The sequence below is a fragment of the Streptomyces sp. NRRL S-455 genome (assembly GCF_000717875.1).
In the GTDB taxonomy this organism is placed as follows: domain Bacteria; phylum Actinomycetota; class Actinomycetes; order Streptomycetales; family Streptomycetaceae; genus Streptomyces.
In genome coordinates, this window is sequence record NZ_JOCT01000024.1 from 1 (window position 1) to 56,799 (window position 56,799).

Annotated in this window: 52 protein-coding genes and 1 tRNA gene (1 of these 53 only partly in view); 26 read left to right on the forward strand and 27 right to left on the reverse strand. The window is 71.1% G+C overall.

The window, feature by feature from the left end; translation table 11 throughout:
- A partial coding sequence (locus IE97_RS0128410) for a pyridoxal phosphate-dependent decarboxylase family protein (RefSeq protein WP_037844942.1) occupies positions 1-1,149 on the forward strand: 1,149 nt, incomplete at its 5' end.
- Positions 1,146-2,567, forward strand: a complete 1,422-nt coding sequence (locus tag IE97_RS0128415; RefSeq protein ID WP_030246546.1) for a lysine N(6)-hydroxylase/L-ornithine N(5)-oxygenase family protein — start codon at positions 1,146-1,148, stop codon at positions 2,565-2,567. The genes IE97_RS0128410 and IE97_RS0128415, both read left to right, overlap by 4 nt.
- 13 nt (positions 2,568-2,580) lie before the next feature.
- Here IE97_RS0128415 and IE97_RS0128420 read toward each other — a convergent pair whose 3' ends face one another.
- A complete protein-coding gene (locus tag IE97_RS0128420; RefSeq protein ID WP_030246547.1) occupies positions 2,581-4,389 on the reverse strand; it encodes a bifunctional metallophosphatase/5'-nucleotidase in 1,809 nt (602 codons plus the stop codon).
- Between the two features lie 164 nt (positions 4,390-4,553).
- Here IE97_RS0128420 and IE97_RS0128425 point away from each other — a divergent pair, with 164 nt between their 5' ends.
- Complete coding sequence (locus IE97_RS0128425) at positions 4,554-5,276, forward strand: SIMPL domain-containing protein (RefSeq protein WP_030246548.1); 723 nt, start codon at positions 4,554-4,556, stop codon at positions 5,274-5,276.
- Between the two features lie 157 nt (positions 5,277-5,433).
- A complete protein-coding gene (pyk, locus tag IE97_RS0128430; RefSeq protein WP_030246550.1) occupies positions 5,434-6,870 on the forward strand; it encodes a pyruvate kinase in 1,437 nt (478 codons plus the stop codon).
- Between the two features lie 4 nt (positions 6,871-6,874).
- Here pyk and IE97_RS0128435 read toward each other — a convergent pair whose 3' ends face one another.
- Both IE97_RS0128435 and IE97_RS0128440 read right to left on the reverse strand, forming a co-directional pair.
- The gene (locus tag IE97_RS0128435) at positions 6,875-7,636 is read right to left on the reverse strand and encodes a helix-turn-helix domain-containing protein (protein ID WP_030246551.1); all 762 of its coding nucleotides are present in this window, start codon (positions 7,634-7,636) and stop codon (positions 6,875-6,877) included.
- A gap of 108 nt (positions 7,637-7,744) precedes the next feature.
- A tRNA-Leu gene (locus IE97_RS0128440) sits at positions 7,745-7,819 on the reverse strand.
- 102 nt (positions 7,820-7,921) lie between these two features.
- On the opposite strand from IE97_RS0128440, the gene IE97_RS0128445 reads away from it, so the two are divergent.
- Positions 7,922-8,578 (forward strand): ANTAR domain-containing response regulator, encoded by a 657-nt coding sequence (locus IE97_RS0128445; RefSeq protein WP_030246554.1) that lies wholly within the window; start codon positions 7,922-7,924, stop codon positions 8,576-8,578.
- Positions 8,579-8,647: 69 nt separating this feature from the next.
- Here IE97_RS0128445 and IE97_RS0128450 read toward each other — a convergent pair whose 3' ends face one another.
- From IE97_RS0128450 to IE97_RS0128485, 8 genes are all read right to left on the reverse strand, one after another.
- Positions 8,648-9,364, reverse strand: a complete 717-nt coding sequence (locus tag IE97_RS0128450; protein ID WP_030246557.1) for an ABC transporter ATP-binding protein — start codon at positions 9,362-9,364, stop codon at positions 8,648-8,650.
- Positions 9,361-10,224, reverse strand: coding sequence for an ABC transporter ATP-binding protein (locus IE97_RS0128455; RefSeq protein ID WP_030246559.1), 864 nt, complete (start codon positions 10,222-10,224; stop codon positions 9,361-9,363). Before IE97_RS0128455 ends, IE97_RS0128450 begins: the two co-directional genes overlap by 4 nt.
- Positions 10,225-10,229: 5 nt before the next feature.
- Positions 10,230-12,041 (reverse strand): branched-chain amino acid ABC transporter permease, encoded by a 1,812-nt coding sequence (locus IE97_RS0128460; RefSeq protein ID WP_030246567.1) that lies wholly within the window; start codon positions 12,039-12,041, stop codon positions 10,230-10,232.
- Positions 12,042-12,045: 4 nt separating this feature from the next.
- Entirely contained in the window at positions 12,046-12,975 is a 930-nt protein-coding gene (locus tag IE97_RS0128465) for a branched-chain amino acid ABC transporter permease (protein ID WP_030246571.1), read from the reverse strand.
- A gap of 138 nt (positions 12,976-13,113) precedes the next feature.
- Entirely contained in the window at positions 13,114-14,343 is a 1,230-nt protein-coding gene (locus IE97_RS0128470) for a branched-chain amino acid ABC transporter substrate-binding protein (protein WP_030246573.1), read from the reverse strand.
- 543 nt (positions 14,344-14,886) lie between these two features.
- Positions 14,887-15,759, reverse strand: coding sequence for a trypsin-like serine protease (locus IE97_RS0128475; protein WP_030246574.1), 873 nt, complete (start codon positions 15,757-15,759; stop codon positions 14,887-14,889).
- Between the two features lie 116 nt (positions 15,760-15,875).
- Positions 15,876-16,364: a PaaI family thioesterase gene (locus tag IE97_RS0128480; protein ID WP_030246577.1), complete on the reverse strand. Its 489-nt coding sequence runs from the start codon at positions 16,362-16,364 to the stop codon at positions 15,876-15,878.
- Positions 16,365-16,420: 56 nt separating this feature from the next.
- Positions 16,421-18,700 carry an FdhF/YdeP family oxidoreductase gene (locus IE97_RS0128485; RefSeq protein ID WP_030246580.1) on the reverse strand — a complete coding sequence of 760 codons (2,280 nt, stop codon included), beginning with the start codon at positions 18,698-18,700 and terminating at the stop codon, positions 16,421-16,423.
- Positions 18,701-18,880: 180 nt separating this feature from the next.
- Between IE97_RS0128485 and polA the strand changes: the two genes are divergently transcribed.
- Both polA and IE97_RS0128495 read left to right on the forward strand, forming a co-directional pair.
- Complete coding sequence (polA, locus tag IE97_RS0128490) at positions 18,881-21,607, forward strand: DNA polymerase I (protein ID WP_030246582.1); 2,727 nt, start codon at positions 18,881-18,883, stop codon at positions 21,605-21,607.
- Between the two features lie 164 nt (positions 21,608-21,771).
- Entirely contained in the window at positions 21,772-22,290 is a 519-nt protein-coding gene (locus IE97_RS0128495) for a hypothetical protein (RefSeq protein ID WP_158708352.1), read from the forward strand.
- Here the strand turns inward: IE97_RS0128495 and IE97_RS0128500 are convergent.
- A complete protein-coding gene (locus IE97_RS0128500) occupies positions 22,208-23,065 on the reverse strand; it encodes a DUF4184 family protein (protein WP_030246585.1) in 858 nt (285 codons plus the stop codon). The genes IE97_RS0128495 and IE97_RS0128500 overlap by 83 nt on opposite strands.
- A 365-nt stretch (positions 23,066-23,430) precedes the next feature.
- Between IE97_RS0128500 and IE97_RS0128505 the strand changes: the two genes are divergently transcribed.
- From IE97_RS0128505 to IE97_RS0128515, 3 genes are all read left to right on the forward strand, one after another.
- Positions 23,431-25,200: a lytic transglycosylase domain-containing protein gene (locus IE97_RS0128505; protein WP_030246587.1), complete on the forward strand. Its 1,770-nt coding sequence runs from the start codon at positions 23,431-23,433 to the stop codon at positions 25,198-25,200.
- A 141-nt stretch (positions 25,201-25,341) separates the two neighbouring features.
- Positions 25,342-25,476, forward strand: a complete 135-nt coding sequence (locus IE97_RS41680; protein WP_106975450.1) for an SPW_0924 family protein — start codon at positions 25,342-25,344, stop codon at positions 25,474-25,476.
- A 25-nt stretch (positions 25,477-25,501) separates the two neighbouring features.
- A complete protein-coding gene (locus IE97_RS0128515) occupies positions 25,502-26,494 on the forward strand; it encodes a DUF3068 domain-containing protein (protein ID WP_030246591.1) in 993 nt (330 codons plus the stop codon).
- Here IE97_RS0128515 and hrpB read toward each other — a convergent pair.
- Positions 26,484-29,024 (reverse strand): ATP-dependent helicase HrpB, encoded by a 2,541-nt coding sequence (gene hrpB / locus IE97_RS0128520; RefSeq protein ID WP_030246593.1) that lies wholly within the window; start codon positions 29,022-29,024, stop codon positions 26,484-26,486. The genes IE97_RS0128515 and hrpB overlap by 11 nt on opposite strands.
- 4 nt (positions 29,025-29,028) lie before the next feature.
- The gene (locus tag IE97_RS0128525) at positions 29,029-29,841 is read right to left on the reverse strand and encodes a class I SAM-dependent methyltransferase (RefSeq protein WP_106975451.1); all 813 of its coding nucleotides are present in this window, start codon (positions 29,839-29,841) and stop codon (positions 29,029-29,031) included.
- A 362-nt stretch (positions 29,842-30,203) separates the two neighbouring features.
- Here IE97_RS0128525 and rpsA point away from each other — a divergent pair, with 362 nt between their 5' ends.
- The 4 genes from rpsA to IE97_RS0128545 all read left to right on the forward strand — a co-directional run bounded on the left by rpsA (position 30,204) and on the right by IE97_RS0128545 (position 33,968).
- On the forward strand, positions 30,204-31,703 hold the full coding sequence (gene rpsA / locus IE97_RS0128530; protein ID WP_030246602.1) for a 30S ribosomal protein S1: 1,500 nt from the start codon (positions 30,204-30,206) through the stop codon (positions 31,701-31,703).
- A gap of 151 nt (positions 31,704-31,854) precedes the next feature.
- Positions 31,855-32,793 (forward strand): PAC2 family protein, encoded by a 939-nt coding sequence (locus IE97_RS0128535; RefSeq protein WP_030246605.1) that lies wholly within the window; start codon positions 31,855-31,857, stop codon positions 32,791-32,793.
- 123 nt (positions 32,794-32,916) lie between these two features.
- Positions 32,917-33,537 carry a dephospho-CoA kinase gene (gene coaE / locus IE97_RS0128540; protein ID WP_030246606.1) on the forward strand — a complete coding sequence of 207 codons (621 nt, stop codon included), beginning with the start codon at positions 32,917-32,919 and terminating at the stop codon, positions 33,535-33,537.
- Between the two features lie 50 nt (positions 33,538-33,587).
- Positions 33,588-33,968, forward strand: coding sequence for a tetratricopeptide repeat protein (locus tag IE97_RS0128545; protein ID WP_030246609.1), 381 nt, complete (start codon positions 33,588-33,590; stop codon positions 33,966-33,968).
- Between the two features lie 72 nt (positions 33,969-34,040).
- On the opposite strand, the gene IE97_RS0128550 is transcribed toward IE97_RS0128545, so the two are convergent.
- Positions 34,041-34,304: a DUF6343 family protein gene (locus IE97_RS0128550; RefSeq protein WP_030246614.1), complete on the reverse strand. Its 264-nt coding sequence runs from the start codon at positions 34,302-34,304 to the stop codon at positions 34,041-34,043.
- Between the two features lie 159 nt (positions 34,305-34,463).
- Between IE97_RS0128550 and IE97_RS0128555 the strand changes: the two genes are divergently transcribed.
- A complete protein-coding gene (locus tag IE97_RS0128555; RefSeq protein WP_030246617.1) occupies positions 34,464-35,144 on the forward strand; it encodes a class I SAM-dependent methyltransferase in 681 nt (226 codons plus the stop codon).
- Between the two features lie 423 nt (positions 35,145-35,567).
- Here the strand turns inward: IE97_RS0128555 and IE97_RS0128560 are convergent, their stop codons facing one another.
- Positions 35,568-36,107 carry an RNA-binding S4 domain-containing protein gene (locus IE97_RS0128560; protein WP_051705163.1) on the reverse strand — a complete coding sequence of 180 codons (540 nt, stop codon included), beginning with the start codon at positions 36,105-36,107 and terminating at the stop codon, positions 35,568-35,570.
- 66 nt (positions 36,108-36,173) lie between these two features.
- Here IE97_RS0128560 and IE97_RS0128565 point away from each other — a divergent pair, with 66 nt between their 5' ends.
- Positions 36,174-36,692 (forward strand): hypothetical protein, encoded by a 519-nt coding sequence (locus IE97_RS0128565; RefSeq protein WP_199809842.1) that lies wholly within the window; start codon positions 36,174-36,176, stop codon positions 36,690-36,692.
- Between the two features lie 54 nt (positions 36,693-36,746).
- Positions 36,747-37,448, forward strand: coding sequence for a uracil-DNA glycosylase (locus IE97_RS0128570; protein WP_030246623.1), 702 nt, complete (start codon positions 36,747-36,749; stop codon positions 37,446-37,448).
- Between the two features lie 7 nt (positions 37,449-37,455).
- Here IE97_RS0128570 and IE97_RS0128575 read toward each other — a convergent pair whose 3' ends face one another.
- Positions 37,456-38,109: a GntR family transcriptional regulator gene (locus IE97_RS0128575; protein WP_106975452.1), complete on the reverse strand. Its 654-nt coding sequence runs from the start codon at positions 38,107-38,109 to the stop codon at positions 37,456-37,458.
- 181 nt (positions 38,110-38,290) lie between these two features.
- Here IE97_RS0128575 and IE97_RS0128580 point away from each other — a divergent pair, with 181 nt between their 5' ends.
- Positions 38,291-39,742, forward strand: coding sequence for an NCS1 family nucleobase:cation symporter-1 (locus IE97_RS0128580; RefSeq protein ID WP_030246627.1), 1,452 nt, complete (start codon positions 38,291-38,293; stop codon positions 39,740-39,742).
- A 5-nt stretch (positions 39,743-39,747) separates the two neighbouring features.
- Positions 39,748-40,476: an aspartate/glutamate racemase family protein gene (locus IE97_RS0128585; protein WP_030246629.1), complete on the forward strand. Its 729-nt coding sequence runs from the start codon at positions 39,748-39,750 to the stop codon at positions 40,474-40,476.
- Here the strand turns inward: IE97_RS0128585 and IE97_RS0128590 are convergent.
- Together IE97_RS0128590 and IE97_RS0128595 are read right to left on the reverse strand one after the other, a co-directional pair.
- Positions 40,471-41,076, reverse strand: a complete 606-nt coding sequence (locus tag IE97_RS0128590; protein WP_030246636.1) for a gamma carbonic anhydrase family protein — start codon at positions 41,074-41,076, stop codon at positions 40,471-40,473. The genes IE97_RS0128585 and IE97_RS0128590 overlap by 6 nt on opposite strands.
- Before the next feature lie 10 nt (positions 41,077-41,086).
- Positions 41,087-41,500, reverse strand: a complete 414-nt coding sequence (locus IE97_RS0128595) for a RidA family protein (protein ID WP_030246639.1) — start codon at positions 41,498-41,500, stop codon at positions 41,087-41,089.
- Between the two features lie 140 nt (positions 41,501-41,640).
- On the opposite strand from IE97_RS0128595, the gene IE97_RS0128600 reads away from it, so the two are divergent.
- Complete coding sequence (locus tag IE97_RS0128600; RefSeq protein ID WP_030898506.1) at positions 41,641-42,420, forward strand: nucleotidyltransferase domain-containing protein; 780 nt, start codon at positions 41,641-41,643, stop codon at positions 42,418-42,420.
- A 6-nt stretch (positions 42,421-42,426) separates the two neighbouring features.
- Here the strand turns inward: IE97_RS0128600 and IE97_RS0128605 are convergent, their stop codons facing one another.
- Positions 42,427-43,383, reverse strand: a complete 957-nt coding sequence (locus IE97_RS0128605; protein WP_030246645.1) for an expansin EXLX1 family cellulose-binding protein — start codon at positions 43,381-43,383, stop codon at positions 42,427-42,429.
- A gap of 256 nt (positions 43,384-43,639) precedes the next feature.
- Here IE97_RS0128605 and IE97_RS0128610 point away from each other — a divergent pair, with 256 nt between their 5' ends.
- Positions 43,640-45,538, forward strand: a complete 1,899-nt coding sequence (locus tag IE97_RS0128610) for an FUSC family protein (RefSeq protein ID WP_030246647.1) — start codon at positions 43,640-43,642, stop codon at positions 45,536-45,538.
- On the opposite strand, the gene IE97_RS0128615 is transcribed toward IE97_RS0128610, so the two are convergent.
- Both IE97_RS0128615 and IE97_RS0128620 read right to left on the reverse strand, forming a co-directional pair.
- Positions 45,506-46,030, reverse strand: a complete 525-nt coding sequence (locus tag IE97_RS0128615; protein WP_051705164.1) for an SAM-dependent methyltransferase — start codon at positions 46,028-46,030, stop codon at positions 45,506-45,508. The two genes, IE97_RS0128610 and IE97_RS0128615, sit on opposite strands and share 33 nt — an antisense overlap.
- Positions 46,031-46,035: 5 nt before the next feature.
- A complete protein-coding gene (locus IE97_RS0128620; protein ID WP_030246652.1) occupies positions 46,036-46,983 on the reverse strand; it encodes an endonuclease/exonuclease/phosphatase family protein in 948 nt (315 codons plus the stop codon).
- Positions 46,984-47,325: 342 nt separating this feature from the next.
- On the opposite strand from IE97_RS0128620, the gene IE97_RS0128625 reads away from it, so the two are divergent.
- A complete protein-coding gene (locus IE97_RS0128625) occupies positions 47,326-47,508 on the forward strand; it encodes a hypothetical protein (protein ID WP_003989511.1) in 183 nt (60 codons plus the stop codon).
- A gap of 23 nt (positions 47,509-47,531) precedes the next feature.
- On the opposite strand, the gene IE97_RS0128630 is transcribed toward IE97_RS0128625, so the two are convergent.
- The 3 genes from IE97_RS0128630 to IE97_RS38755 form a co-directional block, all read right to left on the reverse strand.
- Positions 47,532-49,523, reverse strand: a complete 1,992-nt coding sequence (locus IE97_RS0128630; protein WP_030246654.1) for an ABC transporter ATP-binding protein — start codon at positions 49,521-49,523, stop codon at positions 47,532-47,534.
- A 355-nt stretch (positions 49,524-49,878) separates the two neighbouring features.
- On the reverse strand, positions 49,879-50,340 hold the full coding sequence (locus IE97_RS0128635; protein WP_051705165.1) for a hypothetical protein: 462 nt from the start codon (positions 50,338-50,340) through the stop codon (positions 49,879-49,881).
- Positions 50,337-51,002 carry an ATP-binding protein gene (locus IE97_RS38755; RefSeq protein WP_037835609.1) on the reverse strand — a complete coding sequence of 222 codons (666 nt, stop codon included), beginning with the start codon at positions 51,000-51,002 and terminating at the stop codon, positions 50,337-50,339. Before IE97_RS38755 ends, IE97_RS0128635 begins: the two co-directional genes overlap by 4 nt.
- Before the next feature lie 247 nt (positions 51,003-51,249).
- On the opposite strand from IE97_RS38755, the gene IE97_RS0128645 reads away from it, so the two are divergent.
- From IE97_RS0128645 to IE97_RS0128655, 3 genes are all read left to right on the forward strand, one after another.
- Positions 51,250-52,110: a helix-turn-helix domain-containing protein gene (locus IE97_RS0128645; protein ID WP_030246662.1), complete on the forward strand. Its 861-nt coding sequence runs from the start codon at positions 51,250-51,252 to the stop codon at positions 52,108-52,110.
- Positions 52,111-52,365: a DUF397 domain-containing protein gene (locus IE97_RS0128650; RefSeq protein ID WP_030246665.1), complete on the forward strand. Its 255-nt coding sequence runs from the start codon at positions 52,111-52,113 to the stop codon at positions 52,363-52,365.
- A gap of 80 nt (positions 52,366-52,445) precedes the next feature.
- Positions 52,446-53,249 (forward strand): SAM-dependent methyltransferase, encoded by an 804-nt coding sequence (locus tag IE97_RS0128655; protein WP_106975453.1) that lies wholly within the window; start codon positions 52,446-52,448, stop codon positions 53,247-53,249.
- Positions 53,250-53,322: 73 nt separating this feature from the next.
- Here IE97_RS0128655 and IE97_RS0128660 read toward each other — a convergent pair whose 3' ends face one another.
- Complete coding sequence (locus tag IE97_RS0128660) at positions 53,323-54,735, reverse strand: PLP-dependent aminotransferase family protein (RefSeq protein ID WP_030246670.1); 1,413 nt, start codon at positions 54,733-54,735, stop codon at positions 53,323-53,325.
- A 47-nt stretch (positions 54,736-54,782) separates the two neighbouring features.
- Between IE97_RS0128660 and IE97_RS0128665 the strand changes: the two genes are divergently transcribed.
- A complete protein-coding gene (locus tag IE97_RS0128665; RefSeq protein WP_030246674.1) occupies positions 54,783-55,280 on the forward strand; it encodes a carboxymuconolactone decarboxylase family protein in 498 nt (165 codons plus the stop codon).
- A gap of 52 nt (positions 55,281-55,332) precedes the next feature.
- Here IE97_RS0128665 and IE97_RS0128670 read toward each other — a convergent pair whose 3' ends face one another.
- Positions 55,333-56,799 carry the 3' portion of a glutamate synthase subunit beta gene (locus IE97_RS0128670; RefSeq protein ID WP_030246676.1) on the reverse strand. 24 nt of this gene lie beyond the right edge of the window, so 1,467 of the gene's 1,491 nt are visible here — the last part of the coding sequence; its start codon lies off the right edge, out of view; it ends in the stop codon at positions 55,333-55,335.

The following is a 56,799-nucleotide window of genomic DNA, read 5'->3' on the forward strand; positions in this document are numbered from 1 at the left end:
CACCCCCTGTGCGCCGCCCACCTCCACGGCCCACCCCTCGCCCTCGCCACAGCCGCCGACCTCGCGGCCTCCGCCCTCAACCCGTCCCTCGACTCCTGGGACCAAGGGCCAGGGGCGTCGGAGCTGGAAACCCTGGTGACGGCGGCACTGGCCAAGGACATCTACCCGCACAGCGAAACAGCCGACTCCCTCATCACCACCGGCGGCACCGAGGCCAACCAACTCGCCCTCCTCCTCGCCCGGGAGACCCACGGCGGCACTGTGCGACTCGTGTGCGGAGCGAACGCCCACCACTCACTGAGACGAGCCGCCTGGCTGCTCGGACTGCCCCAGCCCGTCGTCGTACCCACCCCGACCGGCACCCTCGACCCCGTCACCCTCGACGAGACACTCACCCGCACACCCGGCCCGCTGCTCGTCGCCGCCACCGCCGGCACCACCGACGCCGGGCTCATCGACCCACTGCCCCAGATCGCCGCCCACTGCACAGCCCACGGCGCCCGCCTGCACATCGACGCCGCCTACGGCGGAGCCCTCCTCTTCAGCGACCGGCACCGCCCCCGGCTCACCGGGCTCGACACCGCCGACACCGTCACCCTCGACCTGCACAAACTCGGCTGGCAACCAGTCGCCGCAGGCCTCCTCGCCGTCAGAAACTCCCAGGACCTCACCGCCCTGCACCACCACGCCGACTACCTGAACGCCACCGACGACACCGAAGCAGGCCTGCCCGACCTGCTCGGACGATCCCTGCGCACCACCCGCCGCCCCGACGTCCTCAAAATCGCCGTCACCCTCAAGACGCTCGGCCGCACCGGCCTCGGCGCGCTCGTCGACCAGGTGTGCTCCCACGCCCGCCAGTTCGCCGAACTCGTCCACCAGCACCCCGGCTTCGAACTCCACTCCCGCCCCGCCATCAGCACAGTCCTCTTCCGGCCCGCCGACGCCACCGACGCGACCGTGGCCGCCGTACGCCGTGCGCTCCTCACCGACGGCCGAGCCGTCCTCGGCCGCGCCCGTCTCGACGGCCGGCTCTGGCTCAAGGCCACCCTCCTCAACCCCGCCACCGGGCCCGACGACCTCGCCGCCCTGCTGCACCTCGTCACAGCCCGGCAAGCGACACCCGCGGAAGGACACACCCCCCGATGAACCACGCCCCGACCCCCCACCCACACCACGAGCCCGACGCCCCCCGCGACCTCGTCGGCATCGGTATCGGCCCCGCCAACCTCTCCCTCGCCGCACTCGCCCACCCACTCGGCGAACTCGACACCGCCTTCTACGAGCAACGCCCCGCCTTCGGATGGCACTCCGGCCTGCTCATCGAAGGCGCCACCATCCAGGTCCCCTTCCTCGCCGACCTCGTGACCCTCGCCGACCCCACCAGCCCCTGGAGCTTCCTCAACTGGCTCAGGTCCCGCGAGCGGCTCTTCCCCTTCTACTTCGCCGAACGCTTCCACACCCAGCGCGCCGAATACGACGCCTACTGCCACTGGGTCTGCGAGAACCTCCCCGGACTCCACTTCGGCCACCAGGTCGACGCAGTCCGCTGGAACCCCGAACGCGACGTCTTCGAGGTCGACTTCACCCAGCTCGACAAAGACGGAGAAGCCGAAGCCCTCGGCCGCACCTACACACGGAACGTCGTCCTCGGCGTCGGCACCGAACCCTACGTCCCGGACCCCCTCACACCCCTCGTCCAAGCCCCCGGCGTGCCCGTCGTACACGCCGCCGACTACCTCGAACACCGCGCCGCCCTCCTCACCGCCGAGCACATCACCGTCGTGGGCATCGGACAGTCCGGCGCCGAGATCTTCCTCGACCTGCTGCGCAACAGACCCGCCGGGCGCGAAAAAATCCACTGGCTGGGCCGCACCGAGGCCTTCGCACCCATGGAGTACTCCAAGCTCGGCCTGGAGCACTTCACCCCCGACCACACCCGCTACTTCCACGCCCTGCCCGAGCCCACCCGCGACCGCCTCGTCGCCGGCCAGTGGCAACTGCACAAGGGCATCGACACCGCCACCATCGCCGCCATCCACGACGAGCTCTACCGCCGCACCCTGCACGGCGGCTGGCCCGACGCCGTCCTCACCCCCGGCGTCCGCGTCCGCACCGCCGGCCGCATCGCCACCACCAAAGTGGAACTCCACCTGGAACACGAACCGCAGGACAGCCGCACCCGCCTCACCACCGACGCCGTCGTCCTGGCCACCGGCTACCGCGAGCGCCCCCTCGACCGCCTCCTCGCCGGCCTCGACCCCTACATGCGCCGCGACAACCGCGAACGTCCCCGCGTCGACGAGGACCACCGCCTCGTCCTCGACCCGTCCGTCACCGGCACGGTCTACGTCCAGAACGCCGAGACCCACACCCACGGCGTCGGCGCCGCCGACCTCGGCCTCACCGCCTGGCGCAGCGCGATCATCCTCAACTCCCTCACCGGAAGGGAGGCATACGCGCTGCCCCGGCGTACCGCCTTCACCACCTTCGGCCTCAGCCGGCGGCAGCAGGTACCGCCGCCCCGCGAGGCACCGGCCCTGACCCCGCTCGTCGACCGAAGGTGACGAACCCCGGTGCTCAGAAGACGGGCACACCGTCCCGCGTGAGCTTCCAGTCCACCGCCGCGAACTCGGCCGGATCGATCGACCCCTTCGCCTTCACCCAGGCGATCATGGTGTTGCGGATCTCGTCCGAGTTCGACCACAGCAACTGAGCCGCGGCGACATGCGGGAAGTTCCCGCCACCATTGGCCCGGTAATTGTTCACCGCGAACACGAACCTCGCGTCGTCCGCGAGCGGCTGCCCCTCGAACCGCACGTTCGTCACCCGCGAACCGGCCGGCTTCGCGATGTCGATCTCGTACGACAGACCGCTCACCACGTCATAGTTGTAGTCCGGCGTGCCGTTCGCGTTCGTCAGCTTCGCCGGATCCACCGCGGCGCCCGGCGCCGTCCGCACGAAGTAGTTCGCCGAGAACTCCAGGTACGCCTTCATCTGCGCACCCGTCATCAGCCGGGCCTCCAGCGTGTTCTCGAAGACGTACAGACCCGCCACGTCCCGGATCGTCACCTCACCCGCCGGAATCCTCGCCGACCGCGAGAAGCACGCCGCCTGCGACAGCACCGGCAGCGCGGCGTACTCCGTCCCCGCCAAAGCCTGCTTCACCGTGTCCGCCTGGATGTGGTTGATCAGGTCGATGATCGGCACGTCCTTGTACGGCGCCTCGGCCGACGTCATCTCCGCCGCGTTGGTGCCGATGACCTGGTTGACGTACGCCACGACCTTCTCGTGCTCGTCCGAGAGCAGCTTCGTGATCCTCGGGTCCTCCTCCACCGTGTTGGAGTTGAGGACCTTCGCGCCCACCTTCTCGACCTTCCAGCAGCCCTTCACCCAGACCAGCTCGAAGTCGAACAGCGTCAGCCGCTGCCCCCACTTCAGCGGCTCCGACAGCACGACCCGCTTGCCGGTCTTCTTGTTGGTCACGAAGTACTCGGGGATCTCCGTGTGCGCGTGCCCGACCAGGATCGCGTCGATACCCGGCACCTGCTCGGCCACCAGCCCGGCCGCGTTCTCGATGTACGGCAACTGGTCACCGTAGGACGACGTCCCCGACGAACCGCTGTGCGCCGAGACGATCACCACGTCCGCACCCATCGACCGCAGCCTCGGCACCCACTTCGCCGCCTGCTCCTCCAGACCCGGGAACGTCATCTTCCCCTGCACGTTCGCCTTGTCCCAGATCGCGATCCCCGGGTTGGTCAGACCCAGCACCGCCACCTTCACGTCCCGCCCGAACGGCGTGCGCAGCCGGTGCATGCTGTACGGCGCGAACGCCGGCCGCAGCGTCTTCGCGTCCAGCGCGTTCGCGCCCAGCAGCGGGAAACGGCACTGCTGCTCGAACTTCCGCAGCACCGGAATGCCGTAGTTGAACTCGTGGTTGCCGAGCGCCGCCGCGTCGTAGTCCATGGCGTTCATCGCCTGCGCCATCGGGTGCACCGGGCCGCCCTCGGCGGTGATCGGGTCCACCTTGGCGTAGTAGTACGACAACTGCGTGCCCTGGATGGTGTCGCCCGCGTCGATCAGCAGCGTGTTGCGGCGGCCCTTCTCCTCGCGGACCCGGTTCACCAGCGTCGAGACCTTCGCGAGACCGACGTCGTTGTGGTCCTTGTCGTCGAACTCCTTGTCCGTGAAGTAGTCCCAGTTGAAGACGTTGCCGTGCAGATCCGTCGTCCCCATCACGGTGAACGCGTACCGCTTCACGCCCCGACCGGCAGCGCCGCTCGCCTCGGCCGCGTGAGCACCCGGCGTCGAGACCGCTCCGGCCAGCGCCACCCCCGCCCCGGTCACGGCGGACTTCTCCAGGAACTTCCGGCGGTTCAACGGCATGGCTGACTCTCCTCGCGGAATCTGTGAACGACGCGCGTAGATAACGCGCGTAGATTCTGACCCGAACATGACCGACAGCAACAGCCCCGACAGGTTGCGATTGGATGACTCGGAGCCGCCCTTTCCACGCCTGCGGCCAGCCAAGACATGACATTGTGGGGCGTATGAGCGCCCCCACCGGAGATGCCGCCCAGCCCGCCGTCCCCTACGGCACACCCGACGCCCCGCGCATCGCCGTCCGCGGCGAGGCCCTCCTCGAAGTCGACCCCGAGATCGCCCGCATCGGCATCACCGTCGCCGCCCGCGGCCGCGACCGCCGCTCCGCCCTCGACGACCTCACCCGCCGCAACGCCTCCGTCCTCGACCTCGTCAAGTCCTACGGCGACGCCGTCGAACGCCTGGAGACCGGCGCCCTCTCCATCACCCCCGAACTCGTCAAGCACGGCCGGGGCGAACGCGTCCGCACCTACCAGGGCAGCGTCCACATCACCGCCGAACTCACCGACTTCACCGCCCTCGGCGAACTCACCACCCGCCTCGCCGACCTCGAACTCACCCGCATCGACGGCCCCTGGTGGGCCCTGCGCCCCGACTCACCGGCCCACCGCGAAGCCCGCAAGAAAGCCGTGGGAGAAGCCGTCCAGCGCGCCCGCGAATACGCCGAGGCACTCGGCACCAGCCTCGCCGCCCTCGTCGAACTCGCCGACCTCGGCGCCGAGAACGCCCCGCCGGCCTACCCCCAGGCCCCCGGCGGCCGCATGCGCTCCGCGGCCTACGCGGGCGCCGCCGAGAACGCCCCCGCGGCCCCCCTCGACCTCGAACCCCAACGCCAGCACGTCCACGCCCAGATCAACGCCCGCTTCACGATGGTGCCGCCGCGGCTGTGACGGGAGAGCGAAAACGCGAACGAATTCCTCGATCGAATGCTCATCAGAGCACCCGGCCGCACAATTCAACACTTGTCGACAACGCTTCACGCAAAGTCTGTTGCGTAGTCACGCGCGGCCAATTCTCTACCCGCCGGTAACTCATAGGCTCACCCCTATGCGCCGAGCCAAAATCGTCTGCACACTGGGCCCCGCCACCGACACCTACGACCAGATCAAAGACCTGGTCGACGCCGGAATGGACGTCGCCCGATTCAACCTCAGCCACGGCGGCCACGCCGAACACGAGGAGCGATACCACCGGGTCCGCAAGGCCGCCGACGAAACCGGCCGCAGCGTCGGCGTCCTCGCCGACCTTCAAGGCCCGAAAATCCGGCTCGGCCGCTTCACCGAAGGCCCCGTACTCCTTGAACGCGGCGACACCTTCACCATCACCGTGGAAGAAGGCATCGAAGGCGACCGCAACACCTGCGGCACCACCTACGCCGGCCTCGCCGACGACGTCACCACCGGCGAACGCATCCTCGTCGACGACGGCAAGGTCTGCCTCGAAGTCACCGAGACCGACGGCCCCCGCGTCCACACCACGGTCGTCGAGGGCGGCGTCATCTCCGACCACAAAGGCCTCAACCTCCCCGGCGTCGCCGTCTCCGTCCCCGCCCTCTCCAAGAAAGACGAAGACGACCTCCGTTGGGCCCTGCGCACCGGCTTCGACGTCATCGCCCTCTCCTTCGTCCGCACCGGCCGCGACATCCAGGACGTCCACCGCATCATGGACGAAGAAGGACGCCGCCTCCCCGTCATCGCCAAAATCGAAAAACCACAGGCCGTCGAGAACATCGACGACATCGTCGCCGCCTTCGACGGCATCATGGTCGCCCGCGGAGACCTCGGCGTCGAAATGCCCCTCGAACAAGTCCCCATCGTCCAAAAGCGCGCGATCAAACTGGCCAAACGCAACGCCAAACCAGTCATCGTCGCCACCCAGATGCTCGACTCGATGATCGACAACGCCCGCCCCACCCGAGCCGAAGCCTCCGACGTCGCCAACGCCGTCATCGACGGCACCGACGCGGTCATGCTCTCCGGCGAAACCAGCGTCGGCAACCACCCGACCGACACCGTCCGCACCATGGCCCGCATCATCGAGGCCTCGGAGGAAGACATCCTCGCCAAGGGCCTCCCCCCACTCACCGAACACAACAAACCCCGCACCCAAGCCGGCGCAGTCGCCCGAGCCGCCGCCGAAATCGGCGACTTCCTCGGCGCCCGCTTCCTCGTCGCCTTCACCCAGTCCGGCGACACCGCCCGCCGCCTCTCCCGCTACCGCTCCCCGATCCCCCTCCTCGCCTTCACCCCCGACCAGGCCACCCGCTCCCAGCTCAGCCTCACCTGGGGCGTGGAGACCTTCCTCGGCCCCTGCGTGGACTCCACGGACGCCATGGTGTCCCAGGTCGACGAACTACTGCTCCGCTACGGCCGCTGCCGCCGGGGCGACACGGTCGTCATCACGGCGGGCTCCCCGCCCGGCGTCTCGGGCTCGACGAACATGGTCCGGGTCCACCACATCGGCGAGGACGACGGCCCGAGGTAGGCCGTCAGTACTTGGGCCCGACGTGGGCGTCCATGAGAGCCACGGAGGCCTTGCGGGCCACGGAGATGTTGAACGGGTTGCCGCCGCGGGTGCAGTGCGTCCACTCGACACCGAGCTTGTCGAGCGTGTCGGTGTACAGCCGCCGGATGTCCTCGGAGACGTTGGTGAAGAAGTACCGGGGATACTCGTAGCGCTTGCGCTCGCCGGCGACCACACGGGTCGTCCAGTTGGTGATCCGGCAGCCGTCCGAGTGGACGAGCCCTCGGATGAACTCCCAGGGGTGGTGGGCGTCGACGATGGCCTGCTGCCAGGGTTCGAGGACGATACGGCGTTCGTGTTTCTTACCGGAACCGTGCTGGGGAAAGAGGTGCGGCCAGTGCCTGCTGTAGCTGACCACTGAGACGTATCCCTGGGCCTGAGTGCGCGAGGAGCGCCCAGTCGGGTTAATGCTACGCATGGCGATCTCGCATGCTTCGATCAGACCGGGCCATGAGTTTGCGCACGCGACTCTCAGGTAATAGCCGGTGCCACGAGGGCTGCTGCTGATGCAGCCATCGCCGAGGTAGAGACCCAGTAGGTAGGCGTACGCGCGCTCGTCGGCGGGCGGTCCGGGGTCTGGAGGCGCCATACGGGGCCGCGGCTCGAGGCGGTCATGCCAGGAGCGGATCGCGGCCCGTGAGATGCCTGTCTCGCGGCTGACCGAGTTCAGGCTGCGTCCCTGGGCCACCAGTGCGAGCGCTCGCTTGCGTGTGCTGAGGTCATACATGCGGCCACTGTGAAGCTGTGATCACAGTGACACGCAGCAAAAAGCGGATGTTCACGAGAACGTGGACATCCGCTTCGGGGGTCGTGACCTTGGAAAGTAAGGAAAAAGTGCCCCGGGTCGGACTCGAACCGACACTGTATGGGTTTTGAATCCATTGCCTGCTGCCAATTGGGCTACCGGGGCCCGGTGAATCCAAGGTTGACCTCGACCCACTGCCTGACCACCATACCGCAGCTAGGTACGCTCTTGGGAGCAGTACCGGCCTGCCCCTACCAAGGAGCCCACGTGAGCGCCCCCGAGTCGCCCCAGCCCGTTGACGTGCCTGATGACGACAAGTCGCACGTGCCTCCGATGACGACGCGGGTCGTCATCGCCGAGGACGAGGCCCTGATCCGGCTCGATCTCAAAGAGATGCTGGAGGAGGAGGGGTACACCGTCGTCGGTGAGGCCGGTGACGGTGAGCAGGCCGTGGAGCTGGCCCGTGAGCACCGGCCCGACCTGGTGATCCTCGATGTGAAGATGCCGAAGCTGGACGGCATCTCCGCGGCCGAGAAGATCGCCGAGGAGAGCATCGCGCCGGTGCTGATGCTGACCGCGTTCTCGCAGCGTGACCTGGTGGAGCGGGCGCGGGACGCCGGTGCCATGGCGTATCTGGTGAAGCCGTTCAGCAAGACCGATGTCGTGCCGGCGATCGAGATGGCCGTGTCGCGGTTCACGGAGCTGAAGGAGCTGGAGAAGGAGGTCGCGGACCTCACGCTCCGGCTGGAGACGCGGAAGCTGGTGGACCGGGCGAAGTCGATCCTGCAGACGGAGTACGGGCTGACCGAGCCGGCGGCTTTCCGGTGGATTCAGAAGACGTCGATGGACCGCCGTATGTCGATGCAGCAGGTCGCGGAGGCCGTCATTCAGGACGCCGAGGAGAAGAAGGCCGACAAGGGCTGAGTGGCAGCAGGCAAGAGGCCCGCCCCCGGTGGGGGCGGGCCTCTTGGTGTACCGGTGCGGGTGGAGGGCTCAGTCCTCGCCGAGGTACGCCTTCCGCACCGACTCGTCGTGGAGCAGGTCCTGCCCGGTGCCGGAGAGGACGATGTTGCCGACCTCCATGACGTGGCCGTGGTCGGCGAGGGACAGCGCGGCCTGGGCGTTCTGCTCGACGAGCAGGATGGTCGTGCCCCGTGACTTGAGCTCGGAGATCGTCGCCATGATCTTCTGCATCATGATCGGGGAGAGTCCCATGGAGGGCTCGTCGAGCATGAGCAGCTTGGGCTGGGACATGAGGGCGCGGCCCATGGCGAGCATCTGCTGCTCGCCGCCCGACAGGGTTCCCGCTGCCTGCTTGCGACGTTCGCCGAGGATGGGGAAGAGGTCGTAGGCGCGCTGGATGTCCTTTTCGATGCCTTCCTTGTCCTTGCGGAGGAACGCTCCGAGCTGGAGGTTCTCCGCGATGGTGAGGCGGGGGAAGATGTGCCGGCCTTCGGGGGAGTGGGCGAGGCCGAGGGCGACGATCTTGTGGGCGGGGACGCCGTTCAGCGGTTTGCCGTCGAAGAGGATCTTCCCGGCTGTCGGCTTGAGCAGGCCGGAGAGTGTGCGCAGGGTGGTCGTCTTGCCGGCGCCGTTGGTGCCGATGAGAGTGATGACCTGGCCGGCTTCGACGCTGAAGGAGATGCCTTTGACGGCTTCGATCTTGCCGTAGGAGACCCGGAGGTCTTCGACCTCGAGGAGTGCGGTCACTTGGCTTCTCCCTTGGTGCTGCTGGTGGTGCTGGTCGCGTCGGCGGCGGCTTCGGCGGCCTCGACCTCGGCGGCTTCGGCTTCGCCGGGGTCGCCTTCGAAGGGTTCGCCGAGGTAGGCGGCGACGACGCGTTCGTCGGCCTGGACGATGTCGGGGGTTCCTTCGACGAGCTTTTCGCCCTGGACGAGCACGGCGACGCGGTCGCTGAGGTTGAAGACGAAGCGCATGTCGTGCTCGATGAGGAGGACGGCGATGCCCTTGTCGCGGATGGCGAAGACCAGTTCCTCGGTGGCCCGGGTCTCCTGGGGGTTCATGCCGGCGGTGGGCTCGTCGAGCAGCAGCAGGCCGGGTTCGCTGGCCAGTGCTCGCGCGATCTCCAGCTTGCGCTGTTCGCCGTAGGGCAGGTTGCGGGCGAGGTGGTCGCGCTTGTGGGCGAGGCCGATGAACTCGAGGAGTTCCATGGCGCGTTCTTCGCTGTCGCGTTCGGCTTTCTTGAAGCCGGGGCCGCGCAGGAGGGCGGACCAGAGGCCTTCCTTCGTCCGCGTGTGGCGGCCGACGAGGACGTTTTCCAGGACCGTCATGTTGGCGAACAGGCGGATGTTCTGGAAGGTGCGGGCGATGCCGGCCTGGGTGACCAGGTGGGGCTTGGGCGGGAGCACGGTGCCCTTGTAGGAGACGGTGCCCTCGGTGGGGACGTACAGGCCGGTGAGGCAGTTGAAGAAGGTGGTCTTGCCGGCGCCGTTGGGGCCGATGAGGCCGACGATCTCGCCGGCGTTGACCGTGAAGTCGACGGAGCGTACGGCGGTGAGGCCGCCGAAGCGCATCGTGACGTCGCGGGCTTCGAGTACAGGTGTCGTCATGATGGTTACGCCCCCGCCTTGGTGACGGCCGGTTCGTCGGTCAGCGTGGTCTGTTTCGGTACGTCGAGTTGGCCGGTCTCGTGGAATTCGAGCTGGCGCCGGCGGTTGGCGATGATGCCTTCGGGGCGGAAGCGCATCAGCAGGATGAGCGCGATGCCGAAGGCGAGGAGTGACTTCTCCTGGAGGAAGACGAGCTTCTCGGGGAGCAGGTAGAGCAGGGCCGCGCCGAGGAGCGGTCCGGCGACGGTGCCCATGCCGCCGAGGACGACCGCGGCCAGGAGGAACGCGGAGTTGGGCGGGGTGGAGCCGGCGAACTGGTAGGGCGTGGGGACGACGCTGTAGGTGACGTGGGCGCTGACGGTGCCGGCGAGGCCGGCGAGGGCGGCGCCGAGGGCGAAGGCGACGAGCTTGACGCGGAAGCCGTTGATGCCCATGGCGGTGGCGGCGGTCTCGTCCTCGCGGATGGCGATCCAGGAGCGGCCGATGCGGGAGTCCGCGGCCCGCGTGTAGACCAGGACCACGATGGCCATGATGAGGACCATCAGGAGGTAGTAGTTGGCGAAGCGGCCGAGGGTGAATCCGCCGATGTCGTGGGCTTCTCCGAAGTTGAATCCGAAGAGCTTCAGGTCGGGGATGGAGGGGATGCCGTTCGGGCCGTTGGTGACGTCGGGTCCGGACTGGCCGTCCATGTTGTTGACGGCGATGCGGAAGATCTCGCCGAAGCCGAGGGTGACGATGGCGAGGTAGTCGCCGCGCAGCCGCAGGGTCGGGGCGCCGATGAGGACGCCGAAGACCAGGGAGGCGGCGGCGCCGGCCAGGGCGGAGGCCCAGAACGGCAGGTGGACGCCGGAGATGGTGGAGAACTCGGAGCCGGAGACGAGGGCCGCGGTGTAGGCGCCGACACCGAGGAAGGCGACGTATCCGAGGTCGAGGAGTCCGGCGAGGCCGACGACGATGTTGAGGCCGAGGGCGACGGTTCCGAAGATCAGGATGTTGACGCCGATGTTGGCGTAGTGGTCGTCGGTCTGGGTGAAGGGGAAGGCGATGGCCGCGGCGAAGCCCATGGCGAGGGTGAAGCTGCGGTTGGCGGCGACGAGCGCGGAGAAGCGGTCGAGGAGGCCGGCGGTGTGCAGGGCCCACATGGCGAAGATGACGACGAAGAGGTAGCCGATGAAGAGTTCGCCGTACTCGGTGTCGATGCCGTAGGTGAAGACGCCGAGGCCGATGATGGTGACCACGGTGATCACGGCCCGCTGGAGCCAGGGCGCGGTGGCCTGGGCGGCGGGGATGCGGTCGGGCTTGGCGATGTAGGCCTTGAGGGCTTCCTTGGTGCCGTCGGTGCCGGTGCGCTCCTGGGGGAGGGCGAAGGCGCCGATGACGGGCAGGAGGGAGGCGATGGCCGCGATCCAGCCGCCCGGTTCGAGGTTGACGATGCCGCCGAGTTCGACGCTGATGGCGATGACGGTGAACCAGGTGACGGTGAATCCGCCGAGTGCGCTCAGGGCGAGGGGTGCGTTGTTGCGGGCGGGCAGGAGCCAGCCGAGGCCGCGGATGCCGTACGCCGCGAGTGCGAACAGGGTGGTGAGGATGCCGGCGGTGAAGGTGAGCCACTGCAGGCCGCCGGGGTAGCCGTTGATGGTGAGGTCGCCGGGGAAGCTGGCGGTCCAGGTCCAGGCGAGGTAGGCGGAGGCCGCGGTGGCGATGCCGCCGGCGAGTACCAGGGTGCGGGCTGCGGAGGCGGGCAGGGGGATGAGTCCGCGCGGTGCGGGCGGGGTGGGGGCGGCGTCCGGTGCGGGGGTCTTGGTCGTCTCGGTCATGTGATCACGCCCTGTCCGCGACGCGCTCGCCGAGCAGGCCCTGGGGCCGGAACAGCAGCACGAGGATGAGGAGGCAGAAGGCCCAGACGTTCGCCCAGCTCTGGCCGCCGAGCTGCTGCATGCCGGGGATCTCGTCGATGTAGGCGGAGGCGAGGGTCTCGGCGATGCCGAGGACGACGCCGCCGAGCATGGCTCCGTAGATGTTGCCGATGCCGCCGAGGACGGCCGCGGTGAAGGCCTTGAGGCCCATGAGGAAGCCCATGCGGTAGTCGACGTTGCCGTACTTGAGTCCGTAGGCGACGGCGGCGACGGCGGCGAAGAAGCCGCCGATGGCGAAGGCGATGACGATGATGCGGTTGGTGTCGATGCCCATGAGCTGCGCGGTGTCGGGGTCCTGCGCGGTGGCCTGCATGGCGCGGCCGGTGCGGCTGCGGCGCACGAAGAGGGCGAGGGCGGCCATGCAGATGACGGCGGCGAGGATGAGGAAGATGTCGGCGTCCTTGATGGTGATGGAGCCGATGTCGTGGGTGGCGTCGAGGCCGGGGAAGGCGCGGGCACGGTCGGCGCCGGGGTAGAAGTTGCGGACGACTTCCTGGAGGGCCAGGGAGAGACCGATGGCGGTGATGAGCGGTGCCAGGCGTGGTGCTCCGCGCAGTGGCCGGTAGGCGAATCGTTCCGCTCCGACGGCTATGAGGATGGCCACGAGGGCGCCGCCGAGGAGCATGAGCGGTACGGCGAGGGCCATCGAGGTGCCGTCGGGCAGGATGTAGAAGTAGACCGTGAGGGCGCCGAAGGCCCCGGTCATGAAGATCTCGCCGTGCGCGAAGTTGATGAGCTGGACGATGCCGTACACCATCGTGTAGCCGATGGCGATCAGCCCGTACATCGAGCCGAGAAGCAGCCCGTTGGCCAGCTGCTGCGGCAGGGTGTTCACCGCATGGCCTCCATGTCGCTGGTGGTCGTGTGCACTGGATGCGTGCGTGGTCGCGTGCTGTGTGGGGGTGTGAAAACGGGCCGCGCGGTCGGGGTCGTCCTCCCGCGCGGCCCGGTGCGGCTCTATGGGGGGCCGGGACTACTGCAGGTCGGCGGTGCCGGTCTCGACGTCCTTCCAGGCGCCCTTCTCGACCTGGTACACCGTCAGCTGCTTGTTGGTGGTGTCGCCGTACTGGTCGAAGGAGATCTTGCCGGTGAGGCCTTCGAAGTCGGACTTCTGGACTCCGTCGACGACCTTGGAGCGCAGGTCGTTGATGTCGGTGGGCACCTTGCCGCCGTTGGCGTCGGCCGCGGCCTTGACGGCCTTGATGATGGCGGTGGTGGCGTCGTAGGCGTAGGCGCCGTAGGCGCCGTAGTCGCCCTTGTAGCCCTTGGACTTGTAGGTCTGGATGAACTGCTTGGCCGCGGGCAGGGTGTCGGCGGGGACACCGATCGCGGTGGCGAGGTCACCTTCGGAGGACTTGCCGGCGGCCTCGATGTAGGTGGAGGCGAACATGCCGTCGCCGCCGAACAGCGGGATCTTGACGCCGGCGTCCTTGAGCTGCTTGGTGATCAGCGCGGACTCGTCGTACTGGCCGCCGTAGTAGAGCAGGTCGGCACCGGAGTTCTTGATCTTGGTGACGAGGGAGCCGAAGTCCTTGTCGCCGGTGTTGACGTGGTCGGTGCCGACGACCTTGCCGCCGAGCTTCTTGTACTGCTCGGCGAAGATCTTCGCGAGGCCGGCGCCGTAGGTCTGCTTGTCGTCGACGACGAAGGCCTTCTTCTTCTTGAGGCCGTTGTACGCGTAGCCGGCGGCGAAGCTGCCCTGCAGTTCGTCGGTGGTGGCGGTGCGGAAGTACGTCTTGAACGGACGCTTCTTGTCCGTCTGCCAGTTCTTGCCCTGCGTCAGCTCCGGGTTGGTGTTCGCCGGGGAGATCTGGACCATGTTGGCCGAGGCGAAGACCTGCTGCATCGTCTGGGCGACGCCGGAGTTCAGCGGGCCGACGGCGCCGACGGCGGTCTTGTCGCCGACGATGTTGGTGGCGTTGGACTGGCCGGTGGCGGGCTGCGCCTTGTCGTCCAGGGCCGTGAGCTTGAACTTGACGCCGGGGACCCAGTTGTTCTTGTTGGCGTCGTCGACGGCGATCTGCGCGCCGTACTGGATGCCGAGGCCGGTGGTGGAGTTCTCACCGGACAGGGGGGCGTCCACGCCGATGGTCAGCGTGGTGCTGTTCCCGCTGTCTCCGCCCTTGTCACCGCTGTCGTCTCGGGAGCCGCAGGCGGTGAGAGTCAGAGCTCCGGTCGTGAGAACGGAGGTAAGAATCACCAAGGAACGCTGTCGCACAATCAGTCCTTTCACAGGCAGGCCCCGCCCTGGTCGGGGGGTGAGTGCCGCGCTGGTACCGAACTCCCGATGGAGCGGTGACTGGCCGTGACTCTAAGCCCGGGGTCAGGGCAGGGTCAGCGGCGTGGGCTGGCTTGTGACTTTCTTGTTATGACGTCGTGGATGCCCGGTCTCGGCTACGGCCCGTCTCGGCGGGTTTGTTGGCTTTTGTCCGAGGTCCGCATTCTGAGAACGCGCACTTCCGGTTGGCCGTGGCCGAGATCGTGCGGTCGCCATGGCGCGGGTGACGGGGGCGGGATCGGAAGGGTCCGGGGAGTGGGCGCGGCCGAAGACGAAACGGTGATGGTGTATTGCGGGCGCGTTACGGAGCGTTACGCCTGGAAAAGAAGTGTGGGCGGCCAGGGGGAGTTCCGAACGATGGGGAAAGGAGATTTCGGCTCGGGTGAGGGGGCACGACGATGCCCCGCCGCTTCGGGGTGGGGACCGATGCGGCGGGGCGGTCGGTGGTGTGGTGCGGCCGTCGCGGGGCTACGGCAGCTGCGTGAAGGGCGACAGGAACGCGCGGGCGCCCGGGGTGTCCAGGCGGTAGGTCACGTTGGTGGCGTAGCAGGGGGTGTCGCCGGTGATGGTGGTGGCGGCGAGGATGCGTTTGCCGCCGATCATCGCGAAGTTGGGGCCGCCCGAGTCGCCGTAGCAGGCACCGCCGTTGCCCTGCGGCGCGGTCATCGCGAGGCGGAGCCAGGAGTCGTTGAGGGCGTTGAAGGTGACGGGTGCCTTCATGCGGACGCCGCCGCCGGGGTGGGTCTGGCCGCCGGTGCCTGTGACGGCCTCCTGGGTGCCGTATCCGGCGACGGTCCAGTCGGCGGCGTTCAGGCCCTGCGAGCCGAGTCTGCCGAGCTGGTTCGCGGTGGGCAGGGTGGCCGGGGTGAAGCTCCAGCGGGCCTTGACCGCGGCGGCGGACAGTTCGACCACCGAGATGTCGTGGGTGTCGGAGGCGGGCCCCGGATAGTCCGGGTGTGAGTGGGCGGTGCCCGGGACGGCGACGGCGGCTGCCTGCGCGGCCGGGTCGCCGGGGTGTTTCCTCGCCGCCGCGTCGAGCCCGGCCTGCACGTCCTGGTCGAGGGACACGTGGAACCGCACGTTGTCCGGCCAGTCGGTGGTGCAGTGCGCGGCGGTCAGGAACGTGTCCCGGTCGATCATGGTGCCGGAGCAGACCCAGTCGACCCGGTCGGGGGTCGCGGGGTCGCCGTCGTCGTCCCAGGTGGCCACGAGCGCGCCGACCTCGGTGCGTTCGGGGGCGGGCGTGGCGTTGTAGGAGTTGATGGCGGAGGACGGCAGCGCGGTGGCGAGCACGGCGGCGCCGGCCGCGGCGGTGACGGCGATGGCACGTACGGTGGTCAAGAGAAACCCTTCTAGGGGTGGGACGGGTCTTCTCCTGTGGGGGGAGCGTCAGTGAAGCGCCTGGAGGCGGCCGCTACAAGAGCACGACCGCCTCTCCAGGGTTTTCCCTACGTCGGTCAGCTCGCGGAGCGGATGAGTTCCTCGTCGCCCGGCTGCACGTCACGCAGCAGACAGGTCAGCCTCGCGGTGCACACCCTCTTGTCGTTCTCGTCCGTGATGATGATCTCGTACGTGGCGGTCGAGCGGCCCCGGTGTACGGGTGTGGCGACACCGGTGACGAGGCCGGAGCGCGCCCCGCGGTGGTGGGTGCAGTTCAGGTCGACGCCCACGGCGATCTTGGAGCTGCCGCCGTGCAGCATCGACCCGACCGAGCCGAGCGTCTCGGCCAGCACCGCGGAGGCCCCGCCGTGCAGCAGTCCGTAGGGCTGGGTGTTGCCCTCGACCGGCATCGTCCCGACAACCCGGTCCGCCGAGGCCTCGACGATCTGGACGCCCATCCGGGTGCCGAGGTGGCCCGCGGAGAACAGGGCCAGGAGGTCCACGCCGAGCGCTGCGTACTCGTCGATGACCTCTTGCGGGAACTTCACATGCTGCTGCTCACCCATGGGGCCCTGCTCCGTTCGTCCTCGTCGCTCGGCTGCGTCACTGGCTGAGCAAACGCTCAGTCGGTTGTCGATTGTTCCAGACGCACCACGACGGACTTGCTGGCCGGGGTGTTACTGGTGTCCGCGGTGGCGTCCAGCGGCACCAGCACGTTGGTCTCCGGGTAGTACGCGGCGGCACAGCCCCGGGCCGTCGGGTAGTGCACGACCCGGAAGCCGGGCGCCCTGCGCTCCACGCCGTCCTTCCACTCGCTGACCAGGTCGACGTAACCGCCGTCCGCCAGCTTCAGGGCCCGCGCGTCCTCGGGGTTGACCAGCACCACCCGGCGGCCGTTCCGGATGCCCCGGTAACGGTCGTCGAGGCCGTAGATCGTGGTGTTGTACTGGTCGTGCGAGCGCAGCGTCTGCAGCAGCAGGCGGCCCTCGGGCAGCTCCGGGTACTCCACGGGCGCGGCGGTGAAGTTGGCCTTGCCGGTGGCCGTCGGGAAGCGGCGCTCGTCGCGCGGGGCGTGGGGGAGCGCGAAGCCGCCTGGGCGGGCCGCTCGCGCGTTGAAGTCCTCGAAGCCGGGGATCACGCGGGCGATCCGGTCCCGGACCGTCGCGTAGTCCTTCTCGAACTCCTCCCAGGGCGTGGCGCTGTCCTCGCCCAGCACGCGGCGGGCGAGGCGGCAGACGATGGCCGGCTCGGACAGCAGGTGCCGGCTCGCGGGCTCCAGCCGGCCCCGGGAGGCGTGCACCATGCCCATCGAGTCCTCGACCGTCACGAACTGCTCGCCGCCGCCCCGCACATCGCGCTCGGTCCGGCCGAGGGTGGGGAGGATCAGGGCACGCGCGCCCGTGACCACGTGCGAGCGGTTCAGCTTCGTCGACACGTGCACGGTCAGCCGGGCGCGGCGCATGGCCGCCTCGGTGACCTCCGTGTCGGGGGACGCGGAGACGAAGTTGCCGCCCATGGCGAAGAAGACCTTGGCCTCGCCGTCGCGCAGGGCGCGGATGGCCCGTACGACGTCGTAACCGTGCTCGCGCGGTGGGGCGAAGCCGAACTCCTTCTCCAGGGCGTCCAGGAACGCTGGGGCGGGGCGTTCGACGATGCCCATCGTGCGGTCGCCCTGCACGTTCGAGTGGCCGCGCACCGGGCACACGCCCGCGCCCGGGCGGCCGATGTTGCCGCGCAGGAGCAGGAAGTTGACCACTTCCCTGATCGTGGGCACGGAGTGCTTGTGCTGGGTGAGGCCCATCGCCCAGCAGACGATGGTGCGCCGGGAGGCGAGGACCATGCGGAGGGCCTTCTCGATGTCCTCCTGGGACAGGCCGGTCGCCCTCAGCGTCTCGTCCCAGTCGGCGGCCCGGGCGGCCTCGGCGAACTCCTCGTAACCGTGGGTGTGTTCCCGCACGAACGCCTCGTCGACCGCGCCCTCCGTCTCGAGGATCAGCTTGTTGAGGAGCCGGAAGAGGGCTTGGTCGCCGCCGATGCGGATCTGCAGGAACAGGTCGGTCAGGGCGACGCCCTTGAGCATGCCCCGCGGGGTCTGCGGGTTCTTGAAACGCTCCATGCCCGCTTCGGGCAGCGGGTTGACGCTGATGATGTTCGCGCCGGCCGCCTTGGCCTTCTCCAGGGCGGAGAGCATGCGCGGGTGGTTCGTGCCCGGGTTCTGGCCGGCGACGATGATCAGATCGGCCTTGTACAGGTCTTCCAGCAGGACGCTGCCCTTGCCGATGCCGATCGTCTCCGACAGGGCGGAGCCGGACGACTCGTGGCACATGTTCGAGCAGTCGGGCAGGTTGTTCGTACCCAGCTCGCGGGCGAAGAGCTGGTAGAGGAACGCGGCCTCGTTGCTGGTGCGGCCGGAGGTGTAGAAGACGGCCTCGTCCGGGGAGCCGAGGGCGGTGATCTCCTCGGCGACGATGTCGAAGGCGCGCTCCCACGTGACCGGCTCGTAGTGGGTGCCCCCGTCCGGCAGGTACATGGGGTGGGTGAGGCGCCCCTGCTGTCCCAGCCAGTAGCCGCTGCGCCCGGCCAGTTCGGCGACCGGGTGCGCGGCGAAGAACTCGGGTGTGACCCGGCGCAGGGTGGCTTCCTCGGCGACAGCCTTCGCGCCGTTCTCGCAGAACTCGGCCTTGTGCCGGTGTTCCGCCTCGGGCCAGGCGCAGCCCGGGCAGTCGAAGCCGTTCTTCTGGTTCACGCTCAGCAGCGTCAGCGCGGTGCGCTTCACACCCATCTGCTGCCTCGCGATACGCAGCGTGTGCCCGATCGCGGGGATCCCCGCTGCGGCGTGCTGCGGCTCTGCGACCTGGGGCGCATCCTGAACCGGATCACTCTTGGGCGGCTTCGACGCCATCGCACGCTCCCCTTCGACTGCGCAGTGAGGTCTGTGTCCGATCCTCGCACGGGGCGGTGACATCGTGGGCGGGGCGGGTGCGGACGCGCGTGGGTCCCACCACCCGCCCCGGCCCGGCTCACCCAGGGGCGGCCCCGGGGGCGGAGTGGAGTGTCAGTGGGGCGTGGCAGGATCGGGTACGTGGCAGAGACAGCATCGAAGACGACCGACACGACCTCCGGCGGCAGCCGTCCGCGACTGATGCTCATGGACGGGCACTCGCTGGCCTACCGCGCGTTCTTCGCGCTGCCCGCGGAGAACTTCACCACCGCGACGGGCCAGCCGACGAACGCGATCTACGGCTTCGCGTCGATGCTGGCCAACACGCTGCGCGACGAGGCGCCCACGCACTTCGCGGTCGCCTTCGACGTCTCCCGCAAGACCTGGCGGTCGCAGGAGTTCACGGAGTACAAGGCGAACCGCTCCAAGACCCCGGACGAGTTCAAGGGCCAGGTCGAGCTGATCTGCGAGCTCCTCGACGCGATGGGCGCGGCCCGTTTCGCGGTCGACGGCTTCGAGGCGGACGACGTCATCGCCACCCTCGCCACCCAGGCCGAGGCCGAGGGCTTCGAGGTGCTGATCGTCACCGGCGACCGGGACTCGTTCCAGCTGGTCAGCGAGCACACCACGGTGCTGTATCCGACCAAGGGCGTCTCCGAGCTGACCCGCTTCACCCCGGAGAAGGTGTTCGAGAAGTACGGGCTGACGCCCGCCCAGTACCCCGACTTCGCGGCCCTGCGCGGCGACCCCTCCGACAACCTGCCCGGCATCCCCGGCGTCGGGGAGAAGACGGCCGCGAAGTGGATCAACCAGTTCGGCTCCTTCGCGGAGCTCGTCGAGCGGGTGGAGGAGGTCAAGGGCAAGGCCGGCCAGAATCTCCGCGACCACCTGGAGGCGGTCAAGCTCAACCGCCGGCTCACCGAGCTGGAGCGCCAGGTGGAGCTGCCCAAGGGAGTCGCCGACCTGGAGCGGGCCGCTTACGACCGCAAGGCCGTCGCGACGGTCCTGGACACCCTGGAGATCCGCAACCCCTCCCTGCGCGAGCGGCTCTTCGCCGTCGACCCGGGCGCCGAGGAAGCCGAGACGACGCCGATCAGCGCGGAGGGCGTGCAGCTGGACGGCACGGTGCTCGGCACCGGCGAGCTGACCGCCTGGCTCACCGAGCACGGCACCCAGCCCCTGGGGGTCGCCACGGTCGACACCTGGGCGCTCGGCACCGGCTCGGTCGCCGAGGTCGCCCTCGCCGCCCCCGGTGGACCGGCCGCCTGGTTCGACCCCTCCCAGCTGGACGAAGCCGACGAGACGGCGTTCGCGGCCTGGCTCGCCGACGCCGCCCGGCCCAAGATCCTGCACAACGCCAAGGGCGCCATGCGCGTCTTCGCCGAGCACGGCTGGAGCGTCGAGGGCGTCACCATGGACACCGCTCTCGCCGCCTACCTGGTCAAGCCGGGCCGACGCTCCTTCGACCTGGACGCGCTCTCCCTGGAGTACCTGCACCGCGAGCTGGCCCCCGCCGCCGCGGCCGACGGCCAGCTCGCCTTCGGCGCGGACGACGCCGCCGAGGCCGAGGCCCTGATGATCCAGGCCCGCACCGTCCTCGACCTGGGCGAGGCCTTCGAGAGCCGCCTGGAGGAGGTGGGCGCCGCCGACCTGCTGCGCGACATGGAGCTGCCCACGTCCGCGCTGCTCGCCCGCATGGAGAGGCATGGCATCGCGGCCGACCGGCCCCACCTGGAGGCCATGGAGCAGATGTTCGCCGGCGCCGTCCAGCAGGCGGTGAAGGAAGCCCACGCCGCGGCCGGGCACGAGTTCAACCTGGGCTCGCCCAAGCAGCTCCAGGAGGTCCTCTTCGGCGAGCTGGCCCTGCCCAAGACCAAGCGGACCAAGACCGGCTACACCACGGACGCCGACGCGCTCGCCTGGCTCGCCGGCCAGACGGACAACGAGCTTCCGGTGATCATGCTCCGCCACCGCGAGCAGGCCAAGCTCCGCGTCACCGTCGAGGGCCTGATCAAGACGATCGCCGCGGACGGTCGTATCCACACCACGTTCAACCAGACCGTCGCCGCCACCGGTCGGCTGTCCTCGACCGACCCGAACCTCCAGAACATCCCGGTACGCACCGACGAGGGCCGGGCGATCCGCCGCGGCTTCGTCGTGGGCGAGGGCTTCGAGTCCCTCATGACGGCCGACTACAGCCAGATCGAGCTGCGCGTGATGGCGCACCTCTCCGAGGACGAGGGCCTGATCGAGGCCTTCACCTCCGGCGAGGACCTGCACACCACGGCCGCCTCCCAGGTCTTCGCGGTCGAGCCGTCCGCGGTGGACGCCGAGATGCGCCGCAAGATCAAGGCCATGTCGTACGGCCTGGCCTACGGACTGTCCGCCTTCGGCCTCTCCCAGCAGCTGAACATCGAGGCGGCGGAGGCCCGCGCCCTGATGGACGCCTACTTCGAGCGGTTCGGCGGCGTACGGGACTATCTGCGCCGTGCGGTCGACGAGGCCCGGGCCACGGGTTACACGGCGACGCTCTTCGGACGCCGCCGCTACCTGCCCGACCTCAACAGCGACAACCGGCAGCGCCGCGAGGCCGCCGAGCGGATGGCCCTCAACGCGCCCATCCAGGGCACGGCGGCCGACATCGTCAAGATCGCCATGCTCAAGGTGGACAGCGCGCTGAAGGAGGCCGGGCTGACCTCCCGCATGCTGCTCCAGGTCCACGACGAAATCGTGCTGGAGGTCGCCCCCGGGGAGCGCCCGGCCGCCGAGGAACTCGTCCGCCGCGAGATGGCGAACGCCGTCCAGCTCCGCGTCCCCCTGGGTGTCTCGGTGGGCGCGGGACCGGACTGGGAGTCGGCGGCCCACTAGTCCGACCGGGCTGCCCGCAGCAGTCCCGCAGCAGCGGGTGGCGGGGTGCCCCCGGCCGAGCGCGGAGCCGGGGGCACCCCGCCCCTCCCACACCCGTGGACACCATCACCCGCGTGGCCCCCGAGAAAGCGCCCCCACCCACGACCGTCGCGAAGATGCGGGGCATGGGTATACGCACGTTCCTCCGCCGCATGCCACCAGGCGTGGCACGGCCGCCGGTCCCGGTCTTCGCGGCCGCCGCGAGCACGGTCCGTGTCCCCGTCACACCGACCACGACCCTGCGCCGCACCACGGCGGACCTCCGCCGGCGCCTGGCCCTCGGACGACGGCCGGCCGGTCCCACCGGCACCGGTCACGAGTCCGCCGCCGGTCCCACCGCCGTCACCGGCCCACTGGCCCTGCCCGCGGTCACGGACCCCACGGACGCCACGGGCACTCCCGCCCCGCACGCACGCGACGGCACCCCGCACACCCCTGGCAGGAGCCCCCGCCCCTGGGCCGGCCGGGCCCGTGGCTACCTGGCACTCGTCCTCGTCCTGCGGCCACGGCCCCGCTCGGCGGACACCGTCACGGTGCTCATCGTGAGGACGCCCGGCCCCCTCAGCGAACGACCGCGCGGCTCGGCTCCGCGTCGCCGGCGGGTCCAGGACCGTCCGGGACCGGCACCGGACGCCATGCCCTGACCCCGAGGGCGTACAGCAGCAGCGCCGGGACCAGCCCCGCACCCGCGCCGAAGCACACCGTCGGAATGATCTCCCACGGCTTCGCGACCGAACCCCAGTAGGCCCACCACCGCGACGCCCGCTGCACCGCCCCCAGCAGCGCGAAACCGCCGATCACCGCACCGGCCGCACACCGGTCCCGCGCCGACAGCACGGGAATGCCCACCGGCTCGCGCACACCCATCCGCCGCAGCCCGAGCGCCACGAACACGGCGATCACGATCGCCGCCAGCGCCGAACCGCCGTACTGCAGATACCAGTACAGCGGCGAGCCCGCCACCTCCCGGCCCAGCACCGGAAACAACCGCATCCCCCACCGGTCGAGATGGGTGAACGCGTCCCACACGACATGGGTCAGCGCGCCCAGCGCCGCGGACACGTACCACCGCACCACCAGGGACGGCCGCAACCGCGCGCGTGCCGCCCCGCACCGCAGCAGGGCCGCCACCCGTCCCTGCCGGGCCCGCGGCAGCAGCGCCACCAGCGGCTCGCGCACCAGCAGCCACAGTCCCACCAGTGCCCAGGCGACGAGCACGTCGACCGTGAACACCCCCGGCAACGAGTGCGTGACGTCACCGAACTCCATCGCCCCCGACACCGCACTCGCCGCGTAGTAGGTCATGTCGGGCGCGAAGGAGCCCGCCACGAGCACGGCGGGCACCAGCGGGCCCCGGCCGCCGCCGTCGGTGCGTACGGCGGGCAGCACGGCTGCCGCATGGCTCAGTGTGAACGGCAACTCGGCTCCTGGTGACGGTCGTTGACCATGAGGGAACGGAGATCTCAGTATGCGGGATCCCGAACACCGACCGCCCGCCACGCCGGCCACATGACCAACTGGTGAAAATCGGGCACGAACGGGTGCCCGGGCAAAGGAAGTTGTCGTAGGGTCGCCAGGGTCACCGTGCCGGGGGCGGAATCCTGCCGACCGGAGGGCAACCACTCGGCCCGGTCGATCGTCACAACAGAGCGAACGCAACAGCGGAACGCGTACGCAAGACAAGAGCACGAACGCAACACAACAGCACGAACGCACGAACGCAGCACGTCAGCGCGCGACAGACGGAGACGGGCGCCCGGGCGTCCACGGGAGGGGTTCACTCTATGGCGGCGCAATTCGGCAGGAGGCTGCGCAAGGGGGCGGCAACCACCGCCGTGGCCGCGGTAGCGGTCGCGGGCCTGTCCGCCTCCCAGGCTCCGGGCGTGAACGACCACGGCAGACAGTCCGCCGCGGACGCCGTACCCTCACCCGACGCGAGTCCCTCCGGCGGCGGCGCCACCGGCAACTCGCCGTACTACACGGACCTGCCGCCCCTCAACAGCCCCAACCCGTCGCCGAGCGCCGGAACCGGCCCCGTCACCCCCGGCACGCCCGAAGCGGGCATCCCCGCCACCGTCCTCGACGCCTACAAGAAGGCCGAGACCGCCCTGCGCGACGCCAAGCCCGGCTGCAACCTGCCCTGGCAACTCCTCGCGGCCATCGGCCGGGTGGAGTCCGGCCAGGCCCGCGGCGGCCGGGTCCGCGCCGACGGCACGACCATCTCGCCGATCCTCGGTCCGCAGCTCGACGGCAACGGCTTCGCGCTCATCAAGGACACCGACAACGGCGCGTACGACGGCAACAGTGCCTATGACCAGGCCGTCGGGCCCATGCAGTTCATCCCGTCCACGTGGGCATGGGCGGGCCGCGACGGCAACGACGACGGCAAGAAGGACCCCAACAACATCTACGACGCCGCGCTCGCCGCCGGCCACTACCTCTGCCGCAACAACTGGGACCTGTCCGACCAGGCCGACCTCGACCGCGCGATCCTCAGCTACAACCAGTCGCGGGAGTACCTGAACCTCGTCATGAGGTGGCTGGAGTACTACCGCAAGGGCACGCACGAGATCCCCGACGGCACCGGCACGCTGCCCGGCAACCGCAGCGACGGCGGGGCCGGGGCGAGCGGCAGGCCCACCACGCCCTCCACGCCGACCACGCCCTCCACGCCGAGCACGCCGAACAGGCCGGCCCCGGAAGGCCCGAAACCCAAGCCGAGCCCCAGGCCCGAGAAGCCCGGCGGGGGCGGCACCACGACCCCGAAGCCGCCCACCGACCCCGGCGGCACCCCGAGCGCCCCGCCCTCGACGCCTCCCCCCACCCCCACGGACACGGTGCACCACCTGGAGGACGCCGGGACCGCGAAGCTCACCGCGATGGCCGGCGACACGTTCGGCCAGCGGATCAGCACCCGCGCCGAGACCAAGGCCGGCAAGGCCGTCGGCAAGGTCAGGATCCGCTTCAGCATCGTCGGCGACACGGACACCACCTTCACCGGCGGCGAGAGCGTGGCGACCATCGCCACCAACAGCTCCGGTGTGGCCGTCGCGCCGGCCCTGCAGGCGGGGGAGAAGACGGGCGACGTCACCGTCCGCGCCACCGTCGTGGGCCGTGTGCTCCCGGGCCTCGACTACACGGCCACCGTCACCGAACGAGCCGCCGACAAGCTCGCCCGCACCGGTGACACCGCGCTGACCTGCACCCCGGGCGGCGAGTTCGCGAACCAGGTCGAGGTGAAGGCCACCTACCAGGGCGCCGTCGCGGACGGCGTCGCGGCCACCGCCACGCTGATCAAGTCGGCGGACGACCCCGTCGCCAACGACAAGGGCCCCTATTTCAAGGACGCCGACGGCAAGACCGTACGCACCCTGACGGGCCTCAAGACGGACGCCAACGGCCTGCTGCGGCTGCCGAAGCTGTACGCGGACGACACGACCGGCACGTTCCTGTTGCGCGTCACCACCGCGGGCGGAGCGACCCTCACCGTCGAACTGACCGTGGCGGCGGCCGAGACGTCCTCGCCCAGCCCGTCGGCCAGCCCGAGCGCGTAGCACCCGAGCGGCACCGGCGACGCCCCTCCTCATCAGGGAGGGGCGTTCGTTGTGTGTGCAACGTGTTCTCATCTCGGCCGCCCGTTGCTACCGTGCCAGAAAGCTGACGATGTATCAGCTCAAGCCGTGGGGAGGCCCCGTATGCGCGCACTCGTAGCCGCCGCCACCGGTCTCGCCGTCGCCTTCGCCGTGGTCCTGACGCTCACCGCCCTCGGCACACCCTCGGGCGGCACGTCCCCGAAGCCGCTGCTGACGACGGTGCCCGCACACCCCTGACCGCCCGCCCGGGAGGGAGACCGAGATGCGCCGCAAGGCCGGCCTGGTCCTGCTCGCCCTCGCCGTGTTCTTCGCGGCACTGTCCCCACTGCTGCGCTGGTACGCCTTCCCGCGCCTGGCCAAGGTCCCGGCCAACCACTACCAGGACATGGTCCTGGAGGCGGAGAACGCCACCCTCCTCGACTACGGCACGATGCGGGCGAAGAAGGTCCCCAAGGTCACCATCGTGCAGACCCTCAAGGGCGACGTCGAAGCCTCGGAGCGGATCGAGGAGTCGGCCGGCCGGGACGTGGTCGTCTGGGACGGCCTCTCCTACGTCGTCGGCCCCGACGGCAAGATGGTGTCCAAGATCCCCGAGCGCTACATCTTCGACGCCCACACCCAGGAACCCGTCCACGCCACCGGCGAGATGGTCGACGGCGACCCGGTGCGCCGCGAGGGCATCGAGTTCAAATGGCCGTTCCTCACGGAGAAGCGGAACTACGAGTACTTCGACGCCCAGGCCCGCGTCACCGCCCCCATCCACTACAAGGGCACCCGGAACTTCCGAGGCCTGGAGGTCTACTACTTCGAGCAGACCATCCCCTGGACCAAGGTGAGGATCCCCAAGACCCTCCCCGTCGAGGGCCTCACCCCCGAGTCGGTCGCCGAGACCGGCACGACCCGCTGGTACACCACGGTCCGCAAGTTCTGGGTCGAACCCCTCACCGGCGCCCCCGTCTACGGCGAGGAGCTCCACCGGGAGGAACTGCGCGGCGGCGCCCTCCTCGGCGACCGCGCCAAGGTGACCGCGTTCGCCGGGCACGTGAAGATGCGCGAGGACTACATCACGCACACCGTCGACCTGGTGAAGTCCCAGCGCCTGCTCATCCTGCTGATGACGTCCTGGCTGCCCTGGGGCTCCCTCACCCTCGGCGTGCTCCTGCTGGCCCTCGCCCTGTACCTGGAGGCCCGAAGCCGCCGCCCCTCCGGCCCGGCTCCCGCCTCCACCGAGGAGCCGTCGCCGGTCAGCGCCTGAGCCGCGCGTTGGTGTGCCGGGTCGGCTCGGCACCGGCCGGGTCCTCGGGCCACGGGTGCTTCGGATACCGCCCGCGCAGCTCAGCCCGTACGCCCTGGTAGCCGTCCCTCCAGAAGGAGGCGAGGTCGGCCGTGACGGCGGCCGGCCGCCCGGCCGGCGAGAGCAGATGGACGAGCAGCGGCACACCGGCGACCCGGGGCGACTCCTGGAGCCCGAACATCTCCTGCAACTTCACCGCGAGCACCGGCTGCTCGGGCCGTGCGTAGTCGATCCGGATCCTCGACCCGCTCGGCACGGTGATCCGCTCCGGGGCGAGCTCGTCGAGCCGCCCGGCCTCCCCGGACGCCCAGGGCAGCAGCCGCGCGAGCGCCTCCCCGGCATCGATCCGCGCCAGATCCGCCCGCCGCCGTGCCCGGCTCAGCTCGGGCTCCAGCCACTCCTCCACGCGCGCGTGCAGCGCGTCGTCGGACACATCGGGCCAGGGCTCCCCGAGGTGCAGCCGCAGGAACGCGAGCCGCTGCCGCAGGACACCGGCCTCCGCCGGCCATCGCAGCAGCCCCCACCCCTCCCGGCGCAGCCCCTCCAGCAGCGCGTCGCGCACGAGCCCGGGATCCGGGTCCGTCAGCGACCGCACCGCCAGCTCCACGGCGCCCAGCCGCTCCACCCGACGCGCCACGACGTCCCCACCGTCCCAGCGCACCTCGGCCCGCTCCTCCAGCAGCGCCCCCGCGGCGAGCCGGGCCGCGTCCTCGTCGACGACGGCCCCGAGCTGCACGCGCGCGTGGCCCTTCCCGACGGGCCGGTCGGCCACCGCGACGGCGATCCAGTCCGCCCCCCGCAGCCCACCGCCCGCACCGGCCTCGGCGCGCGTCCCGGACACCATGAGGTACGACCCGCCGTCTGCCCTGGCGACGCGCTCGGGGAAGGCGAGAGCGGCGACCAGCCCGGCTCGCTGATCCTCCGAGAGGTTCCCCCACCTGTCGGTCTCAGCCTCTGAAGGCCACTCACAGGCGGGTGGGCGGGAAAACTCCGCACCCACGGACCGCAGTCGCCGCACCTCACTCCGCCACCGCGAGGCGTAGGCGTCACCCCCGCGCCGGGCACGCCGCAACGCACCAGCCAGATCATCGCCGTATTCCCGGGGCGCCTCCTCGCTCAACAGTGCGACGACCTCCGCCGCCACCTCAGCCCCCACGAACGGCACCGCATCCACCAACGCCCGCCCCAACCGGGGATGCACCCCTGTCCGGCCCAGCAGCACTCCGCGCTCCGTGGCCCGCCCGGCGGAGTCGACCGCCCCCACCGCCGCCAGAACACCCCGTGCCGCCGCCATGGCCCCACCCGGCGGCGCATCCAGCAGCGCCAGCCCCGACGCCTCCGGATCTCCCCAGCACGCCACCTGCAACGCGAACGCCGTCAGATCGGCCACCTTGATCTCCGGCGACGGAAAACGCGGCAGACGCGCGTCCTCGGCCTCCGCCCAGCACCGGTACACCGCTCCCGGCGCCTCCCGCCCGGCCCGCCCCGCCCGCTGCCGCCCGGCCGCCTGCGACGCCCGCACCGTCGTCAGCGCACTCAGCCCGCGCGCGTGGTCGACCCGCGGCTCACGCGCGAGACCCGAGTCCACGACGACCCGCACCCCCGGCACCGTGAGCGACGACTCCGCGACGGACGTGGCCAGCACCACCCGCCGCCGCTCCCCGGGCATCAGCACCGCGTCCTGCACGGCGGCCGGCGCCCGCCCGTGCACCTGCAGCACGTCCACATCACCGAGCCCCCCGAGCTGCCCCGCGACCCGGGCGATCTCCCCGACGCCCGGCAGGAAACACAGCACGTCCCCGTCCCGCTCGGCCAGCGCCCGCCGCACCACCGACGCCACATGCGACAGCAGCACCGGATCGACCCGCATCCCGTGCGGCGGCCGTACCGGACGCACCGGCGGCGCCCACACGACCTCCACCGGATGCGAGGCACCCCGCGCCTCCACCACCGGCGCACCGCCCAGCAGCCGCGCCCACCCCTGCGCGTCGGTCGTCGCCGACGCGGCCACCAGCCGCAGCTCCGGCCGCAGGGTCTCCCGGACGTCCCACAGGAACGCCGCCACCGTGTCCGCGTCCAGATGCCGCTCATGGCACTCGTCGAGCACCACCACGTCCACGCCGGCCAGCTCCTGGTCGCGCTGCAGCCGCTGGAGCAGCACACCGGTCGTCACGACCTCCACACGCGTGTGCCGCGCGACGACCCGTTCCCCGCGCACGGTGTACCCGACGCTCTCGCCGGCCTTCTCGCCCAGCAGCCACGCCATCCGCCGTGCCGCCGCCCGGGCCGCGATCCGGCGCGGCTCGGCCACGACCACCCGCCGCCGGGGCCCGTCCCCGATCAGCCCCGCCAGCGCCAGGGGCACCAAGGTGGTCTTGCCGGTGCCGGGCGGCGCGACGAGCACCGCGGTGCCGTGCGTGTCCAGCGCGTCGGTCAGACCGGGCAGGGCACCGCGTACGGGCAGAGCGTCCAGGGCGTCGTAACGGATCACGCACTCAGTCTCGTACGCACACGAAGATCGCCGTCCCCGGGATCAGATTCCCGCGCAGCGGCGACCAGCCGCCCCACTCGGACGTGTTCCAGGCCGGCCACTCCGGCTCCACCAGGTCGACCAGCCGGAGGCCCGACGCCACGACGTCCCGTACGCGATCGCCGAGCGTGCGGTGGTGCTCCACGTAGACCGCGCGGCCCTGCTCGTCCTGCTCGACGTAGGGCGTGCGGTCGAAATACGACGACGCCACCGTCAGCCCCTCCGGCCCCGGCTCGTCCGGGAAGGCCCAGCGGATCGGGTGGGTCACGGAGAAGACGAGCCGGCCGCCGGGCCGCAGCACCCGGCGCACCTCTCGCAGGACCAGCCGGGGATCGGCCACGAAGGGCAGCGCCCCGTAAGCCGAGCAGGCCAGGTCGAACGAGCCGTCGGCGAAGGGCAGCGCACCGGCGTCGGCGCACACCAGGGGGAACGATCCGCCGATGCGCAGCGCGTGCTGCAGCTGCCGGTGCGAGATGTCCAGGGCGACCGGACGCGCCCCCTGGACGGCCAGCCAGCGCGAGCACTGGGCGGCGCCGGCGCCGAGCTCCAGGACGTCCTTGCCCTTCAGTTCCTCCGGTGGGCCGAGCAGCTCGGCCTCCACCTCGTCCAGGCCCTCGGGGCCCCAGACGAAGCGGTCGTCGCCGAGGAAGGTGCCGTGCTCGATCTGGTACTCGTCCGCGTTGCGGTCCCACCAGCCACGGTTGGCACGGGAGCTCTCCGTGACCCCGGCGGCACGCCGGGTGGCCTCGGGTTCGGACGCTTCGTGCTCTTGGATGATCGGCTCCCTGGTCGTACTCTTCCGTTCAGCCGGTCCCGAAGGGGGCGCGAAGGGGGCGCCGCACGCCCCGCGTGGCCTCGAACGACACGACTTGTGCCGGGTATGCGGCGTTCCGCCCCGCGTGGGCGGCTTCGCGCATTGACCCTGCCCGGCTGCCCCCGTATGCTACAAGTTGCGCTGCGGGCCTGCGCACCTCAGACGTAGCAGGCTGCGCTCGCATCTGTATGTATGTCCCCTCGGTTGTCGAGGCGCCACCATTTCCGTGTGGCGCTTCCTTGGCTGTCCGGCTTCTGCAGAGCGAAACGGGCTCCCGGCGTAGCAGTACCTACGACTTCAATGTCCGTACCGGAGCCCTTTCCCACATGACGAGCAGCACCGAGACCACCGCCACCACCCCGCAGGTAGCGGTCAACGACATCGGTAACGAGGAAGCCTTCCTCGCCGCGATCGACGAGACGATCAAGTACTTCAACGACGGCGACATCGTCGACGGCGTCATCGTGAAGGTCGACCGGGACGAGGTCCTGCTCGACATCGGTTACAAGACCGAAGGTGTGATCCCGAGCCGCGAGCTCTCGATCAAGCACGACGTCGACCCGAACGAGGTCGTCGCCGTCGGTGACGAGATCGAGGCCCTTGTTCTCCAGAAGGAGGACAAGGAAGGCCGCCTGATCCTCTCGAAGAAGCGCGCCCAGTACGAGCGTGCCTGGGGCACCATCGAGAAGATCAAGGAAGAGGACGGGATCGTCACCGGTACCGTCATCGAGGTCGTCAAGGGTGGTCTCATCCTCGACATCGGCCTCCGTGGCTTCCTCCCGGCCTCCCTGGTCGAGATGCGCCGCGTCCGCGACCTCCAGCCCTACGTGGGCAAGGAGCTCGAGGCGAAGATCATCGAGCTGGACAAGAACCGCAACAACGTGGTCCTGTCCCGCCGTGCCTGGCTGGAGCAGACCCAGTCCGAGGTCCGCCAGACGTTCCTCACGACCCTCCAGAAGGGTCAGGTCCGTTCCGGCGTCGTCTCCTCGATCGTCAACTTCGGTGCCTTCGTGGACCTGGGTGGCGTCGACGGTCTGGTCCACGTCTCCGAGCTGTCCTGGAAGCACATCGACCACCCGTCCGAGGTCGTCGAGGTCGGCCAGGAGGTCACCGTCGAGGTCCTCGACGTCGACATGGACCGCGAGCGTGTCTCCCTGTCGCTGAAGGCGACCCAGGAAGACCCGTGGCAGCAGTTCGCCCGCACCCACCAGATCGGCCAGGTCGTGCCCGGCAAGGTCACGAAGCTGGTTCCGTTCGGTGCGTTCGTCCGCGTGGACGAGGGCATCGAGGGTCTGGTCCACATCTCCGAGCTGGCCGAGCGCCACGTGGAGATCCCGGAGCAGGTCGTCCAGGTCAACGACGAGATCTTCGTCAAGGTCATCGACATCGACCTCGAGCGCCGTCGCATCAGCCTCTCGCTGAAGCAGGCCAACGAGTCCTTCGGTGCCGACCCGTCGGCGGTCGAGTTCGACCCGACCCTGTACGGCATGGCCGCGTCCTACGACGACCAGGGCAACTACATCTACCCCGAGGGCTTCGACCCCGAGACCAACGACTGGCTCGAGGGTTACGAGAAGCAGCGCGAGGAGTGGGAGCGCCAGTACGCCGAGGCGCAGCAGCGCTTCGAGCAGCACCAGGCGCAGGTCATCAAGTCCCGCGAGGCCGACGCCCAGGCCGAGGCCGAGGGTGCCGGCTCCGCCGGTGCGGCTCCGGCCGCGTCCGGTGGCGGTTCGTACTCCTCCGAGGGCCCGGACAACTCCGGCGCGCTGGCCTCGGACGAGGCGCTGGCCGCGCTTCGCGAGAAGCTGGCCGGCGGCCAGAGCTGACGCCCGCTGAGCAGTAGCTCCTGACCGAGGGGCCGTACCTTACGAGGTGCGGCCCCTCGGCGCTGTCCGGAGATCATGTATCTCTCCCTCGGGGGAATGCCCGTACCCGTAAGGGCGTTGTGCTGTACGGACACGAGGAGGAGCGGTCACTGTGCTTGATCCGCAGGGTTTGTACGCATGGGAGCCGAAGGGGCTCGCCGTGGTCGACATGGCGCTGGCCCAGGAGTCGGCCGGTCTTGTCATGCTCTACCACTTCGACGGATACATCGACGCGGGGGAGACGGGCGACCAGGTCGTCGACCGGGTGCTCGACTCGCTGCCCCACCAGGTCGTCGCCCGCTTCGACCACGACCGGCTCGTGGACTACCGGGCCCGCCGCCCGCTGCTGACGTTCAAGCGCGACCGCTGGAGCGACTACGAGGACCCCGCCATCGAGGTGCGGCTGGTGCAGGACGCCACCGGAGCGCCGTTCCTGCTGCTGTCCGGTCCCGAGCCGGACGTGGAGTGGGAGCGTTTCGCCGCGGCCGTGACACAGATCGTCGAGCGGCTCGGCGTCCGCCTGTCGGTCAACTTCCACGGCATCCCCATGGGCGTCCCGCACACCCGGCCCGTCGGCCTCACCCCGCACGGCAACCGCACCGACCTCGTCCCGGGCCACCGCAGCCCGTTCGAGGAGGCCCAGGTGCCCGGCAGCGCCGAGTCCCTCATCGAGTACCGCCTGCTCCAGGCGGGGCACGACGTCCTGGGTGTGGCCGCCCACGTCCCGCACTACATCGCCCGCTCCCCCTACCCGGACGCGGCCCTCACGGTCCTGGAGGCCATCACGGCGGCGACCGGCCTGGTCCTGCCCGGGATCGCGCACGCCCTGCGCTCGGACGCCCACCGCACCCAGACGGAGATCGACCGGCAGATCCGCGAGGGCGACGAGGACCTCACGGCGCTCATCGAGGGCCTCGAGCACCAGTACGACGCGGTCGCGGGCGCCGAAACCCGCGGCAACATGCTCGCCGAGCCGGCGGACATCCCGTCGGCGGACGAGATCGGCAAGGAGTTCGAGAAGTTCCTGGCGGAGCGGGAAGGCGACAACTGACCCGGGCGACGCGCCCCGAAAGGGGCGCGGGGAACTGCGCGACCAGCCCGAGACGACTCGCACCCGAAGACGACCCGCACCACCCCGAACCGCCTCCCCAGCGGAGCGTCTAGGCTGCGGCTCATGCTGAAGGTGGGCCTGACCGGCGGTATCGGCGCCGGCAAGAGTGAGGTGTCACGGCTGCTCGTGGAGTGCGGTGCCGTGCTGATCGACGCGGACCGCATCGCACGGGAGGTCGTCGCACCCGGAACGCCGGGGCTCGCCGCGGTCGTGGAGGCCTTCGGCGAGGAGGTGCTCGCCGCCGACGGCAGCCTGGACCGGCCGAAGCTCGGCTCCATCGTCTTCGCCGACGCGGCGAAACTCGCCACCCTCAACGCGATCGTGCACCCCCTGGTGGGCGCCCGCTCCCGCGAGCTCGAAGAGGCCGCCGCCGAGGACGCGGTCGTCGTCCACGACGTCCCGCTCCTCACGGAGAACGGCCTGGCACCGCTGTACGACGTCGTGATCGTCGTGGACGCGAGCCCCGAGACCCAGCTCGACCGGCTCGTACGGCTGCGCGGCATGACCGAGGAGGACGCCCGCGCGAGGATGGCCGCCCAGGCGACACGGGAACAGCGCCGGGAGATCGCGGACGTCGTCATCGACAACGACGTGCCGCTGGAGCACCTGGAGCGCCGTGTGAAGGACGTCTGGGCCGAGCTGCAGCGCAGGTCACAGGTGTCCCGGCGGTCCCCTCAGGAATAGCGGCCCCAGGCGAGAGCGTTGATTCCGTCCTATGAGGGAAGGATTCTGCCGTGCCCGAGACCAGCGGTTGGAACGGACGTACCCCGGAGACGGACGTCATTGACTTCCGTGCTGCCGAGCAACTGCTCGCGGCGCGCGACCCGCGGGGCGCGGTGAAGCTGCTCGACGAGGTCATCGCCGCGCATCCCGAGAACACCGCCGCGCGGTTGCTGCGCGCGCGGGCCTTCTTCGCGGCGGCGCAGCTGAGGTCGGCCGAACTCGAGTTCTCCCTCGTCCTCGAGCGGGAGCCGGACAACGCGTTCGCCCACTTCGCGCTGGCCCGCACGTACGAGCGGCAGAGCCGCCCCGAGCGAGCCCAGCGGCATTTCCGTCTGGCCGCCGCACTGGACCCGAACCCGGAATTCCTGAAGGCGGCACGCTTCGGCTCATGAGCCCGTCGCTGCGGCTTCGGCGGCCCGTCCGCTCCGGCAGTCCGCTCCAGGGCCTGTCGTTCGGATCAGGCCCTAGGGGCGGTCGACCGGCGGCCGGTAGGGCGGGATGCCGGGGCCGGGCTGGAAGTGCGGGCCCTGGCGGATGCGCCTGAGGACGACGGCGAGGTCGATCGTGACGACGACCAGCAGCACGCCGCAGGCGATGGCCCAGCCGGCCCGCCCGACGACCGCGAACGCGACCGTCCCGAAGAGCGCCCAGGCCAGGCCCCACACGCTCAGCCAGAGCCGTGCCCGCAGGGCACTGCGCGCAGTCCTCGGTTCACTGCCTGTACGCATCGTGATCTCCGCTCCTGATTGCACGGTACTCTCCGGCACGGCCGCTGACCAACAGGGGAAGCCGGGCCCTGCGGCTCGCCGTTCACTCGGACGGGTGAAGCAGGACGAGGGAGGAACTGGCGTACGGAGGAGGCCCGTTGGACGGGCATGGAGCTGAGAATGCGCGAGGGGTACGAGGGGACGGGGCCGGGGGCCATCACACCGGACGGCTGCGCGGTGGAGCTCTACTCGCGGCTCCCCGTCGGGGACGAACCGGACATCATCGCCGCCGCGGTGCCCAAGGGCGCGCACATCCTAGAGCTGGGCAGCGGCGTCGGACGCATGACGCACGCGCTGCTGGAGCGCGGCTTCACGGTCACGGCGGTGGACGAGTCCGCCGAGATGCTGGAGCGCGTGCGCGGGGCGCGGACGATACGCAGCCCGATCGAGGAACTGGACCTGGGCGAGAAGTTCGACGTGGTGCTGCTCGCGTCGTTCCTCGTGCACGCCGGGGACGCCGAGGTCCGGCGGGCGCTGCTGCGCACCTGTGCGCGCCATGTCGCGGAGGGCGGCAGCGTGCTGATCCAGCGGGAGGGCGAGGACTACCACGCGAACGTACCGCGCGAGCGGGTCGATCCCAGCGGCTTCACCGTACGGATCGTGTCGTCGGAGCCCGTCGGTGACGGAGTCAACTCGGTGCGAGCGGAGTACGAGTTCCCGGACGCGGTCTGGACTCAGACGTTCCGCGCCCGCCCGCTGACCAGGGAACAGTTCGAGGAGGCGCTGGAGGAGGCAGGGCTGAGGGTGGACAAGTATCTGACGGACGACCGGATATGGGTGAGGGCGGTGCCGAAGGCCTAGGCGGCCGGGGTGCGTGAGGAGCCGTACCGGGCGGTGGAGCCCGGGCGTCTGATCCGCTACGACACGGCTGCCACATCCCTGGCGCTGCTCAGCGACGCCGACCTGCGTGACCGGGGTTTCCCTTGCTGTACCACTGGCGGGTGCTGCCGGACGAACCGCCCACCCTGGCGGAGGAACTCGCCGACGTGGACAAGGCCGTGGCCTACTGGGACGGGAGCGCCGAAGTACGACGGCGTATCGAGGCCCTGCAACAGTCCACGGCCTGCGTCATCGTGCCGCTCGCCCTCATCGCGTGGGCGCGGCGGCGGCACAACGCGGACCTCCTGAGACTGCTGCGTCCACGGTCGTGCCCGCGTCGCAGCAGCGCCGGCGGGCAGGACAGCACAGGGCGTGGAAGCCCCGCCGCGCCCAACGGACGGCTGGCTACGGCCTCGGCCGGCCCGAGCCGCTGCCGAGGTCACCGCCGATGCCAGGGCCGGGGCCGCCGCCGGGACCGGCCAGCCCCCGCAGGCGTTCCATCTCGCGGCGGTCCCGCTTGGTCGGGCGGCCCGCGCCCCGGTCCCGGATTCCCGCGGGGGCGACGGCCTCGCGAGGCGGGGGCGGCGGGGAGTTGTCGACGTAGCACTGGACGGCCACAGGGGCGCCGACGCGCTTGCGGATCAGCCGGGTGACGACCACGATCCGCTCCCGGCCCTCGTGCCGCACGCGCACCTCGTCGCCGACGCGCACGGCGTGGGCGGGCTTCACACGCTCGCCGTTGACACGCACGTGTCCGCCCCGGCAGGCCGTGGCACCCATGGAACGGGTCTTGACCAGGCGCACGGACCAGATCCAGCTGTCGACACGGACGGTCTGGCCGCTCTGCGGCCCGGCGGCCTCGGCGGCGGCGATCGCCGCGGCGACCTTCGGGTCCAGGGTCTTCGCGTCGCCCGTCCCGCCGTACTCCGTACCTTCAGAAGCCATGTCCCCGACCTTAGCCCTCCACCTCGCCCGTCCGGGCAGGGAAGCGCCCCCTCCCAACTCCACAAAATGAATGCGCCCGGCTCCGGAGCGATGGTGTACGCCGCGCTCGCCTGCGCGGGCTTCGTCTGCAACGGTGCCGGAAGCCACCTCGCGCCGCTCATCGCCCGGATCGCGGGCAGCGGCGAGCGAGCCGTGTTGGTCAGCCTCGGCGCCGGGGCCATCGGCCTGCTGCTGCTCGGGGTCACCGCGACCTCCGTACATCCGATGGCCACGACCCTCGCGGTCGTCGGCTTCGGACTGGTCTACCTCGGGCTCGGCGCCGCGTCCCCGAACCAGAACGACCTGCTGCACCGTCGCGTCACCGGCGCCCGCCGCGCCACCGCCCTGTCGGTCAAGTCCCTCGCCCTGCAACTGGTCGGCGCGGTCACCGGCATGGTCGTCGGGGCGTTGCGGCCGGGCCCGCTGCCGTGGCTGCTGGCCGGTGCGGTGCTGCTGTCCGGCGCTCTGCTCTGGCTGCGCCGCGTCGAGGCACGGTCCGCGCCGGGGACGACCCTCACCTCGGGATCACGCGTCGGCACGTCCTGAGCCTCATCCATCCCGGTGACAGGCGGGGTCCCCACCTCCGCCTACGGTGGAGCCATGGACGCCAGCGCTCTGCCCCTCCTGGACCAGCGCATCGCGGACTGCCGGGCCTGTCCGCGACTCGTCTCCTGGCGTGAGGAGGTGGCGCGTGCCAAGCGAGCCGCCTACGCGGACTGGACGTACTGGGGCCGGCCGGTGCCCGGCTTCGGGCCGGCGGACGCGCGGCTGCTGATCGTGGGGCTCGCCCCCGCCGCCCACGGCGGCAACCGCACCGGCCGGATGTTCACCGGCGACCGCTCCGGGGACGTCCTGTACGAGGCGCTGTACGACGTCGGCCTCGCGTCGCAGCCCACCGCCGTGCACGCCCATGACGGCCTCGAGCTGTACGGCGTGCGCGTCACGTCGCCCGTGCACTGCGCCCCGCCCGCCAACAAGCCCACCCCGCGGGAAAGGGACACCTGCCGCCCCTGGCTCGTCCAGGAGCTGCGGCTGCTGCGTCCGACGCTGCGGGCCGTCGTCGTGCTGGGCGCCTTCGGCTGGCAGGCCGCGCTGCCCGCGTTCACCGAGGCGGGCTGGTCCGTGCCCCGGCCACGCCCCGCCTTCAGCCACGGGGCACGCGTCCCGCTGGACGGACTGGAGCTGTTCGGCTGCTTCCACGTCAGTCAGCGCAACACCTTCACCGGCCGGCTCACCCCCGAGATGCTCCGCGATGTCCTGCGGACGGCCGCGCGGGTGGCCGGACTGCCGTGCACCGACTGAGGAGAATCTAAGGAGCCTCCTGCCCGAAGAGGTGCCGCACCGTGGAGCGGTAGTTGGTCCGTACGTGCCGGAGCGCGTGCGCGCGGGCCCGCTCGGGATCGCCCGAGGCGATCGCCTCGTACAGCTCCCGGTGCTCCACGAGGAGCTGGGGCCACTCCTCGTTGCGCCGGGTCATCCAGCGCAGCCGGCCGGCGACCGGTTCCAGGGCCTCGGTCAGCAGACTGTTGCCGGCCATCGCCATGATGCGGTCGTGCAGGCGGCTGTTGAGGTCCGTGATCAGCTCGGCGTCCCCGGCCTCGGTGGCCGCGGCCGCGCGGTCGATGAGTTCCTCGACCTCGGCCAGATCGTCAGGGGTCGCGCGGGACGCGGCGAGTCCGGCGGCGTAGACCTCCAAGGCCTCGCGAAGTTCGAACAGTTCCTTGACGTTGGTCGGGGTGAGACGGCGTACCACCGTGCGGCGGGGCGTCTCGAAATGGACGAAGCCCTCGGCGACGAGCGCCCGGATCGCCTCCCGGACCGGAACGCGCGAGACGCCGAAACGCTCCGCCAGCTCGCGTTCGACCAGCCGGTCGCCGGGAAGCAGGCTGCCCGCGATGATCTGCTGCCGCAGCTCGGACGTGACGCGTTCGCGCACGGCTCCCAGGGGTTCGATCTTCGTCATACAGCCCATCTTCGCCGAGGCGAGGTGTCTTTTACGGAGCGTTAACAGGAGCGATATCGGTGAGAACTGTTGACGGCGAACCATGAGCGCAGTTTGGTATACCAAACATTTCTCAAGAACGATCTCCACTCCAGTCCTTCTCCGAGCATCCCTCCGACGTCCCCTTGCTCATGGAGGCCCCGTGTCCCTCGCCGACCGTGCCGCGACCACCGGCACACCAGCCTTCGTCCCCGACCCCCGGCTCACCAACGAAGACCTCGCGCCCACGACGAAGCGCAACTGGAAGGTGTTCGACCTCTTCGCCATGTGGATGTCCGACGTCCACAACCTCGGCAACTACACCTTCGCCGCCGGACTGCTCTTCCTCGGCATGAACGTCTGGCAGATCTTCACGTCCCTGCTGGTCGGCTTCGTGCTCATCTACATCGGCATGAACTGGATGGGGAAGATCGGACAGCGCCACGGCGTGCCCTTCCCGGTCGTCAGCAGGATCGCCTTCGGCGTCTGGGGCGCCAACATCCCGGCGCTGATCAGAGCCGTGATCGCCATCATGTGGTACGGCATCCAGACCTACCTCGCCTCCGTCGCCGTCAATGTGATGCTGCTGGCGGCCTGGCCGGGCCTGGAGTCGTGGACGCACAACTCCTTCCTCGGGCTGGACGCGCTCGGCTGGGTGTCGTTCATCGCGCTGTGGCTGGTCCAGGCGGCGATCATCAGCCGGGGCATGGAGTCGGTCCGCAAGTTCCAGGATTTCTGCGGCCCGGCGATCTGGCTCGTGATGATCGCGCTGGCCGTGTGGATCCTCGCCAAGGCCGGCTGGACGATCTCCCTCACCTCCACCCCGCACCCCGTCTCCGTCGGTGAGCAGTGGCGCCAGTGGTTCGGCGCGATCGGCCTGGTCCTCGCCACGTACGGCACCCTGATGCTCAACTTCTGCGACTTCTCCCGCTTCGCCCCCGACTACAGGTCCGTCAAGCGCGGCAACTTCTGGGGCCTGCCCGTCAACTCCACGGCCTTCGTGATCGTGTCGGTCATCGTCACCGCGGGCGCCTTCGAGGTCTTCGGCAAGGAGATCACCGACCCCGCCTACCTCGTCGCCGAGATCGGCAACACCTGGGTGCTGGTACTGGGCGCACTGACCTTCGCCATCGCCACCATGGGCGTCAACATCGTCGCCAACTTCGTCTCACCGGCGTACGACCTCGCCAACGTCTGGCCTCAGAAGATCACCTTCAAGGTCGGCGGCATGATCAGCACCGTCGCGGCCCTGCTCGTCACCCCCTGGAACCTCTTCTCCAACCCGACCGTCGTGAACTACTTCCTCGGCGGACTGGGCGCGTTCCTCGGCCCGCTGTTCGGCGTGATCATGGTCGACTACTACTGGGTCAAGCGCGGCCGTGTGAACGTCGACGAACTGTTCGACGCCACCCCTGGCTCCCGCTACCACTACCGCAAGGGCGTCAACCCGAAGGCGCTGTGGGCGTTCCTGCCGGCGGCCGGTGTCGCCGCGGTGCTCGCTCTGGTGAAGACCTTCAGCGACGTGGCGCCGTACTCCTGGTTCATCGGCACGGCGATCGCCGCCGGACTGTACGCGCTCCTGTGCCGCCCCGAGCGTGCGACCGCGGAGGTCTGAGAGACGTGCGGATCGTCGTCACCAACTGCAACACCACGCAGGAGATGACCGAGGAGATCGTACGAGGTGCCCGGGCCGCCGCAGGCCCGGGCACCACCGTGACCGGACTGACCCCCGCCTGGGGGCCCGAGTCCGCGGAGGGCTGGCTCGACAGCTACCTGTCCGCCGCGGCCGTCCTGGACACACTGCGCACGTACGACGGACCGCCGTACGACGCCGTGGTCATGGCCGGATTCGGGGAGCACGGGCGTGAGGGCGTCCGGGAACTGGTCGACGTACCGGTCGTCGACATCACCGAGGCCGCGGCCCACCTGGCCTGCCTGCTCGGCCGCCGCTACGGCGTCGTCACCACGCTGCAGCGGTCGTGCGGCCAGATCGAGGACAGCCTGGAGACGGCGGGCGTGGCCCGGAACTGCGCCGCGATCGTCGGCACGGGCCTGAACGTGCTCGACCTCGGCGACGAGGAGCGCACCGAGACGGCGTTCCTGGCCGCCGCCGAACGGGCGTGCGCGGCCGGGGCCGAGGTACTGGTGCTGGGCTGCGCCGGCATGACGGGGTTGCAGCGCGTTGTGGGGGAGAAGCTGGGCCTGCCCGTCGTCGACGGGGTGGCCGCGGCGGTCAAGCTGGCGGAGTCGCTGGTGGGGCTGGGGCTCACGACGAGCCGGGTGGGAGGTTACGCGGGGTCGTTGCCCAAGCGGCGGGTGTGGGGGAGCCCGCACGGCAGCAGCTCATGAAGGGCCGTCGAGCGTGACGTCGTCCCGGTGGGCCCCGTAGAACGCCACCTGCCGGGCCATCACCTCGCGCATCGCGGTGCCGCGCGGGACGCTGTACACCGTGCCGGGGAAGTCCAGCGCCTCCTGGATCTGCCACAGTTCATCGTGCTCACCGGGCGCGAAGAGCCGCGCCCGGGGCGCTCCCGCCGCGATCCAGCCGATGGGCAGGACGGTGCCGGGCGGCAGCACGGAGTTGACGTGCAGCACGCTGTGGATCCGCAGCTCCGAGCCGGCGCCCGCGACAGCCCCCGGGAAGACGCAGGCGCCGGTCGCCACGAACACCTCGTCCTCCAGGGTCGCCCCGTTGACATGGGCGTGCGGCCCGACGAGCACGGCGTCACCGATGACGGTGGGATGCGCGGCCCGCCCCCGCACCAGCGCGTTCTCCATGACGACGACGTCCGGGCCCACCCGCACCTCCCCGTCCTCGGCGGTGAGCACCGCCCCGTGCAGCACACGGGTGCGCTCCCCGAGGACGACGGCTCCGCACAGGACGGCCGTCGGGGCGACGTACGCGGACTCGGGAACGACGGGACGCCGCCCACGGTGCTCGATCAACATGGTGTTCTCCTCAGGCAGGACCCCCGTCGGGCACGACGGCTGTCGCCGTAATCTCCACCAGCTGCCCCGTGTATCCGAGACACGCCACGCCGATCAGGGTCGACGAGTGCGGGCCCGTACTGAGCCCGGACGCCTCGACGACGCTCCAGACGGCGGACAGCACGGCCGGCTCACTGCCCACGACATAGACGTCGGTCGCCACGACGTGGGCCAGATCGCTCCCCACGGACGCCAGTTGCTCCTTCAGGTTGGCGATCACCTGCTCGGCCTGCCGCACCGGATCCCCGGGACCGACGAGCTCACCGCCGGCGTCCAGCGGTACGGCCCCGGCGAGGAAGGCCAGTTTCGTGCCGGCCTCCACGACGGACGCGTGGGAGTAGGTGGGAGGCGGGAACAGGCTCGGGACGGTGACGCGCTGGATCACGGGATCTCCGATCTGGGGCGGTGACAGGACAACCCACCGATCATTGCGGGGTCCTGAACCCGAACACACCCGTATTTCGTTTCACGCCGACGGGGCGGCCTCCTACGCTTCCCTGGACCCCCACCGCCGAGGAGCCCGCCGTGCCCACCCTGTCGGACCAGACGTTCCTCGACACCACCGCCGACCGCCTCGCCGGCCTCCCCACCGTCCAGGGCGTCACCTTGGGAGGCTCCCGGGCCCAGGGCACCGAACGCCCCGACAGCGACTGGGACCTGGCCGTGTACTACCGCGGCGGGTTCGACCCGGCCGGCCTCCGGGCGCTCGGCTGGGAGGGCGAGGTCTGCGAGCTCGGCGCATGGGGCGGCGGCGTCTTCAACGGAGGCGCCTGGCTGACCATCGACGGCCGGCGCGTGGACGTCCACTACCGCGATCTCGACGTCGTCGAACACGAGCTGGCGGAAGCGGAACAGGGCCGCTTCCGCGTCGAGCCCCTGATGTTCCACCTGGCGGGCATCCCGACGTACCTGCTCGCCGCCGAACTGGCGATCAACAAGGTGCTCCGGGGCGAACTGCCGCGCCCGGCCGCCTATCCACCGGCCCTGCGCGAGACCGCCCCGCCGCACTGGCACGGCATGGCCGCGGCCACCCTCGCGTACGCGAAGGCGGGTCACGCCCCGAAGGGCGCGGTCACCCAGGTCGCAGGCGCGATCGCCCTCGCCGCCACACAGACGGCGCACGCGGTGCTGGCGGCGCGCGGAGAGTGGGTCACCAACGAGAAGGGACTCGTGGCCCGGGCCGGACTGGGCGAGGCGGACGCCCTCGTCGGGAACCTGACGGCCGGGCCGGACGCCCTCGTCCGCGCGGTCGCCGACGCGGAGGCGCTGTTCCGCCGAGCCGGACGCGCCGGTGAAGCTCCCTGAGGACGCTCAGTGCCGGGCGAACTGGACGCGGGTCGGCTGTACGGCGTCCGGGCGCACCGCGATGCCGTCGACGGTGAGTTGTTCGCCGTAGATGTCGGTGAGCCGGAGGGGACCGCCGCAGCCGTTGCCGTCGGGGGAGAGGAAGTAGTTGTACTCGGTTCGGGTCAGACGGCTCCAGCCGTTCCCGGTGCTCACCTCCAGCCGGGCCAGCGGGTTGCGGTGACCGAGCGCCTGGATGCCGCACCAGTGGCGGCTCGAGCCGGTCTTGTAGCGGATCGAGACGGTGTCCGACGTGCTCGGGCTCAGCAGGCTCCATGTGATCGAGATGCGGCCGGAGGACAGGTCGGCGAGCTTGGCGAAGGCCTCCTTGCTGAGGTCGAGCTGCCCGGGCGCGCAGGGCAGGGGGCATTCGTTGGTGACCCGGACCGTGACGGAGGCGCCGCCCGCCGTGCGGACGAGTATGTGCGCGCCGCACGCCTTGGACGTCTCGTAGTCGGTGGTGTTCATCGCGGCGACCATGAGGTCGGGGCTCGGGCCGTACAGGCAGGCGCCGTCGCCGTCCGCGGCGTCGTAGTGCGTGGCCACTCCCTTGTAGGAGACCTGGGGCTTGATCCGCCCCGCCAACGGGGCCGAGTCGGACACCGCACGGGGGGATGACCGCGGGCTGCCGGCGGGCGAGGGCCGAACGGGCGCGGGGGTCGTGGTGCGCGCCGGGGCCGGGGTCTTCGTGGACGGCTTCTTCGGCTTCGGCTTCGGCGTGGCCTTCGCCTTCGGTGCCGCGAGCGTGACGCTCGCCCGTGGGGTCGTGGAGGGCGCCGCCGCGGCTCGCACCGTGTCCGGCTCACCGCCGGGGCGGAGTGCCACCACCAGGGACACGAGGAGTGCGACGGCCGCCAGGGCTACCGCGGGGACGAGCGCCGAACGCCGCCTGCGAAGGGGGCGCCGGTGGGAACGGGAGGCCACGGATGAGTCCTTAGCTGGTTCAGGAGAACACGTGCTTGCGATGCATCAGTGGTCGCCGGGCCCGGAAAGGTTGCCGGGGCGTGCCGCCTTCGGCCGACTTCCGATTCTGTTCATAAGGAACCCGGCCCTCACGCACTCCGTCACGTTCCGGAAACCTCCCCTCCAGGAACCCCGCCTACTGTGGGCACCCACACCCCGCCCCGGCCACCGTCGCCCGAAGGCCCACCCCTGCCTCCGACGAGACGACAGGAGCCCCGTGTTCCGGACCCGCCGTGTCAGCTTCGCGTTGCCGCCCTGGCTGGCCCACGCCCTGCGCGCACAGCGCGGCCCCGTGCCGTGGAGTGCCGTGACGCGTGGGGCCTTGTCCGCAGGGCCGCTGCTGCTGGTGGCCGTGCAGGCCGGGCGCACCTCGCTCGGGGTGGTCGCCGCCATCGCCGCCATGCTCGCCGGGATCAACGACCGGCCCGGGAGCCGACGGGCCTCGGTCAAACGGCTCGGGGTGCCGGCGCTGGGTGGCGCCCTGGGGATGGTGATCGGGACGTACACCGGGCAGGAGACCGGGGCGGTCGTGCTGACCGCGGTGCTCACGTTCGTCGGGCTCGTCGCCGGGGGGATCAGCGCGATCGGGCCCGTCGCGTCCGCCGCCGGTACCCAGCTGCTCGTCGGCTCCGCGGTCGGGGCCGGGATGCCCCTGCCGGAGGCGGGGTGGGAGCGGGCGCTCGCCTTCCTCGCCGGTGCCGGGTGGCTGCTCCTGCTGCGGCTCGTGCTGCCCACGCCCGGGTCGCTGGCCGGGGACTTCCGGTTCGACGGGGAGCGCAAGGCCGTCGCCGGCGTGTACGACGCCGTCGCCGAACTCCTCGACGCCGTCGGCGGGCCGGACGCCATCCGCCGCCGGGCGGCGCTCACCGCCGCCCTCGACCACGCGCAGGACGCCCTCGCCGGCCCCCGGTTGCGGCGGTACGCCTCCTCCTCCACCGAGCGGCGGCTGCACGCCCAGTACGCCGCCGCCCTGCCCCTCGCCGAGGCCGCCACCGCGCTCGCGTGGGCCGGGGAGGCCCTGGCGGAGCGGGCCTCCGAAGGCCCCAGGCGGCTCGCCGCCGCCGTACGCGGCAACACCCACACCGGTCCGCTGCCCGCGCCGTCCCGCTCGGCGCCCGCGCTGCGCGCCCTCGACGACGCCCTCCTGCACGCCGCCGAGGTGTTCGACCAGGGCAGGGGCTCGGACCTGCACACCCGGACCCGCAGCGTCAGGGACCGGCTGCGGGCCGCCTTCGGTACCGCCGGACGCGAGTACGGGCTGCGCGTCGCCCTCTGCTTCGGGGCCAGTTCGGCGGTCGCCCAGGCCCTCCACCAGGGGCAGTGGTACGGGCAGCACGACCACTGGTACTGGCTGCCGGCCACCGCCGTCTTCCTCGTCAAACCCGACCTGGGGCCCCTGGCCTCACGGGTGCTGAACCGGGCCGCCGGGACCGTGCTGGGCGCCGTCCTCTTCGCCGGGTTGGCCGCCGTCCTGCCCCGGCCCGACGGGCTCATCGCGCTCGTGGCCCTCAGCGGAGCGCTCATCCCCGTCGCCACCCGGCACTTCGCCGCCCAGACCGCCGTGGTCACCGTTCTCGTCCTCGCCCTGGTCATGGTCGGCGGGGAGCCGCAGGCCTCCATGGGTCGGATCGGCGAAACGCTGCTGGCCTGTGCGATCGTGCTGATCGTCGGGCACCTGACGATGCCCGGGCAGAAGGGCGGGGGTGTGCGGGGCCGGCTCACGGCGGCGAGCGATGCCGCCCACGCCTACCTCACGCATGTCCTCAGCGAGGCGGACGCCCCGCGCATCGGCACCTCCGGCACCCCCTCCGACCACCGCGCCACCCGCTGGACCCTGCGGCGAGAGGCTTACCGCACCCTCGCCGAGGCCCGCTCGGCGATCACCCTCTCCGCGCACGAACTGCCCGCCCTCGCCCGGCACACCGAGGGCGCGGACGAAGTCGCGGCCGTGCTCGAACGGCTCGTCGACACCACGACCGCCTGCGCCGTGCACCTCGACGACACGGGACGGATCGGACCGCGCGACAGGGAACGCCTCGCCGCCGTCCTCGCCGAACTCAGCGGGCCTGGGGAGAGGGTGGGGCTACGGCTTCCCCGTACGCCCCTCGCCGGATAGCGCGCCCAGCACCCCGACCAGCCCGCCGTCCCTCACCGTCGTCGTCTCGAACCCGTGCGCAGCGACCGCCCGCTCCGCCTTGCCGGCGATCTCCCCGGCCCGCCCGTCCGGCGGTTCCCAGCACAGGCAGAGCAGGCCCCCCGGCGCCAGCCAGCGGCGCAGCGCGGCCAGTTCCGGGTCCGCCCGCCGGGTCCAGAAGAGGTTCACGTTCACCGCCAGCACCCTGTCGAAGGAACCGGCGGCGAAGTCGGCGTCCTCCAGGGACAGGACGTGGAAGGCGGCCCTTCCGGTCTCGACCGCCTCCCGGTTGCGGCGCCGTGCCGCCTCCACCGCCGTGACGGAGCGGTCCACGGCGGTGACGGTTCCCGAGGTGAGACGGGCGCAGAGCAGCCCGGCCGCGACCCCCCGACCGCAGCCGATCTCCAGCACACGGTCGCCGGGGCCCGGGGCGAGGAGGTCCACCGCCCATGCCAGTCGCCTCGGGACGTCCATGGCGCTCAGACGTCCATCCGCACCCACACCGGTGCGTGATCCGACCCGGGCGCGCCCCGCCGCTCCGCCGGATCCGGGCCGACCGACGGCAGTCCGGGCGGGCCCTCGCCGGGCAGGCCCGTGCCCGCCGCCGTCGCCCGGTGCACCAGCCGGTGGCTGAGCAGCACATGGTCGATCAGCTCCCGCCGCCCCGAGTTGATCCGCGAGTAGCGCTGCCCGGGCGGGATGAGCGGGGCCACATCCCACAGCCGGGCCGCGTCACCCTGGTCCGGCCTGTCGTAGCCCGGCGTGCCGATCTCCGAGCCGGGCGGGCCGAGCAGGATCTGGGTGGTCGCCGCCTGCACCTCGTCGTTCAGGTCGCCCAGTATCGCCACGTCCCGGCCCTCGCCGTCACCGGCCAGCAGCTCGTCCGCGAGGGCGCGCAGGGCCGTCGCCTCCGCCGCCCTCCGGTACAGGGCATAGGCGCCGTAGCGGGCCCGTTCGCCCTCGTCACGGGGCTGGAAACGGCCGCCCGGGTACGTCAGCAGCTTCGACTTCAGATGGCAGACGGCCACCCGCAGAGGCCCGTCACCGACCTCCACCGCCAGGAATCCCCGTCCTGCCCGCGCCGCCGTCAGCCCCGAGTCGTCCGCCTGCACGGGCCGCAGCTTCGCGGGGAACGCCGTCGTGTCGGCCACCACCGTGACCTCCGTACGGCTCAGGAAGCCGACCCGTATGCCCCGGCCGTCCGCGTGCTCGGACAGGGCGAGGTGCCAGCTGTCGTCGAGCATCCCGGCCAGGTCCTTCAGGGCCTCGGGGTCCCCGACCTCCTGCACGCCCAGCAGTGTCGGGTCGAGTTCCGTGATGACGGCGGCGAGGGCGGCGAGCTTCGTCTCGTACGCGGCCTCGTCCTTCGGACCGAAGGGTCCGCCGGGCCGGTAGAGGTTCTCCAGGTTCCATGTGCCGAGGAGCATGCCGGTCCCCTTTCCGAAGCAGACGGGCGGGGTGATGACGCCGACCTTCATCATCAGCGCAAGTACCGTCCTCGCGCACGAGGATCAAGGACGGCCAGGAGTGCCAGGGGCCCAAGGGGCACGCGCGGTCAGCGGGGCGTCTGCGGAAAGTGAGGGAATCCCGTGTCACCGGCAGTGCGACGACTGATACGAACGGTGACCAGATAGGCCAAGAGGCTGAGAGTTTCGTCACACTTGGCGGTGAACGAGTGTCAACTATGTCTCAGAACCGTCACTTCGCGAGCCGTTCACCCCATCGTTGGCGTTTAACTCTACGAGTACAGCGCTACATGGAGGTGCAGGGTGAACGGGCGAACGGTGCTCGAGCGCTTTCCCGCCGGTGGGCCGCGTGGCTCCTGGCCGGCGGAGGAGTTCGCGCAGGCGCGGCGTCTGGAGGGCCTGCCCGCCGAGGTTGTCATGGACCTCGCGACGGACATGTTCCTGGTGATCGTGCGCAGCGGGGACGGCGCCGACGCCACTGCCTGAGCCCGGCCCCGGCACGGCGTGGTTCAGCCCGCCTTCGGCGCCGGCACCTTGGGGACGGGCGTGACGGGCGGGATCGTCGCCGACCGCGTCGCCGTCGTGGGTGCGGGAGCGAACTGCTCCGCCTGGAGCGCGTACAGCTCGGCGTAGAGGCCGCCGGTCGCCAGCAGCTCGTCCGGCGTCCCGGACTCTACGAGCCGGCCCTGGTCCAGGACGTGCACCAGGTCCGCGTGGCGTACCGACGCCAGCCGGTGCGTGATCAGTACGACCGTCTGACCGCTGTCGGCCAGAGCGCGGATCCGCTCGAACACCTCCAGCTCGGCCCGGGCGTCCAGCGCCGCCGTCGGCTCGTCCACGATCAGGATGCGGCCCCTGCGGTAGGCCGCCCGGGCGATGCCCAGCCGCTGCCACTGGCCGCCCGACAGTTCGTGCCCGCCGCTGAAGTTGCGGGCGAGCAGTGTGTCCAGCCCGCGCGGCAGGTCCGCGATCACCGTCTCCGCCCCGGCCTCGGCGACCGACGCGGCCAGCCGCTCCTCGCACACCGGCGCCGACGTACGCCCCAGGGCGACGTTCACCCGGGCTGTGAACGGCCACCGCTTGAAGTCCTGGGCCACCATCGCGATCCGCTCCGCCAGTCGGTGCCGGTCGGCGCTCGCCGCGTCCACGTCGTCCCAGAGGATCCGCCCCCGCTCCGGCGTGTAGAGCCCTGCCAGCAGCTTGACCAGGGTCGTCTTGCCGGAGCCGTTCTCGCCGACCAGTGCCACGATCCTGCCGAGGGGGAGGGTGAGCGACACGTCGTCGAGGGCGGGGCGGGCGGAGTCGCCGGGGTAACGGAACGTGACGTTCTCGAAGCGGATCTCGCGCGGATCCTCCGGCAGCTCGCAGCCCCCCACCGGGATCGCCCACTGCGCCGCCTCCGTGTGCAGTCGTTGCAGGTCGCCGACGAAGAGGGCCTCCTCGTGCAGTGCGTTGACCTCCACCACGAGCGTCTCGAGACTCTGCGAGCCGGTACGGATCGCGATCACGGCCGTACCCGCCACCGACAGGGCCATCGCGCCCGCGAGCAGCAGCCCGCCGAGCGTCGCGTACGTCGCCACCGTCGCCAGGCCCGTCAGCGCCGCGGCGATCAGGCCCGTGCGGGCGGCGAGCCGGGCGAGACGGGCCTGCTCGGCCTCCGCCGTCTCCGACATCGCGCGGAAGTGCCGCAGCAGGAACGAGCCCACTCCGTGCACCCGGATCTCCGGGGCCGCCTCGGGCTCGATCAGGAGACTGCCGAGCAGCCGGCCCGCCCGGACGTGCTGCACCCAGGCGTGGAAGGACTCGTAGCGCCGCCGTGCGACGGTCAGCGCGCTCCAAGCACTCGGCAGCGTCATCGTCACCAGCAGTGGCAGGAGCGCCGGGTGCAGCACGGTCAGCACGCCGGCCGCCGCGACCAGCGAGATCATCGCGTTGATCACGCGTGTCCCGTAGCTGATCATCCGGCTGGCGGCGGCGGCGCCGTACTGCGCGGTGTCCAGCAGCTTGTGGAAGGCGTGGTCCTCGATCGCGGCCAGCTCGACGGCCGCCGCCCGCTCCAGGTACTGCTCGGTCGCCACCCGCTCCACCTTGGGCTCCAGCCGCCCGATGGCGTAGGTGCTCGCGGCCCGCAGCAATGCGGCGAGCAGCATCACGGAGGCCACCGTGACCAGTGCGGGAACGGCTCCGCGCAGCCGGTCCTCGATGGGCCCGCCGCCCATCAGCCGGGCCAGCACGCTGTTGACCGCGAGCAGGCTCACCGCCTGCGCCACACCCCGGCCCGCCTCGGCGGCCAGCACGACCCGCGCGGCGCCCCGGTCGGCCTGCCGGGCGAGCCGCAGGCTGGACGCCAGCAGGGACGGCAGCCGGGTGATCATGGCGCGGAAGTTCAGCTCCAGGAACGCCTCGGCGTGCTGGTTCCAGCCCATGTCGTAACGCAGCGGTCCGCCGAAGAGCAGCCGCTCCGACTCGGACACCTCCGGCGCGGTCCGCTTCTTCCCCACGGTCGACCGACCTCCCCCACCTCGTGCCCCGCTCGTGAGCGGCCCACTATTGCGGGGCGGAACCCGCTCGGGCAGGGCGCAGCCCGGGGCGCCGGATGCGTGCGGGCGCACGGCCTGTCCGGGGAGGGCATCGGGTGGCGCGGGGGCGTGGAGCGGTGCCGGTCGTGCGACCGGCCGGCCTCTGGGCGGCGGGTCGACGCTGCGACCGGCGGGCCGGACCATGTGCGGCGGATCGTATGCGTTGACTGCCGGCCTGTGTAACGCGGGTCATACGCGGTCGGACTGGGTGGGGCGGGTCATATGCGGTCGGACCGGGTGCGCCGGTTCTGCGCGGGCCGGCCTGTGTGCGCCGGTTCTACGCCGGCTGGCCGGTGTGTGGCGGTTCCTGCGTGCTGACCGGGCGCGACCAGGCCGGGGCTGTCCCCGTCGCGCGGCACAGCGTCAGGTACAGGGGGATCGGCGGAGTGTACGGAAGGGTGCCGTCGGGGCGGTGGATCAGGTCGGGGACCCGCGGGACGTCCGTGACGACCGCGCCGGTGGCGTAGTGGGCGGGGGCCGGCCATTCCAGGGCATGGTCGGAGTCGGACGGGACCAGCCACCACCAGGTGCTCCCGTCGGCGTAGATACAGCCCACGCGCGGCAGCCGGGGCATGAGCAGCGGGCCGAACCGGGCGGGAATCGCGACCGCGTCGCAGCCGAGCGGGGCGGTCATGCCCTGGGGCACGGGCAGGCGCAGAGGCTGGCCAGGGGGCCCCAGCCCGCGCTGGAGGCGGGTCAGGGTGTCCAGGCTCAGGACGCGGCCGTGCCGGGGGCTCATGCCGGGCCCAGCTCTCGGCGCCGCTCCTGCGCGGGAATCTCGCGCATCCCCCGCACCGGACGCGCGGGGTGCGCTTCGTCCGCGTCGCCCGGGCCGTCGGCGGGGCCCGGTGCCGGGCGGGTGCCCCAGCCGAGGTCGTCCCGGGGCTCCATCGGGTCGCTCGAGGTGTCCGCCGTGCGCGGCAGCTCCGCCCAGACCAGCAGCCCGGGCCCTTGTTCATGGGCACCCCAGGCGTCGCAGAGAGCGTCGACGAGGAGCAGTCCCCTCCCGTGCTCCTCCTCGGGCCGGGTCCGGCCTGCGGCGTGCGGCTGGCCCGGGGCGCAACCCTCGTCCCGGACCGCTATCCGTACCAGGTCGTCACCGTCGTGCAGCTCGCACACGATGTGCGTGCTCGCCGTGTGCACGATGGCGTTGGTGACCAGCTCGGAGACCACCAGAGCCGCGCTGTCGCACGTGTCCTCGCACACCGACCAGCCGGTGAGCCGGGCCCGCGTCAGACGTCTGGCCTGTGCGGGGGAACCCGGATGCGCGGCCAGCTCGAAACGGAACCGGCGCTCGGCAGTGGCCCCCGCGGGGACTGCCTCCGTGGCGGCACCGAGGCCGTAAGGGCCTGCGGCGGCGTCTGCTCCTAAGGGTGCGGCGGACGGAATCACGCTTGCCACTATCGCCCCGCCGTGAACACTTGGCAAGTGTCACTCTGAAAATTGCAGAGTGCTGTGTGACGGTCCGGAAGGCCGTGGCACACTGCTCGCAACAGCACCCCGCGCGGCGCCAGTTGAGATCGTCGAAGAAACGTTCGAAAGATTCTGTTCGGATGCTTGGCTCTTCGGGACGGTCTTCGCATGGCGCCGCCGGACTGTCAGCGTTCTTTTGTGGCCGGCTCGTCAGAACTCTCGGTGGAGGTGGAGCGTGAGCGAACCGCGGTCCGCGCCCACGGTCGGTCAGGTCGTCCTCGGGCGGCGCCTGTTGGACCTGCGGGAACGCGCCGGGATGAGACGTGAGGAGGCCGCCCGCATCCTCCGCGTCGCCCCAGCGACCGTCCGCCGCATGGAGATGGCCGAGGTCGCGCTCAAAATCCCGTACCTGCAGATGCTCCTGAAGGCCTACGGAATCTCCGACGAGGAGGCCGAGGCCTTCGTCCAGCTGGCCGAGGAGGCCAACAAACCCGGCTGGTGGCAGCGCTTCCACGACATCCTGCCCGGCTGGTTCTCGATGTACGTGAGCCTGGAGGGGGCGGCGAGCGTCATCCGCAGTTACGAGCCCCATTTCGTCCCCGGGCTGCTCCAGACCGAGGACTACGCGCGCGGAGTGCTCCGTTCGGGCGCCATCGGTCAGACCCGGCCCGACGACATCGAGCGCTATGTGGCTCTGCGCATGCAGCGCCAGGACCTGCTCACGCGTGAGGACGCGCCCCGGCTGTGGGTCGTGATGGACGAGACCGTGCTGCGGCGCCCGGTGGGCGGCCCGGAGGTGATGCGCGCTCAGATCGACCGACTGCTCGACGCCGCGGAGCTGCCCAACGTGACGCTGCAGATCGCCCCGTTCGCGAACGGGCCGCATCCCGGCACGTACGGGCCGTTCGTGCTGTTCCGATTCGCCATGCCCGAACTGCCGGACATGGTCTACAGCGAGTACCTGACCGGCGCGGTCTACCTCGACGCGCGCACCGAGGTGGCGACCCACCTCGAGGTCATGGACCGCATGGCGGCGCAGGCCGCTACGGCACATCGCACGAAGGAGATCCTCCGGGACCTCCGCAAGGAGCTGTGAATGGATCGCATCAAGCCGCGCAAACACGTCTACAACGGCATGCCCGCGCGTGACTTGGGCAGCGAAGGCTGGCACAAGCCGTGGAGCGGTGGGAACGGCGGCAACTGCCTGGAGGCGATGAAGCTCGCCGACGGCCGGATCGCCGTCCGGCAGTCGACCGACCCGGACGGTCCGGCGCTGATCTACACCACCGCCGAGATGACGGCCTTCATCGAGGGAGCCAAGGCGGGGGAGGCCGACTTCCTGCTGTCCTGACGTGCGTGCCGCTGCTCTCGTTGATTTTCCTTACGCCGACCCCGAATCGCTGGTGCTGAATTGACCACCCCTTGTGCCTTATGGAGTGCCTCATGACCGGGCAGATCGATACGACCAGACCCCACCCCGCGCGCATGTACGACTGGTACCTCGGCGGCAAGGACAACTACCCGGTCGACGAGGAGATGGGCCGGCAGATGCTCACCCTCGACCCGCGGGTGCCGGTCATGGCGCGGGTCAACCGCGCGTTCATGCACCGGGCCACGCGCTGGCTGGCCCGGAACGGCGTACGGCAGTTCCTGGACATCGGCACCGGCATCCCGACCGAGCCCAACCTCCACCAGGTCGCCCAGGGGGTCGTCCCCGACGCCCGGGTCGTCTACTGCGACAACGACCCCATCGTGCTGGCCCACGCGGCGGCCCTGCTGCGCGGCACGGACGAGGGCGCCACCGAGTACCTCCAGGCCGACGTCCGCGACCCGGACGCCATCCTGGAGGGCGCGAAGAAGACCCTGGACTTCACCCGGCCCGTCGCACTGTCGCTCATCGCGCTGCTGCACTTCGTCTCCGACGAGGACGGCGCCCACGACCTGGTCCGCCGGCTGCTCGCCGAACTGCCCTCGGGCAGCTACCTGATGGTCACCCACGCCACCGCCGACTTCACGCCGGAGGAGTCCAAGGCGGCCACCGAGAAACTCCGTGCCGCCGGTGTCACCCTGGCCCTGCGCTCCCGCGAGGAGTTCACCCGCTTCTTCGACGGCCTCGACCTCGTCGAACCCGGCGTCGAGGTGCCCCACCGCTGGCACCCCGAACTGGGCGAGCCCGTGCCCGGGCAGGACGACGGGGTGATCCCGGGATACGGCGCGGTGGCGCGCAAGTCCTAGGGCCTGTTGCCAAAGCGCCCGGCGGCGGGCGCTTTCGCAACAGGCGCCAGGCCCCAGGTGTGCGGCGGGTCGGTCAGGGAGGCGGCAGCGCACGGCACAGCGCCTCCAGGGCCGGCCCGTACGCGTGCTCGGAGGGGGTCGCGTATCCCACGACGATCCCGTCGGCCGCCGCCATGTCCGTCCCGGGGTGCCGGAACGCGGCCAGGCCGTCGAGGGCGACGCCCTGCCAGGCGGCGGCCTTGACCGTGGACGCCTCGGTGCCGGGCGGCAGCCGCAGTACCGCGTGCAGCCCGGCCGCGATGCCGGTGGCCTCGATGTGCGGCGCGTGCTCGGCGAGCGCCGCGACCAGCCGGTCCCGGCGGCCGCGGTACCGCTGCCGCATACGCCGCACATGACGGTCGTACGCCCCGGAGGCGATGAAGTCGGCGAGGGTCAGCTGGTCGAGGACGCTCGCCCACGCCTCCCGTTCCCCCTTGACGGCCAGTACGGCGTCGACGTACCGCTCCGGGAGCACCATCCAGCCGAGCCGCACCGCCGGAGACAGGCTCTTGCTGACCGAGCCGATGTGGATCACGTGCTCGGGGTCGAGCCCCTGCACGGCGCCGACCGGCTTGCGGTCGTAACGGAACTCCCCGTCGTAGTCGTCCTCCAGGACCAGCCCGCCCCGCGCGCGTGCCCAGTCGATCACGGCGGCGCGACGCGCGGCGTGCAGCGGGCCGCCGGTCGGGAACTGGTGCGCCGGCGTGAGCAGCACGGCCCGCTCGCGTCCCAGCCGGTCGACGTGGGCGCCGTGTTCGTCGAGGGGGAGCGGCACGGACCGTACACCCGCGGCGGCGAGGACCTCGCGGTGGAATCCGAGCCCGTACGCCTCCACCGCCAGGGGGCCGCGCAGAACACCCCCTCCGAAGAGCAGCCGCAGCGCGTGCGCGAAGCCGGAGCAGATCACGATCCTGCCCGGCTCGGTCCGCACACCTCGCGCCCGTGCCAGGTACTCCGTGAGTGCCTCCCGCAGTTCCACCCGCCCGGCGGGGTCACCCGGACCGAACACCTCGTTGGGCGCCTGTTGGAGAGCCCGTCGGCAGGCGGCCAGCCAGGCCGTGCGCGGGAACGCGGAGGTGTCCGGCGTGCCCTGCACCAGGTTGTGCCGGGGGCCACGTGCGCGTGCGGGTGCCTGCTTCGGCACCCGGGCGGCGGGCCGCAACGGCGCAGCACGCTCCGCCACTCGGGTACCCGAACCCTGACGGGCGGTGAGCCAGCCCTCCGCGACGAGTTCCGTGTACGCGTCGGCCACCGTGTTGCGGGCGACACCGAGGTCGGCCGCGAGCGAGCGGTACGGCGGCAGCCGAGTGCCCGGAGCGAGCCGCCCGCTGCGTACCGCCTCGCGCAGGGCACGGATCAGCGCCGCGCGCCGGCCGCCCGGCCCGGTCAGCTCCAGATGCAGGTCCGCCCCGATCCGTTCCGCGGAATTGACCCACGAACTTCCCATGGAAATGCACCCTACAAGAGGTCTTTCCGGCTCGTAGTTTGAAGGACATGACGACGAACACGAACACGAGCAGGAACACGAACACGACCCACGCGGAGACCGCCCGGCTGGAGTTCGCCAAGTCCGCCCCGAAGGCCTTCCGGGCCCTCATCGCCTTCGACGCCGCCGCCCGCGAGGGCCTCGACCCGGCCCTCGTCGAACTGATCCAGATCCGCGCCTCGCACCTCAACCACTGCGCGTACTGCCTCCACATGCACACCAACGACGCCCGCAAGGCCGGCGAGAGCGAGGACCGGCTGCACATGGTCGCCGTGTGGCGCGAGGCCCGCCACTTCTTCACCGAGCGGGAACAGGCGGCCCTGGCCCTCACGGAGGCGATGACGCTCGTCGCCGGCGCCGGTGTCCCGGACGACGTCTACGACCAGGCCGCGGTCCACTTCGAGGAACGGGAACTGGCCCAGGTCCTCGCCCTGATCTGCGCGATCAACACGTGGAACCGGGTGGCCCTGTCGACGGGGAAGGTGGCCGGCACGGACGAGCGGTGACCTCCCCCGCGGGCCGGCGATCCGCCGGCCCGGCGGCCCGGTGGCCGGCGCGCTACACCGCCATGGGACGGTCGTACGGACCGATCGGTGCGGGCAGCCTCGAACTGCCCGTCAGATGGCGGTCGACGGCGGCCGCCACGGCACGTCCCTCGGCGATCGCCCAGACGATGAGCGACTGGCCCCGGGCGGCGTCCCCCGCGGCGAACACGCCGGGCACGTTCGTGGCGAACCCGGCGTCCCGCGCGATCGTGCCCCGGGGTTCCATGTCCAGCCCCAGCTGGTCGACGAGCCCGTCCTCCCGGTCCGGCCCGGTGAAGCCGAGGGCGAGCAGCACGAGGTCGGCGGGGAGCGTCCGCCCGGTTCCCGCCAGCGGGCGGCGCCGCGCGTCCACCTCGACCAGGCTCAGCTCCCGCACACGGCCCTCCCCGTCACCGTCGAGACGCAGCGTGGACGCCGCGAACAGTCGCGCGTCCGCGTCGGCGACCGGGGCTGTCCGCAGGTCACGGGCCTCTTCGTGGGCGGCGGACAGGCGGTAGACCCGCACCGGGTACGTCGGCCAGGGCTCGGTGTCCTCGTCGCGCTCCGGACCGGGCAGCGCGTAGATGTCCAGCTGGGTCACGGAGGCGGCGCCCTCCCGGACGACGGTGCCCAGGCAGTCGGCCCCGGTGTCGCCGCCGCCGATGATGACGACGTGCTTCCCCGCGGCGGACAGGGGGGACGTCTCCAGATCGCCCTCGCACACGCGGTTGGCCAACGGAAGGTACTCCATCGCCTGGTGAACTCCCGTCAGCTCCCGTCCGGGAACCGGCAGTTCACGCCACGCGGTCGCCCCCGTGGCGATCACCACGGCGTCGTAGCGAGTCCGCAGTTCGGCCGCCCCGATGTCCCGTCCCACCGCCGTCGACGTACGGAACTTGGTCCCCTCGGCCCGCATCTGGTCAAGCCGCCGCTCCAGATGACGCTTCTCCATCTTGAACGCGGGGATGCCGTACCGCATCAGCCCGCCGGGCCGGTCGTCCCGCTCGTACACGGCGACCGTGTGCCCGGCCCGGGTGAGCTGCTGGGCCGCGGCCAGTCCGGTGGGCCCCGAGCCGATCACCGCGACCGTCTTGCCCGACAACCGCTCCGGCGGCATCGGCGGTGCGAAGCCCTCCTCCCAGGCCCGGTCGGCGATCGCGCACTCGACGTTCTTGATGGTGACGGCCGGCTGGTTGATCGCCAGCACACACCCCGCCTCGCACGGCGCCGGGCACAGCCGGCCGGTGAACTCCGGAAAGTTGTTCGTGGCGTGCAGCCGCTCGGCCGCCGCCCGCCAGTCCTCCCTGGACACCAGGTCGTTCCACTCGGGAATCAGGTTGCCCAGCGGGCAGGCGTCGTGGCAGAAGGGGATGCCGCAGTCCATGCAGCGATCGGCCTGCTTGCTGATGATCGGCAGCAGCGCCCCGGGGACGTAGACCTCGTCCCAGTCCCGCACGCGCTCCCCGATCGGCCGCCGCGGCCAGTCCTGGCGGGGCGTGTT

What these genes read in the sequence shown, in the direction of transcription:
- IE97_RS0128415 (WP_030246546.1), top strand. Translation starts at nt 1,146, where the DNA reads ATGAACCACGCCCCGACCCCCCACCCACACCACGAGCCCGACGCCCCC.
- IE97_RS0128420 (WP_030246547.1), bottom strand. Translation starts at nt 4,389, where the DNA reads ATGCCGTTGAACCGCCGGAAGTTCCTGGAGAAGTCCGCCGTGACCGGG.
- IE97_RS0128425 (WP_030246548.1), top strand. Translation starts at nt 4,554, where the DNA reads ATGAGCGCCCCCACCGGAGATGCCGCCCAGCCCGCCGTCCCCTACGGC.
- pyk (WP_030246550.1), top strand. Translation starts at nt 5,434, where the DNA reads ATGCGCCGAGCCAAAATCGTCTGCACACTGGGCCCCGCCACCGACACC.
- IE97_RS0128435 (WP_030246551.1), bottom strand. Translation starts at nt 7,636, where the DNA reads ATGTATGACCTCAGCACACGCAAGCGAGCGCTCGCACTGGTGGCCCAG.
- IE97_RS0128455 (WP_030246559.1), bottom strand. Translation starts at nt 10,224, where the DNA reads ATGACGACACCTGTACTCGAAGCCCGCGACGTCACGATGCGCTTCGGC.
- IE97_RS0128460 (WP_030246567.1), bottom strand. Translation starts at nt 12,041, where the DNA reads ATGACCGAGACGACCAAGACCCCCGCACCGGACGCCGCCCCCACCCCG.
- IE97_RS0128480 (WP_030246577.1), bottom strand. Translation starts at nt 16,364, where the DNA reads ATGGGTGAGCAGCAGCATGTGAAGTTCCCGCAAGAGGTCATCGACGAG.
- IE97_RS0128485 (WP_030246580.1), bottom strand. Translation starts at nt 18,700, where the DNA reads ATGGCGTCGAAGCCGCCCAAGAGTGATCCGGTTCAGGATGCGCCCCAG.
- IE97_RS0128495 (WP_158708352.1), top strand. Translation starts at nt 21,772, where the DNA reads ATGGGTATACGCACGTTCCTCCGCCGCATGCCACCAGGCGTGGCACGG.
- IE97_RS0128505 (WP_030246587.1), top strand. Translation starts at nt 23,431, where the DNA reads ATGGCGGCGCAATTCGGCAGGAGGCTGCGCAAGGGGGCGGCAACCACC.
- IE97_RS41680 (WP_106975450.1), top strand. Translation starts at nt 25,342, where the DNA reads ATGCGCGCACTCGTAGCCGCCGCCACCGGTCTCGCCGTCGCCTTCGCC.
- IE97_RS0128515 (WP_030246591.1), top strand. Translation starts at nt 25,502, where the DNA reads ATGCGCCGCAAGGCCGGCCTGGTCCTGCTCGCCCTCGCCGTGTTCTTC.
- rpsA (WP_030246602.1), top strand. Translation starts at nt 30,204, where the DNA reads ATGACGAGCAGCACCGAGACCACCGCCACCACCCCGCAGGTAGCGGTC.
- coaE (WP_030246606.1), top strand. Translation starts at nt 32,917, where the DNA reads ATGCTGAAGGTGGGCCTGACCGGCGGTATCGGCGCCGGCAAGAGTGAG.
- IE97_RS0128550 (WP_030246614.1), bottom strand. Translation starts at nt 34,304, where the DNA reads ATGCGTACAGGCAGTGAACCGAGGACTGCGCGCAGTGCCCTGCGGGCA.
- IE97_RS0128555 (WP_030246617.1), top strand. Translation starts at nt 34,464, where the DNA reads ATGCGCGAGGGGTACGAGGGGACGGGGCCGGGGGCCATCACACCGGAC.
- IE97_RS0128560 (WP_051705163.1), bottom strand. Translation starts at nt 36,107, where the DNA reads ATGGCTTCTGAAGGTACGGAGTACGGCGGGACGGGCGACGCGAAGACC.
- IE97_RS0128565 (WP_199809842.1), top strand. Translation starts at nt 36,174, where the DNA reads ATGAATGCGCCCGGCTCCGGAGCGATGGTGTACGCCGCGCTCGCCTGC.
- IE97_RS0128570 (WP_030246623.1), top strand. Translation starts at nt 36,747, where the DNA reads ATGGACGCCAGCGCTCTGCCCCTCCTGGACCAGCGCATCGCGGACTGC.
- IE97_RS0128575 (WP_106975452.1), bottom strand. Translation starts at nt 38,109, where the DNA reads ATGACGAAGATCGAACCCCTGGGAGCCGTGCGCGAACGCGTCACGTCC.
- IE97_RS0128590 (WP_030246636.1), bottom strand. Translation starts at nt 41,076, where the DNA reads ATGTTGATCGAGCACCGTGGGCGGCGTCCCGTCGTTCCCGAGTCCGCG.
- IE97_RS0128615 (WP_051705164.1), bottom strand. Translation starts at nt 46,030, where the DNA reads ATGGACGTCCCGAGGCGACTGGCATGGGCGGTGGACCTCCTCGCCCCG.
- IE97_RS0128620 (WP_030246652.1), bottom strand. Translation starts at nt 46,983, where the DNA reads ATGCTCCTCGGCACATGGAACCTGGAGAACCTCTACCGGCCCGGCGGA.
- IE97_RS0128635 (WP_051705165.1), bottom strand. Translation starts at nt 50,340, where the DNA reads ATGAGCCCCCGGCACGGCCGCGTCCTGAGCCTGGACACCCTGACCCGC.
- IE97_RS0128650 (WP_030246665.1), top strand. Translation starts at nt 52,111, where the DNA reads ATGGATCGCATCAAGCCGCGCAAACACGTCTACAACGGCATGCCCGCG.
- IE97_RS0128655 (WP_106975453.1), top strand. Translation starts at nt 52,446, where the DNA reads ATGGAGTGCCTCATGACCGGGCAGATCGATACGACCAGACCCCACCCC.
- IE97_RS0128660 (WP_030246670.1), bottom strand. Translation starts at nt 54,735, where the DNA reads ATGGGAAGTTCGTGGGTCAATTCCGCGGAACGGATCGGGGCGGACCTG.
- IE97_RS0128665 (WP_030246674.1), top strand. Translation starts at nt 54,783, where the DNA reads ATGACGACGAACACGAACACGAGCAGGAACACGAACACGACCCACGCG.